This is a genomic window from Streptomyces sp. M41(2017), from assembly GCF_002078175.1.
In the GTDB taxonomy this organism is placed as follows: domain Bacteria; phylum Actinomycetota; class Actinomycetes; order Streptomycetales; family Streptomycetaceae; genus Streptomyces.
The window spans coordinates 2234268-2290682 of record NZ_MWFK01000002.1 but is presented as its reverse complement, the minus strand read 5'-3'; the positions used below and the strand labels follow the sequence as shown (position 1 = coordinate 2290682).

Below are 56415 nucleotides of genomic sequence, written 5' to 3'. Positions count from 1 at the left end.
TCTCCTTGCCGAGGTAGTGGTCGATACGGAAGACCTGGTCCGGGGCGAAGACCTCGTGCACGATCGCGTTGAGCTCCTCGGCCGACGCGAGGTCGTGACCGAAGGGCTTCTCGATGACCGCGCGGCGCCAGGAGCCGTTCGCCTGGTCGGCCAGCTTGTGCTTCTTCAGCTGCTTGATGACCACCGGGAACGCGGACGGCGGCACCGACAGGTAGAAGGCGAAATTGCCGCCGGTGCCCTGTGCCTTGTCCAGCTCGTCGATGGTGGAGCGCAGCCGCTCGAAGGCCTCGTCGTCGTCGAAGGTGCCCTGGACGAAGCGCATGCCCTGCACGAGCTGCTGCCAGACCTCCTCGCGGAACGGCGTGCGCGCATGCTCCTTGACCGCGTCGTGGACCTCTTGCGCGAAGTCCTCGTCGGCCCACTCGCGCCGGGCGAAGCCGACGAGGGAGAAGCCCGGCGGCAGCAGACCCCGGTTGGCGAGGTCGTAGACCGCGGGCATCAGCTTTTTACGTGACAAATCGCCCGTGACGCCGAAGATGACCAGGCCCGACGGCCCCGCGATACGCGGGAGCCGTCGGTCTGCGGGGTCACGCAGCGGGTTGCTGCTCGACAAGGTTTCAGCCCTCCGAAGGGGCGAGGCGCTTGAGTTCCGCCTCGGTCGACTTGAGCAGGTCGTTCCAGGCCGCCTCGAACTTCTCGACGCCCTCGTCCTCGAGGAGCTGGACCACGTCGTCGTAGGCGATCCCGAGCTTCTCGACGGCGTCGATCTCGGCACGGGACTGGTCGTACGTACCGGCGACGGTGTTGCCGGTGATCCGGCCGTGGTCGTCGGTGGCCTCCAGCGTGGCCTCCGGCATGGTGTTCACGGTGTTGGGCGCGACCAGCTCGTCGACGTACAGGGTGTCCTTGTACGCCGGGTCCTTGACGCCCGTCGAGGCCCACAGCGGACGCTGCTTGTTGGCCTGCGACTTGTCCAGGGCGGCCCAGCGGTCCGAGGAGAAGACCGACTCGTACGCCTCGTAGGCGAGCCGGGCGTTCGCCAGGGCCGCCTTGCCGCGGGCGGCCTTCGCCTCGGGGGTGCCGAGGGCGTCGAGCCGCTTGTCGATCTCGGTGTCCACACGGGACACGAAGAAGGACGCCACGGAGTGGATCTTCGACAGGTCCAGGCCGCGCTCCTTGGCCTTCTCCAGACCGGCCAGGTAGGCGTCCATGACCTCGCGGTAGCGCTCCAGCGAGAAGATCAGCGTGACGTTGACGCTGATGCCGAGGCCGATGACCTCGGTGATCGCCGGCAGACCCGCCCTGGTGGCCGGGATCTTGATCAGGGTGTTGGGACGGTCCACCAGCCAGGCGAGCTGCTTGGCCTCGGCGACGGTCGCGTGGGTGTCGTGCGCCAGGCGCGGGTCGACCTCGATCGAGACCCGGCCGTCCTGGCCGCCCGTCGCGTCGAAGACGGGCCGCAGGATGTCGGCGGCGTCCCGGACGTCCGCCGTCGTGATCATGCGGATGGCCTCCTCGACGGTCACCCTGCGGGCCGCGAGGTCGGACAGCTGCTGGTCGTAGCCGTCGCCCTGGGAGATCGCCTTCTGGAAGATCGACGGGTTGGTGGTGACGCCCACGACGTGCTGCTGGTCGATCAGTTCCGCGAGGTTGCCGGACGTGATCCGCTTGCGGGACAGGTCGTCCAGCCAGATCGCGACGCCCTCCTCGGAGAGGCGCTTGAGTGCGTCTGTCATGGAAATTGCATCTCCTACGTGTCGTATGTCGGCGTCAGCGCTGGGCTGCTGCTGCGATCGATTCACGGGCGGCGTCGGCGACGTGCTCGGCAGTGAAGCCGAACTCGGCGAACAGCGTCTTGGCGTCCGCCGAAGCGCCGAAGTGCTCCAGCGAAACAATCCGTCCGGCGTCCCCGACGAAGCGGTGCCAGGTGAGACCGATACCGGCCTCCACCGAGACACGCGCCTTCACCGACGGCGGCAGGACGCTGTCCCGGTACCCCTGGTCCTGCTCGTCGAACCACTCCACGCAGGGCATGGACACGACCCGCGTGGGAACGCCCGCTGCCTGGAGACGCTCACGCGCCTCGACGGCCACATGCACCTCGGAGCCGGTGCCGATGAGGATGACCTCCGGCGTGCCGCCCTCGGCCTCGAACAGCACGTACCCGCCCTTGGCGGCGTCCTCGTTCGCGTCGTAGGTCGGCACACCCTGACGGGTCAGCGCGAGGCCGTGCGGGGCACCCTTGCCGTACACCTTCGTGTAGCGCTTGAGGATCTCGCGCCAGGCGATCGTGGTCTCGTTCGCGTCCGCGGGACGGACGACGTTCAGGCCCGGGATGGCGCGCAGCGAGGCGAGGTGCTCGACCGGCTGGTGCGTCGGGCCGTCCTCGCCGAGGCCGATCGAGTCGTGCGTCCACACGTACGTCACCGGCAGGTGCATCAGGGCCGACAGGCGGACCGCGTTGCGCATGTAGTCGGAGAACACCAGGAAGGTGCCGCCGTAGACACGCGTGTTGCCGTGCAGCGTGATGCCGTTCATCTCCGCGGCCATGGAGTGCTCGCGGATGCCGAAGTGGATCGTGCGGCCGTACGGGTCGGCCTCCGGGAGCGGGTTGTCCGCCGGGAGGAACGAGCTGGTCTTGTCGATCGTGGTGTTGTTCGAGCCGGCCAGGTCGGCGGAGCCGCCCCACAGTTCGGGGATGACCGGGCCGAGCGCCTGCAGCACCTTGCCGGACGCGGCGCGGGTGGCGACGCTCTTGCCCGTCTCGAACGAGGGGAGGTGCTCCTCCCAGCCGGCGGGCAGCTCGGTCGCGGCGATGCGGTCGTACTCGGCCGCGCGCTCCGGGCTGGCGGTGCGCCAGGCGGCGAAGCCCTTCTCCCACTCGGCACGGGCCTCACGGCCGCGGTCGAGCGCCTGGCGCGTGTGCGCGAGGACCTCGTCGGCGACCTCGAAGGACTTGTCCGGGTCGAAGCCGAGGACGCGCTTGGTGGCCGCGACCTCGTCGTCGCCGAGCGCCGAGCCGTGCGCGGCCTCGGTGTTCTGCGCGTTCGGCGCGGGCCAGGCGATGATCGAGCGCATCGCGATGAACGACGGCCGGTCCGTCACCTTCTTCGCGGCCTCGATGGCGTCGTAGAGGGCGTTCGGGTCGAGGTCGCCGTCCGGCTTCGGGGCGACCCGCTGGACGTGCCAGCCGTACGCCTCGTAGCGCTTGACGGTGTCCTCGGAGACAGCGGTCTCCGTGTCGCCCTCGATCGAGATGTGGTTGTCGTCCCACAGCAGGATCAGGTTGCCCAGCCGCTGGTGCCCGGCCATCGAGGACGCCTCCGCGGAGATGCCCTCCTGGAGGCAGCCGTCACCGGCGATGGCGTAGACGAAGTGGTCGAACGGGGACTCGCCCTGCGCGGTCTCCGGGTCGAACAGGCCGCGCTCGTAACGGGAGGCCATCGCCATGCCCACGGCGTTGGCGACACCCTGTCCGAGGGGACCGGTCGTGGTCTCCACCCCGGGGGTGTGCCCGTACTCCGGGTGGCCCGGCGTCCTGCTGCCCCACGTCCGGAAGGCCTCGAGGTCCGCCAGCTCCAGGCCGAACCCGGCGAGGTAGAGCTGGGTGTAGAGGGTCAGGGACGAGTGGCCCGCGGACAGCACGAAGCGGTCACGCCCCACCCAGTCGGGGTCCGCCGGGTCATGCCGCATCACCTTCTGGAAGAGGGTGTACGCGACGGGCGCGAGGCTCATGGCCGTACCGGGATGGCCGTTTCCGACCTTCTGTACGGCATCGGCGGCCAGGACGCGGGCGGTGTCGACAGCCCGCTGGTCCAATGCGGTCCACTCGAGGTCTGTGGTGGTCGGCTTGGTGCTCACCCTGGGTCAGGGCTCCTCTCCACATGTCACACATGTCGAATTGCCGGTGCACTGGGCGCCCCGGCCGTTGTCGAGCCTACCCCCGTAAGTACGTGCGTTTTTTCGAGTCATTCCAGACTGCCGGGACTCTTCGGGATCCGCCTCCCGACCGGTCCGTTCCCTGTTCGACACGTGAATACGGAGCCGCTCGTCCGAGTGCTCAATCGAGTGGCGACCGGCTCTTCCAGCGGCACCTCCCAACACGAGCGCACCCCCGCGAATGCCGGGGTCTGGGCAACGTCTACAGTGGCGTGGTACGCGCGAGCCTTTACGGGGAGTTCACACCCCGGGGCTTGCTGGGATGTCTCTGTCAGGGGTGTGCGTGACGGCCGTCGAATCCCGTCCAGCCGGTGTGCTCGGGACGAGCAGCAGCCGGGGTCAGCGGCCATTCGGGGCCCGTGTCAAAGCGTTCGTGGCGCTGACGAAGCCGCGGATCATCGAACTGCTGCTGATCACCACCGTTCCAGTGATGTTCTTGGCCCAGCAGGGCGTACCCGACCTGAAGCTGGTGCTCCTCACCTGCCTCGGCGGCTACCTCTCCGCGGGCGGCGCCAACGCGCTCAACATGTACATCGACCGCGACATCGACGCCCTCATGGAGCGGACCTCGCAGCGGCCACTGGTCACCGGGATGGTCAGCCCCCGCGAGTGCCTCGCCTTCGGCCTTTCGCTGGCCGTCGTCTCGACACTGCTGTTCGGACTCACCGTCAACTGGCTGTCCGCCTGGCTGTCGCTCGGAGCGCTCCTCTTCTACGTCGTCGTCTACACGATGATCCTCAAGCGCCGTACGTCGCAGAACATCGTCTGGGGCGGCATCGCTGGCTGCCTTCCCGTGCTCATCGGCTGGTCGTCGGTCACCGACTCCCTGTCCTGGGCGCCGGTCATCCTCTTCCTCGTCATGTTCTTCTGGACGCCGCCGCACTACTGGCCGCTGTCGATGAAGGTGAAGGACGACTACGCGCGCGTGGGCGTTCCGATGCTGCCGGTGGTCGCCAGCAACAAGGTCGTCGCCCGCCAGATCGTCATCTACAGCTGGGTGATGGTCGCGGTCTCCCTGCTGCTCACCCCGCTCGGCTACACCGGCTGGTTCTACACCGTTGTCGCGCTCGGCGCGGGCGGGTTCTGGCTGTGGGAGGCGCACGGCCTGCAGAACCGGGCCAAGTCCGAGGTCACGGGCGGCAAGCTCAAGGAGATGCGGCTCTTCCACTGGTCGATCACCTACGTGTCGATCCTCTTCGTCGCCGTCGCCGTGGACCCCTTCCTGCGGTAGGCACCTTCTCCGTCCGACGGGCGGGGTGCGTGGTCAAGGCCACGCACCCCGCCCGTCGCCGTTTGATCTACCCGTCGGTAGCATCCTGCCCATGGCAGACACCGAGCAGATCGACGAGACCCCCGGCACCGCCCAGGACCCCAAGGCCGAGCGCGTGGCCGCCCGGCTCGGACGCGAGATCGGCGCCTTCGCCAAGGCGCACGGCGGGGCCGAGGCGCAGATCGCGTACATCGGCGAGCGCGGCGCCCGCATCGTGCTCGTCGGCGAGGACGGCGGCTGGGGCGACCTCGTGGCGCCGAGCGTCGCCGTCGCGGAGGACGCCGTGAAGAAGGCCGGCGTCACCGTGCACGAGGCGTTCGACGGGGAGTTCGCGGCCAAGGTGAAGACGGGCCCGTACGAGTGGAAGCGCATGGCCGGCATCCAGCTCGGCGGACCCTCCGACGGATGACCCGTCACCCGTCGCACGGACGGCCGACAACCGTCGGCCGTTCGCACGGGGTGTGCGCGACCAACACCTGACACCCGCTTCACCCGTTAGGACCTGAAAAGGAACGGTCCAGTCGCGGGGAGTCCGGATGATCGAAACGCCGTCCCTGGTGGACCAGTACTGCCACGGCGTACTGCGGACGGAGCTGGGCCTCGGCACGTTCGAGGCCCACCTCGCCAGAACCGAGGGGCCCCCGGCCCCCGGCACCACCTTCTTCGACACGCAGACCGGCTTCGCCGTGCGCCGCTGGTGCCCGCCCCTGCTCGGGCTGGAGCCGCACTGCACGCCGGCCCGCTATCTGGCCCGGCGTCGCGAACTCGGCGTTCTCGAATCGGGCCGCAGGCTGCTGCGCGGCAGCGGCATCACCACGTACCTCGTCGACACCGGGCTGCCCGGAGACCTGACCGGCCCGGGCGAGATGGCCTCCACCGGCGCGGCCGGGGCGCACGAGATCGTCCGCCTGGAACTGCTCGCCGAACAGGTCGCCGACACCTCCGGAACCGTCGAGTCCTTTCTCGCCAACCTCGCCGAGTCCGTCCACGGAGCCGCGGCCAACGCCGTGGCCTTCACCTCGGTCGCCGGGGTGCGGCACGGCCTGGCGCTGGCGCCCGAACCACCGGGACCCGGCGAGGTCCGCGGGGCGGCGGGCCGCTGGCTGGCGGGCCGCCGGGTGGGCGGCCCGCTCTCCGATCCCGTCCTGCTGCGCCATCTGCTGTGGATCGCGGTCGCCTCGGGCCTGCCGCTGCAACTGCACGCCGGACTGGGCGAGCCCGGCGTGCGCATCGACCGCACCGACCCGGTCCTGCTCGCCGACTTCGCCCGCGCCACCGCGGGACTCGGCACCGACCTGGTCCTGCTGCACGGCTACCCGTACCACCGGCACGCGGCGCACCTCGCCGGGGTCTTCCCGCACGTGTACGCCGATCTGGGCGCCGCGCTGGTCCGCACCGGCGCGAGGGCGGCGGCGGTCCTCGCCGAGATCCTGGAGCTCGCCCCCTTCGGCAAACTGCTCTTCTCCAGCGGCGCCCACGGCCTGCCCGAACTCCACGTCATCGGGGCCCGCCTCTTCCGTGAGGCGCTCGCCCGTGTCCTCGGCACCTGGGTCGCGGAGGGTGCATGGTCGCTGGCCGACGCCCAGCGCGTCGCCGGCCTGATCGCCGCGGGGAACGCCCGGCGGGTGTACGCCGTGGAGTGAGGCCGGGGCCCTGCTCCGCCGCGCCCCGCTGGAAGGCGCCCTTCACCGGGGCGCCGCCCGGGCCCAGACTGTGCGGATGACCGACGACGCCACGGCCCGACTGCTCGACCGGTTCCTCCGCGAGTTGCGCGTCCTGGACCCGGTCGCCGTCTGGGCGCACGGCTCACTGGCCGGCGGGGACTACCGCGAGGGGCGCAGCGACCTCGACCTCATCGCCGTACTGGAGGGTGATCCCTTCCGGCTGCCCACCGCCCGCGCGGTGATCGGGCTGCACCGGCGGCTGCGGGCGGCGGAACCACTGGCCCGCGGACTGCACTGCAGCTACCTGACACCCGCGACGGCGGCCGACGCCGAGCGGTCGCACCTGACCTGGGCGCACGACGGTCCGACGAGGCGGCCGGTCACCCCGGTCACCCGCTGCGAGCTGCACACCTTCGGGCGCGTCCTGCACGGCTCGCCCCCGGCGGGACTGCTGCCGCCCGTCTCCCCGAGCGAGCTGAGGGCCTTCGTGGTCCGGGACCAGAAGGAGTTCTGGCGTCCCGCCGTGGACAAGGCGCGGCTGTGGCGGCAGGACGTGTGGGTCGACCTGGGCACGATCACGTACGCGCGGGCGACGGCGACACTGCGCGACGGGCGACTGATCACCAAGCAGGAAGCACTCGGCCTGCTTCCCGGGCTCGGTGCTCCCCAGGACGTCGTCGACGACATCACAGGACGCCGCTACGGGGAGCCCGGACCGGCCGACCCGGCCTGGCGGGACCGCCGGGCCGGACGCACGAGAAGCTACCTGGGGCCCGCCATCGACTCCCTCGTGGCGGCCCACGACACCGCTACGCGCGCGTGAGGGCCGATTCCGTCGCCGGGCCCGGGACGTCCGCCACTATCTCCGGGCGTTCGCGCAGGGCCAGCAGGACGCGCACAACCCCGATCCACACGAGGCAGGAGCCGAGCATGTGGACGGCGACCAGCGCCTCGGGCAGGTCGGTGAAGTACTGCACGTAGCCGACGACGCCCTGGGACAACAGGATCAGGAACAGGTCCCGGGTGCGGTGCAGCGGGCCGCGGGGCGCGTCGACCGCCTTGAGGACGAACCAGAGCGCGAACGTCAGCGTCACCACGATCCACGCCAGCACGGCGTGCAGCTTGGCGACGTTCTCCCAGCTCACGTGCATCCGGTCGACCTCGCTGGAGTCGCCCGCGTGCGGACCCGCGCCGGTGACGACCGTGCCGACCGCGATCAGCAGGACGGCCGCGACCACCAGGCACCAGACGAGCTGCTGCACCGCCCCGCCGACCAGCGGACGCGGCGCGCCGTCGCCCTCGCGGGTGCGCTGCCACATGAGGGCGGCGACCGTGATCAGAGCGGTGGACAGCAGGAAGTGGGCGGCGACCGTGTAGGGGTTCAGACCGACCAGGACGACGATGCCGCCGAGCACCGCGTTGCTCATGACGATCCAGAACTGCGCCCAGCCGAGCCGGGTCAGGCCGCGTCGCCACGGCTTCTGCGAGCGGGCGGCGACGATCGCCCAGCCGACGGCCGCGCACAGCACGTACGTCAGCATGCGGTTGCCGAACTCGATGGCGCCGTGGAAGCCCATCTCGCTGGTCGCGGTGAGCGAGTCGTCGGTGCACTTGGGCCAGGTCGGGCAGCCGAGGCCGGAACTGGTGAGCCGGACGGCACCGCCGGTGACCACGATGACGACGGACATGACGAGCGCGGCGAGCGCCGCGCGCCGCACCGTGCGGGTCGTCGGGGTCCAGCGTTCGGCGATGAAGGCGAGCGGGTTGCGCACCGCGCTGAGGGCGTCGGCTCGGGTCAGGTTCGGCACGCGCACCATCGTAGGGGGCTGCTTGTGCACGCTTTCACGAGGGTCCGGTTCACCGGAGTCCACCCGATTACTCCCAGCGGAAGAACTTCCCGGCCGCGCCGAGCCCGAGGACCGCCCAGACGGCCAGGATCCCCAGGTCGGCCCAGGGCATCGAGGCACCGTGCTGGAGCACGTCCCGCAGACCGTCGGAGAGCGCCGAGATGGGCAGCAGACCCAGGACGTCCTGGACGCCGGCCGGGAACTTGTCCATCGGCACGATCACCCCGCCGCCCACCAGGAACAGCAGGAACACCAGGTTGGCGGCGGCCAGCGTCGCCTCGGCCCTGAGCGTGCCCGCCATCAGCAGTCCGAGCCCCGAGAAGGCCGCCGTGCCGAGGACCAGCAGGAGGAGCACGGCGAGCGGGTTGCCGTGCGGCGACCAGCCCAGCGCGAAGGCGATCACGGTCAGCAGGATCACCTGGAGGATCTCCGTGACCAGGACCGCCGCCGTCTTCGCGGTCATCAGGCCCCAGCGGGGGAGCGGCGAGGCCGCCAACCGCTTCAGGACGCCGTAGCGGCGCTCGAAGCCCGTGGCGATCGCCTGTCCGGTGAACGCCGTCGACATCACGGCGAGCGCCAGGACGCCCGGCGTGAGGAAGTCGACCGCCTCGCCCGCGCCGGTGTCGACGATGTCGACCGTGCTGAACAGCACGAGCAGCAGGGTCGGGATGATCACCGTGAGGAGCAGCTGCTCGCCGTTGCGGAGCAGCATCCTCGTCTCCAGCGCGGCCTGCGCGCCGATCATCCGCGGCAGCGGCGAGGCCCCGGGCCTCGGGGTGTACGTACCCGCGGTGGTCATGAACGCAGCTCCTTGCCGGTCAGCTCAAGAAAGACGTCCTCGAGCGTGTGGCGTTCCACCGAGATCTTCTCCGGCATCACGCCGTGCTGGGCGCACCAGGACGTCACCGTCGCCAGCAGTTGCGGGTCGACCTTGCCGCCGACCCGGTAGGCGCCCGGGGTCAGCTCGGCCGCCGTGCAGTCCGCCGGGAGCGCCTTGAGCAGGGAGCCCACGTCGAGGCCGGGCCGGCCGCCGAAGCGCAGGGTGTTCTCGGCGCCGCCGCGGCACAGCGCCTCGGGCGAGCCCTGGGCGATGACCTTGCCGGCGTCGATGATCGCGACGTCGTCGGCGAGCTGCTCGGCCTCGTCCATGTAGTGCGTGGTGAGGATGACGGAGACGCCGTCGGACCGGAGGTCGCGCACGAGGTCCCAGGTGGCGCGGCGGGCCTGCGGATCGAGGCCCGCGGTCGGCTCGTCCAGGAAGACCAGCTCGGGCCGCCCGACGACCGCCATGGCGAGCGCGAGGCGCTGCTGCTGGCCGCCCGACAGCCTCCGGTACGTCGTCCGCCCGCAGCTCTCCAGGCCGAGCCGCTCGATGAGGGCGTCCACGTCCAGCGGGTGGGCGTGCAGCTTCGCCACGTGGCGGAGCATCTCGTCCGCGCGGGCGCCGGAGTAGACCCCGCCGGACTGGAGCATCACGCCGATGCGGGTGTGCAGCTCGCCCGACTGCCTGACCGGATCGAGACCGAGGACGCGCACTGTGCCGGAGTCCGGCTTGCGATACCCCTCGCAGGTCTCGACCGTGGTCGTCTTCCCGGCGCCGTTGGGTCCGAGTACGGCGGTGACACCCGCCGAGGCCACCAGGTCGAGGCCGTCCACCGCGGTCTTCGTGCCGTACCGCTTCACCAGGGCCTGGACCTGGACCACGGGCTCGCTTCGCATGAGGCGCAAGTCTAGGGACGCCGCCGGGACCCGGAGCCGCCGGGGGCGGAGGCCACCTCGACGTACAGGTCCCGCGGCCGGTGCAGGGGCAGCCAGCGCTCCGCGTACGCCACCGCCTCGGCCACCGGGAACAGCCGGGCGGCGGCCGCCCCCACAGTGCCCCGGACGACCGGACGGTCCCGCTCGAAGTCGGCGCCCAGCTCCGCGAACAGCTCGGAGGTGATCGACACCTCGCGCACGGTCCGCCAGCCCTCGGGCGTCGGGCGTCCGACCTCCACGACGGGGGAGGGCACCCGGTACTCGGCCAGATGGAAGCTGGTGCACGTGTCGTAGCCCGCGCCGAGGAGCAGGACGCGGGCGCCGCCGGCCTCCAGGCGGGCCAGCGGGCTGCGCTCGCCGAGCCGGCAGTCGGGGGCGTGCCCCTCGATGATCCGCGCCGCGCCCGGGCCGAGTGCCGCGAACGAGGTCTCCGGGTGGGCGCTGCGCAGGGCGCCGGGCCAGGTCCGGACGGTCTCGGGTATCACCCCGACACCCCGGGAGGGCGTCACCCGGGGGTCGTAGGCGGGCATGGTCGCCCGGATGGTCGGCCACCAGTCCTCGGGAACCGGCGGATTGCTCCACAGGGCCGGGTCCGAGAGGTCGCCCGACTGCGTCGGGACCACCAGCGTTCCGTCCGGACCGAGCGCGTCGAGCAGTCCTTGGACCAGGGCGACGGGCCCGCCGTTGACCCATCCGAGGGAACTGAGCGAGGAGTGCACGAGGAGCGTCTCGCCCGCGCGTACGCCGAGGGTGCGCAGGTCCGCGGCCAGGGTGTCCCGGGTGACGAGTGGGCCGGTCGGAGGGGGTGTCGACATGGTTCCGGAGTCTCCCCGAGAGGGGGGCCCGGCGCCACCGAATTGATCGATCAAAGATCGTTTGCGCAGGTCACCTTAGGTATACCTAAGTGATGCAGCGCACCGTCCCTCGTGAGGGGAGCGGGTTGTCAGGCTCTGAGGAATTACGCAACAATGGTGTTGTGAAATACGTTGGCGAGGCTCGGGAGACCCCCACGGGGGCCCCGCAGGAGGAGCTCGCGACCGGAGAGCGCTCGACGCGCAACCGGGTCGCGCGATCCATCCTGGACCACGGCCCGTCGACGGTGACCGACCTCGCGGGACGGCTGGGACTGACCCCGGCCGCCGTGCGCCGTCACCTCGACGCGCTCGTCGCCGACGATGTCGTGCAACCGCGCGAACAGCGGGTCTACGGAGCGCGCACGCGCGGCCGGCCCGCCAAGGTGTTCGCCCTGACCGACTGCGGCCGCGACGCCTTCGACCAGTCCTACGACAAGCTCGCCGAGGACGCCCTGCGCTGGATCGCCGAGCGCGAGGGCGGGGACGAGGCCATCCTGTCCTTCGCCCGCGCCCGGATCGCCGCGCAGGCCGAGGTCTACCGCGAGGTCATCGAGGCCGCGCCGCCCGCGGAGCGCACCGAAGCCCTGGCCAGGGCCCTGAGCGCCGACGGGTACGCTGCTACGGCGCGCAGCGCACCGGTCGGGGAGCAGCTCTGCCAGCACCACTGCCCGGTCGCTCACGTCGCCGAGCGGTTCCCGCAGCTGTGCGAGGCGGAGACGGAGTTCTTCTCCCAGCTGCTCGGCACGCACGTCCAGCGACTGGCCACGATCGCCCACGGCGACGGGGTGTGCACGACGTTCATCCCCAAGATTTCCCACACAGCTCACAACGCATCTGCAAGCACGGCCGGGAGGAACCCCGCATGACGCTCCCCACGGAGACTGCTCACCCCGAACTCGAGGGCCTGGGCAAGTACGAATACGGCTGGGCCGACTCCGACACGGCCGGCGCCTCTGCCAAGCGCGGCATCAACGAGGACGTCGTCCGTGACATCTCCGGGAAGAAGAGCGAGCCGGAGTGGATGACCAAGCTCCGCCTCAAGGGCCTGCGCCTCTTCGAGAAGAAGCCCATGCCCAACTGGGGTTCGGACCTCTCGGGCATCGACTTCGACAACATCAAGTACTTCGTGCGCTCCACGGAGAAGCAGGCGGAGTCCTGGGAGGACCTGCCCGAGGACATCAAGAACACGTACGACAAGCTCGGCATCCCGGAGGCGGAGAAGCAGCGCCTCGTCGCCGGTGTCGCCGCGCAGTACGAGTCCGAGGTCGTCTACCACCAGATCCGCGAGGACCTGGAGGAGCAGGGCGTCATCTTCCTGGACACCGACACCGCTCTCAAGGAGCACCCGGAGCTCTTCAAGGAGTACTTCGGCACGGTCATCCCGGTCGGTGACAACAAGTTCGCCTCGCTGAACACGGCCGTGTGGTCCGGCGGCTCCTTCATCTACGTGCCGAAGGGCGTGCACGTCGAGATCCCGCTCCAGGCCTACTTCCGTATCAACACGGAGAACATGGGCCAGTTCGAGCGGACGCTGATCATCGTCGACGAGGACGCCTACGTCCACTACGTCGAGGGCTGCACGGCGCCGATCTACAAGTCGGACTCCCTGCACTCCGCGGTGGTCGAGATCATCGTGAAGAAGGGCGCCCGCTGCCGCTACACGACCATCCAGAACTGGTCGAACAACGTCTACAACCTGGTCACCAAGCGCGCCGTGGCGTACGAGGGCGCGACCATGGAGTGGATCGACGGCAACATCGGCTCCAAGGTCACCATGAAGTACCCGGCCGTCTACCTGATGGGCGAGCACGCCAAGGGCGAGACGCTGTCGATCGCCTTCGCGGGCGAGGGCCAGCACCAGGACGCCGGCTCCAAGATGGTCCACATGGCGCCGAACACCTCCTCGAACATCGTGTCGAAGTCGGTGGCGCGCGGTGGCGGCCGTACGTCCTACCGCGGTCTCGTCGAGATCGGTGAGGGCGCGCACGGCTCGAAGTCCAACGTGCTGTGCGACGCGCTGCTCGTCGACACCATCTCCCGCTCGGACACCTACCCCTACGTGGACGTCCGCGAGGACGACGTGTCCATGGGCCACGAGGCGACCGTCTCCAAGGTCTCCGAGGACCAGCTCTTCTACCTGATGAGCCGCGGTCTGACGGAGTTCGAGGCGATGGCGATGATCGTGCGCGGCTTCGTCGAGCCCATCGCCAAGGAGCTCCCCATGGAGTACGCCCTGGAGCTCAACCGGCTGATCGAGCTGCAGATGGAGGGCTCGGTCGGCTAGACCGGCCCGCCCACCAGCAGCCAGCGAAACCTGACGTAGGAAGAGAGCAGACCGACAGCCATGGCTGAGGCCCTTAACATCCCGGTGGGATCCACCACCGCCGGACAGATCGCGGTGGCCGCCGAGTCGACCGTCGCCACGCGCATGAGCGCGCCCCCGTCCTTCGACGTGGCGGACTTCCCCGTCCCCCACGGCCGCGAGGAGGAGTGGCGGTTCACCCCGCTGGAGCGCCTGCGCGGGCTGCACGACGGCACCGCGGTCGCCACCGACGGTGCCGTGAAGGTCGCCATCGGCACCCCCGACGGTGTCACCGTGGAGACCGTCGGGCGTGACGACGAGCGGCTCGGCAGGGCGGGGACCCCCGTGGACCGCGTGGCCGCGCAGGCCTACGCGTCCTTCGACAAGGCCTCCGTCGTGACCGTCCCCAAAGAGACGGTCCTCACCGAGCCGATCCGGATCGTCGTGCACGGCGAGGGCGGCACCGCCTACGGACACCAGGTCGTCGAGCTGGGAGCCTTCGCCGAGGCCGTCGTCGTCATCGACCACACCGGTGACGCGGTCCTCGCCGCCAACGTCGACTACATCCTCGGCGACGGCGCCAAGCTGACGGTCGTCTCCGTCCAGGACTGGGACGACAAGGCCGTGCACGTGGGCCAGCACAACGCCCTCATCGGCCGCGACGCGACCTTCAAGTCCTTCGTGCTCACCTTCGGCGGCGACCTCGTCCGGCTGCACCCGCGGATCGCCTACGCGGGCACCGGCGGCGAGGCCGAGCTGTTCGGCCTCTACTTCACCGACGCCGGCCAGCACCAGGAGCACCGCCTCCTGGTCGACCACAACACCCCGCACTGCAAGTCCAACGTCATGTACAAGGGCGCGCTGCAGGGCGAGGGCGCCCACGCGGTGTGGATCGGCGACGTCCTCATCGAGGCCGCCGCCGAAGGCACGGACACCTACGAGATGAACCGCAACCTGGTTCTGACCGACGGTGCCCGCGTCGACTCCGTGCCCAACCTGGAGATCGAGACCGGCGAGATCGTCGGCGCCGGCCACGCCTCCGCGACCGGCCGCTTCGACGACGAGCAGCTCTTCTACCTGATGGCCCGCGGCATCCCGGCCGAGGACGCCCGCCGTCTGGTGGTCCGCGGCTTCTTCGCCGAACTGGTCCAGCAGATCGGCGTCGACGACATCGAAGAGCGCCTTCTCGCGAAGATCGACGAGGAGCTGGAGGCGTCGCTCTGATGCCCGGCACCTTCGTGCGCGCCTGTGGGCTGAGCGAGCTGGAGGAGGACACCCCGAAGCGGGTGGAACTCGACGGCACGCCGGTCTCGGTCGTGAGGACCGAGGGGGAGGTGTTCGCGATCAACGACATCTGCTCGCACGCGAACGTCTCGCTCTCCGAGGGCGAGGTGGAGGACTGTCAGATCGAGTGCTGGCTGCACGGTTCCGCCTTCGACCTCCGCACCGGCAAGCCGTCCGGCCTTCCCGCGACGCGCCCCGTCCCCGTATACCCCGTACAGATCGAAGGGGACGACGTGCTCGTCTCCCTCAACCAGGAGTCCTGAGGAACCCATGGCAACGCTTGAAATCCACGACCTGCACGTCACCGTCGAGGCCGACAACGCCACGAAGGAGATCCTCAAGGGCGTCGACCTGACCGTGAAGCAGGGCGAGACGCACGCCATCATGGGCCCCAACGGCTCGGGCAAGTCGACTCTCGCCTACTCGCTCGCGGGTCACCCCAAGTACACGATCACCGGCGGCACCGTCACGCTCGACGGCGAGGACGTCCTGGAGATGTCCGTCGACGAGCGCGCCCGCGCCGGCCTGTTCCTGGCGATGCAGTACCCGGTCGAGATCCCCGGTGTCTCCGTCTCCAACTTCCTGCGCACCTCCGCCACCGCCGTCCGCGGCGAGGCCCCCAAGCTGCGGACGTGGGTGAAGGAGGTCAAGGAGACCATGGAGCGTCTCTCCATGGACCCGGCCTTCGCCGAGCGCAACGTCAACGAGGGCTTCTCCGGCGGTGAGAAGAAGCGCCACGAGATCCTCCAGCTGGAGCTGCTCAAGCCGAAGATCGCGATCCTCGACGAGACCGACTCCGGTCTCGACGTCGACGCCCTGCGTGTCGTCTCCGAGGGCGTGAACCGCGTGCGCGAGTCGGGCGAGGTGGGCACCCTGCTCATCACCCACTACACGCGCATCCTGCGCTACATCAAGCCCGACTTCGTCCACGTCTTCTCCGGCGGCCGCATCGTCGAGTCCGGCGGCGCCGAGCTCGCCGACAAGCTGGAGAACGAGGGCTACGAGTCGTACGCACTCGACGCGAAGGGTGGCGTATCCGCGTGACACAGCTGCCGGGCCTCCTCACCGAGTCCAATCTTCTTGGCGAGGCGATCCGCAAGGACTTCCCCATCCTGGACCGACAGGTCCACGACGGCCGGAAGCTCGTGTACCTGGACAACGCGGCGACCTCGCAGAAGCCGCGTCAGGTGCTGGACGCCCTCAACGAGTACTACGAGCGCTACAACGCCAACGTCCACCGCGGTGTGCATGTGCTCGCCGAGGAGGCCACGGCGCTGTACGAGGGTGCGCGCGACAAGGTCGCCGCGTTCATCAACGCGCCGAGCCGCGACGAGGTGATCTTCACCAAGAACGCCTCCGAGTCGCTCAACCTCGTGGCCAACATGCTCGGCTGGGCCGATGAGCCCTACCGCGTCGACCACGAGACCGAGATCGTCATCACGGAGATGGAGCACCACTCCAACATCGTTCCGTGGCAGCTGCTGTCGCAGCGCACCGGCGCGAAGCTGAAGTGGTTCGGCCTCACCGACGACGGCCGTCTCGACCTGTCGAACATGGACGAGATCATCACCGAGAAGACGAAGATCGTCTCCTTCGTGCTGGTGTCGAACATCCTGGGCACCGTGAACCCGGTCGAGGCGATAGTGCGCCGCGCCCAGGAGGTCGGTGCGCTGGTCCTGATCGACGCGTCGCAGGCCGCCCCGCACATGCCGCTCGACGTGCAGGCCCTCCAGGCCGACTTCGTGGCCTTCACCGGCCACAAGATGTGCGGCCCGACCGGCATCGGTGTCCTGTGGGGACGCCAGGAGCTCCTCGAGGACCTCCCGCCGTTCCTCGGCGGCGGCGAGATGATCGAGACCGTGTCGATGCACTCGTCGACGTACGCGCCGGCGCCGCACAAGTTCGAGGCGGGTACCCCGCCGATCGCGCAGGCGGTCGGTCTGGGCGCGGCGATCGACTACCTCTCGTCGATCGGCATGGACAAGATCCTCGCCCACGAGCACGCCCTCACCGAGTACGCGGTGAAGCGGCTCGCGGACGTCCCCGACCTGCGGATCATCGGCCCCACGACGGCCGAGGACCGCGGCGCGGCGATCTCGTTCACGCTGGGCGACATCCACCCGCACGACGTGGGCCAGGTCCTCGACGAGCAGGGCATCGCGGTCCGGGTCGGTCACCACTGCGCCCGTCCGGTCTGCCTGCGGTACGGAATTCCTGCGACCACGCGAGCGTCGTTCTATCTGTACTCCACGCCGGCCGAGATCGACGCTCTGGTCGACGGTCTGGAGCACGTACGGAACTTCTTCGGCTGAGGGGCTGGCTGAGAACGTGAAGCTGGATTCGATGTACCAGGAAGTCATCCTGGACCACTACAAGCACCCGCACGGGCGCGGTCTGAGGGACGGCGACGCCGAGGTGCACCACGTCAACCCCACCTGCGGTGACGAGATCACACTGCGGGTGAAGTACGACGGCGAGCGGATCGAGGACATCTCGTACGAGGGTCAGGGCTGCTCGATCAGTCAGGCCTCGGCCTCCGTACTGAACGACCTCCTCGTCGGCAAGGACGTCACCGACGCGCAGAAGATCCAGGAGACCTTCCTGGAGCTGATGCAGTCCAAGGGCCGGATCGAGCCCGACGACGCCATGGAGGAGGTGCTGGAGGACGCGGTCGCGTTCGCCGGTGTCTCCAAGTACCCGGCTCGGGTCAAATGCGCCCTCCTGAGCTGGATGGCGTGGAAGGACGCGACGGCCCAGGCGCTGGGCGACGAGCCCGAGAAGGCTGTGAGGAAGACGGCATGAGCGAGAACACTGTGACATCGGGCGAGAGCCTGACGACGAAGCCGGCCTCGGAGGAGGAAGTCCGCGAGGCGCTGTACGACGTGGTCGACCCCGAGCTGGGCATCGACGTGGTCAACCTCGGCCTCATCTACGGCATCCACATCGACGACGCGAACATCGCGACCATCGACATGACCCTGACGTCGGCGGCCTGTCCGCTCACCGACGTCATCGAGGACCAGGCCAAGTCCGCCACGGACGGCCTCGTCAACGAACTGCGCATCAACTGGGTCTGGATGCCGCCGTGGGGCCCGGACAAGATCACGGACGACGGCCGCGAGCAGCTCAGGGCGCTCGGCTTCAACGTCTGAGACCCCGGAACCGCGCGGGTCGGCTGCTCCGGCAGTCCGTCCGTCCCGTACTCCGGTACGTCGCAAGGGGCGGCACCTTCGGGTGCCGCCCCTTCGCGTGTTCCCGGGGTCAGGTGCCTACACCGGGGGAGTGGCGGGTGTGGCGGCCACGCGGGCCAGGATGTCCGCGAGGCCCTCCCGGCGGATGCGCCGGTCGATGTAGAGCAGGGTCGTCACCAGCGGCAGGAAAACGGCCGACAGGAGCTGGGTCAGGAACGTCGTGGCCAGCGTGACCGCCAGATAGGGCATCAGGTCAGGCAGCACGTCGTGGAACAGCTCCGCGGCGTCCGCCGGAGGCGCCGCCGCGGGGTCGTAGGAGGAGAAGACCGGCATCGTGAACATGAACGGCATCCGCACCAGCGAGGCCAGCGTCGTCACGATGACCAGGCCGAGCAGCGAGACGCCGAACGTGCGCCACCAGGCCCCGCGCACCAGCCGTACGGACCGCCGCATCGCCGTCACCGGCGAGGCGTCCTCCAGGACGGCGGCGGAGGGGGCGAACGAGAACAGCACGTACAGCCAGACCGCCGCCGCGGCGGAGGCGGGCGCGAGCAGGAAGAAGAGCACGGCGGGCAGCGACGACCCGGACGACAGGGCGATCGTGACGGCGAAGAGGACCACGCCGACGACGAGGGGGAGCAGCACGGCCAGGCCCGACAGGACCGTCACGCCGAGCACCGACGGGATCCGCCGCCGCGCACGCTGCCACACCGCGGCGACCCGGGCGCGCCGGCCGAGCACCGCCTCGTGCAGGGTGGCCACGCAGGCGGCCTGGACCACGGCGTTGGCCAGCGGCATCGTCAGCACGGCGAGGGCCCAGACGAGGCCGAACGCCGCCAGCACGGGCCGGACGTCCGACCAGTGCGTCGTGCCGTGCCCGTCGGTGAGCCGGTGGACGTGGTCCGCCACCGCGCTGTAGGCGAAGGCGCCGGCGCCGGCCAGGATGACCCCGAGCCCCAGGTTGACGAGGCCGGCCACCCCGAACAGCGGCTTCGCGTAGCGGCCCATCGTGGTGAAGGCGCCGCTGAGGACCGAGTCCACCCCCAGCGGGGCCAGCGGTATCACGCCCGGCTTGGGCGGCGGTGGCGGCGGTGTCCAGCCCCAGCCGCCCGGCGCACCGGCATACGGCCCCTGCGGCCCTTGAGGTCCCCACCCGGATCTGTCCGACATACCTCGTGTGCTCCATCGTCCCGGGAGTCCGCGCGACTCCGCCCCCACTGTGATCGCGAACGATATCCGCTGGTGCGCGCGGCGCCCACGGGATTGATGGACCTGACATGTGTACGGGTGTACGCGTCGATGTGTACTCTTGTACGCATGGGATACGTACTGCTCGCCGGAGCCATCGCGGCGGAGGTCGGCGCGACCACCGCGATGAAGTACACGGAAGGCTTCAGCAGGCTCTGGCCCTCGCTGCTGACCGTCCTCGGATACGTCATCGCGTTCGCACTGCTCGCCCAGACCCTGAAGACCATCTCCGTCGGCACGGCCTACGCGATCTGGGCCGGCGTCGGCACCGCCGCCATCGCCGCGATCGGCGCACTGTTCCTCGGCGAGGGACTCACGGTCGCGAAGGCGGGCGGCATCGTGCTGATCATCGGCGGGGTCGTCCTGCTCAACCTGGGCGGCGCGCACTGATGGCCGCGCGGACGGCTTCGCGCTCCGCCGATTCCGGGGTCGCGTCGGGCCCCGCGGACGGCGGCCGCTGATGGCCCGGCGGTACGACCCGGAGCGGCGTCAGCGGATCATCGACGCGGCGATCCGCGTCGTCGGCGCCAAGGGCATCGCGGGGCTCAGCCATCGCTCCGCCGCCGCCGAGGCCGACGTACCCCTCGGCTCCACCACCTACCACTTCAAGACCCTCGACGAGCTGCTCGTCGCCGCGCTGCGCCAGGCGAACGAGGGCTTCGCCAAGGTCCTCGCGGCGCGCGGTGCCCTGGAGGACACCCGTACCGACCTGGCCGCCGAACTCGCCGGGCTGATCGGCGAATGGCTGGCGGGCGACCGCACCGGCGTGGAGCTGGAGTACGAGCTGTATCTCGCGGCTCTCCGCAGGCCCGCCCTGCGCCCGGTCGCCGCCGAGTGGATCGACAGCCTCGTCGAACCACTGTCCCGGCGCACGGATCCGGTGACCGCGCGCGCACTCGTCGCCCTGCTGGACGGCATCTGCCTCCAGGTCCTGCTGACCGGCACGTCCTATGACGAGGGGTACGCGCGCGAGGTGCTGGCGCGCGTCCTGCCCTGAGGACGCGCGGTCCGTCGCGACGACGCCGACGCGTGCGGTGGGGACCGCGGTGCCGGTGGCGCGCCCGGTACCTGAGACACCCCCCGGACCGGTTCGCCCGGGCGGGCCACGCCACGTTAGGTTTCACCCATGACCGACACGACTGCTTCTCGTACCACCGGCGCCGTCGCCGCCGGGCTCGCCACCCTCACCGCCGACGGCAGCGTTCTCGACACCTGGTTCCCCGCGCCCGAACTGTCCGCCGAGCCCGGCCCGGCGGGCACCGAGCGGCTGTCCGCCGAGCGGGCCGTCGAACTGCTCGGCGAGGGCGCCGCCCAGGCGATCGGCCCGGACGCCCGCCGCGGTGTCGAGGTGGTCGCGGTCCGTACGGTCATCGCGTCCCTCGACGACAAGCCGCTCGACGCGCACGACGCCTACCTGCGCCTGCACCTCCTCTCGCACCGCCTGGTCAAGCCGCACGGCCAGAACCTGGACGGCCTGTTCGGCCTGCTCGCCAACGTCGCGTGGACCTCGCTCGGCCCCGTCGCCGTCGACGACATCGAGAAGGTCCGGCTGAACGCCCGCGCCGGCGGCCTGCACCTCCAGGTGACCTCCATCGACAAGTTCCCGCGCATGACGGACTACGTCGCCCCGAAGGGCGTCCGGATCGCCGACGCCGACCGGGTCCGTCTCGGCGCGCACCTCGCCGAGGGCACGACGGTCATGCACGAGGGCTTCGTCAACTTCAACGCGGGCACGCTCGGCACCTCCATGGTCGAGGGCCGCATCTCCGCCGGTGTCGTGGTCGGCAACGGCTCGGACATCGGCGGCGGCGCGTCCACCATGGGCACCCTGTCGGGCGGCGGCAACGTCCGCATCACCATCGGCGAGCGCTGCCTCGTCGGTGCGGAGGCGGGAGTCGGCATCGCCCTCGGCGACGAGTGCGTCGTCGAGGCCGGTCTCTACGTCACGGCCGGCACGCGCGTGACGATGCCCGACGGAGAGATCGTCAAGGCCCGTGAGCTCTCCGGCGCCTCGAACATCCTGTTCCGCCGCAACTCGGTCACCGGCAAGGTCGAGGCCCGCCCGAACAACGCGGTGTGGGGCGGCCTGAACGAGGTGCTGCACAGCCACAACTGACGACCGGTCACCGGCAGGCTGCCGGTGTCGCACGGTGTGCGGTCGAGGCCCTTCCGCGGGTGCGGGAGGGCCTCGACCGTGTCCGGGGGCCGCCCCCTGGTACCGCCCGTTCTCCTACGCCCCGGCGTCCAGAGCGGCGGCGAAATCCCGCAGGGCGTCGAAGTCGTCGTCGCGCAGGCCCAGTCGGGGGTTCACATGCCGCAGCAGGGCGGGCGCGGGATGCCGGGCGGCCACGAACTCCCCGTCCGCCGGGCTCTGTTCGTCGTCCACCCAGGCGAACGGGCGGCCCTTCGCGTACTCCACGATGCGTTCCGTCTTCCAGTGGACGCCGTCGGAGCGCTCGACGAACAGGGCTCCCGCGAAGTCGACGTAGGGCAGCTCGGGGAGGCCGACGACGGGGGCGATCCAGCGGTTGGCGGCGTCCATCCACGTGGTCGCCCAGCACAGGTCGTAGCCGAGACCGAGCAGCACGCTGCCATGGTCCGGGTGCAGCCAGACACGCAGCGGCCGACCCGGCTCCAGGGCCGCCCGGATCGTGGTGTACCCCTCGGGCCGGCGTTCCTTCTGGGCCGCGAACGGGTTGAGGGGGCCGTCGACGTCGAGGAACAGCAGGGGGCGGTTCACCTCGACACGGTACGACAGGGACGAGGTCGTCCTTCGGGAATGTCGCGCCGAGCGCGGGCCACGAGCCCGTTGGATCCCCCGCCGTGGACGGGTCCCGGAAGAACTCGCCCGGCCGAGGCATAGCGGCGGGCGGTCGCGCGCGTCACAGGGAGCACAGGGGACGGGTGCAGCGCCCGCCGGGGAAGAGAAGGTGACGATGGATGCCGCAGCGCAGGAGAGTTTCAAGGAGTTCGTGGCGAGCAGGTCGTCCGCGCTGCTGAAGACGGCCGTCCTGCTCAGCGGCGGCGACCGGCACACCGCAGAGGACCTCCTGCAGAACGCGCTGATCAAGGTGGCGGGCCACTGGAACCGGGTCGAGGAACCGGAGGCGTACGTCCGCAGGGTCCTCTACCGGCAGCAGATCAGTCGCTGGCGGCTGAAGTGGCCCCGTCGCGAACTCAGCGTCGCCGAGACGCCCGAGGCGGGCACCGGAGCGGACACGGCGTCCGCCGCCGAGCTGCGCCTCGTGATGCGAGGGGCGCTGGCCCGGCTCACGGCCCGGCAGCGCGCCGTGCTGGTCCTGCGCTATTTCGAGGACCTTCCGGAGGCCGACGTGGCCCGGATCCTCGGGTGCTCCGTGGGGACCGTACGGTCCACGACGCACCGTTCGCTGGCCCGGCTGCGCACCCTCGCGCCCGAACTCGCGGCGCTGGGCCCCGCCGGGGCAGAGCAGCAGCCCCGCCCCAACTCGCCCGTGGAGGTGCGTCCGTGAACGTCGACGAACTGGTGTCCGACGCCTTCCGCGAGCAGGCCGGCGACAGCATGCCGGCACCCCCGTACTTCGCCGAACGCGTCCTGGCCGTACGGCGCCGCCGCCGCAACCGCAGGACCGCGTCCGTCGCCGTGGCCACCGTCGCCGCGATCGCCGTCGCGGTGGCCGTACCCCGCCTCGTCGGTGGCGGGGACGACGTACGTCCCGCGAGCGAGATGAACAAGAGCAGCATCATCGCGCACCCGGACCAGACACCGCCCCGGGACCTGATCGCCGCCGGGGGCACGGCGCTGGCCGCCTACTACGTCCGGCACATGGTCGTGAAGTCCGCGACGGACGCCGTCAACGGCCGTACCTACAGCCTTCTCGACCAGAAGACCGGGAAGTACGTGAAGACCACCCAGTGGTCGTATGTCAGTGTGGCTCCCGGCATGCGGACCGCCGCCGTCCTGGAGAAGAGGCTCCCGGCCAGAAGGATCGGCCTGCTCGACCTGCTCACCGGCAAGGTCGAGCGCTGGATCCCCGTGGACCACGGTGTCGCGTCGGCCGAGTTCTCCTCGGACGGCCGCAAGCTCGTCGCGACGACGTACGCCAAGGACCCGGATCTCGTCCACAAGCTGGACTACGACTCCGACGGGGACGGAAAGAAGAACGACTGGGGCGTGCCCTTCGGTACCTCGGCCCGGACAGGCTTCTGCATCGTCGACGTGGGCTCCGGCAAGAGCACCTGGAGCGAGGTCACCGACTCGCAGGACCTGAACGCCCGCCAGGACTTCGCCTTCAGCAACGACGCCCAGCTCGTCTACTCGGGGCTCACCACGGCGCCCGGCACCCGGTTCTACGACCTCCACGGCAACAAGGCCGCCACCCCGGCGAACGAGAAGCACTTGAACTGGTACGTCGAGGCACGGCTGTCCCCGGACGGCAAGCTCGGCGCGGGCGACTTCGCCGGCGGGCGCAAGACGACGGCGTCGGAGATCATCGACCCTCGCAGCGGCAAGCGGATCGCCAAGGTGCACGGGCAACAACTGCTGGCCTGGGCCGACAACAAGCGACTGATCGCCTGGGACATCGCGCCCGGCACGAACGAGTTCCACAACCGGTTGGTGCTGGTCACCATCGGCAGCGACACCGTGGTCCCGCTCAGTGGCTTCCGCAAGGGCAACGACGGCGCGGGCGGCCGGTGGGATCCGGTCTTCGCGAAGCGCTGGGCCGCCGGACCGAGAGGCGCGTGACGGGCGGGGACACACTGCACCGTCCTGACGGGAGGGGGCGGACGGGGGTCGGCCCCACCCGTCAGGACACCGTGGCGACCAGCTCCGCGTACGTCCTCAGCAGCCCGTCGGCCGTCTCACGGCCGGCGGGGCGCAGAGGTCGGCGGAGGGGGCCCGCGGGCAGGTCGAGGGCGGTGAGCAGCGCCTTCGACGTGACCGCGCCCGGCAGGCCGGCCGACATCATCGACTCGATGAGGGGGAGGAGCCGCCGTTGGAGGCGGGCCGCGCCGCCGGTGTCCCCGGCGTCGAACAGGTCGAGCAGCGCGCGGAACTGACGCGGCACCACGTTCGCGACCGTGCTCACGTACCCGGCCGCGCCGATCGCGTACAGGGCGAGCACCTGCTCGTCGCAGCCCGCGTAGAACGCCAACTCCGTCCGGGCCAGCACCTTCTGGGTTCCGAGGAGGTCGTACGCGCAGTCCTTGACCGCCACGATCCGCGGGTGACCGGCCAGCCGGACCATCGTCTCCGGCTCGATCCGGGTGCCGGTGCGCCCCGGGATGTCGTACAGCACGAGAGGCAGGCCCGATGCGTCCGCGATCTCCCGGAAGTGCTCCTCGACCGCGTCCTGCGGAGGCCTGCTGTAGTACGGCGCGACCACCAACAGGCCGTCCGCGCCCGCCTTCTCGGCCGCCAGCGCCAGCTCCACGGTGTGCCGGGTGTCGGCGGTCCCCACCCCCGCGACGATCGGCGTCCGGTCGCCGACGGCCTCCCGCACCGCGCGCACGAGCGTCGTCTTCTCGGCGTCCGTGGTGGTCGGCGACTCGCCCGTCGTCCCGGAGAGGACCAGGCCCTCGCATCCTTGGGCCACCAGCCGCTCGGCGAGCCGCTGCGCGCCGTCGACGTCCAGGTCACCCGAGTCGGTGAAGGGCGTGACCATCGCGCAGAGGGCCCTTCCGAAGGGGGCGTTCGGCCGTGACGGCGGCCGGGACGCCGGGAGAGGGGCGGCGGGCGGGGGAAGGGGCGTCGGATCGTTCATGGAAGGAGTGTCGGACGCTCGATGGTGAAGCTCCACTTAATTCTTCTACGAGGTATCGGCAATGAACGCTAACCAGTGGGGAGGGTGACGCGGGCGAGGCGTCGGGGCCGTTCGGCAGCGCGGCGCTGTCGTTCGCGTCCGTCGCGCGGCCGGTCGACGAGAGGCCGCGCGTCCCGGTGGCCCGTGCTCCGTCGCCGCCACGGCCGGCCCCGGCGTGTCCGGACCGGCCGCGAAGACCCCTTCGTTCCGGGCCCGACTCACCTGATTCCAGGGCCGGTTGGCCCGAGTCGAAGATCGGGGTTCGCAGGGGTAACGCCGCCCGCCTCGGGTACCCGAGCCTCCGCGAGCGAGAGGAGGCGGGACGACCGTGGCCAGGACCCTGGACCGGAACACCGTGCCGAACAGGCGCGGACGGCCGTCCGTGGACGCACCCGCGGGCCGTCCCGCTCATGTCCTCCACTCGCCGGTACGACGGGAAGCGGGCCCCGCCGGGCACCGGCCGGCGGAGCACCCCCGACGTACCGGGCGCGGTGGCGGGCCGCTCGGCGCCGCGGACGGCGATGGCTCGACCGAGCCGTCGACCGGGTCCGTGGCGGAAGCCGCCGCGCCCTCCCCGGCACCACTCGGGCGCACGCCACCGTCCCCCGTGCGGACAAGGGCGACGCCCGTGCCCGCGCGGGAGAGGCCGGCATCGGGGCGGGCGCGGGTGGTTGACGTCCCGACGGTCGCCGCCGGTGCGCCCCGCGTCGGTGCACGGCGGTGCCAGGACACCGACGACCAGTTCGAGGAAAGGGCACACCGATGACGGAGAACGACGGGAAGGGCCCGGTCACGGGCCCGGACGCCGCGGGGGCCCCGGACAGGGGGACGGCCGACGCTACGGGAAGGTCCGCCGGCACGATCGGCCCGGCCGGCGCCACGGGTGCCGACAACCCGGAGGAGCTGCGGCGTCAGATCGAACGGACCAGGAGCCGGCTCGACGCCGAGGCCAAGGCGCCGCAGGAGGCCGGGCAGGCCGGGGAGGACGCCGCGTCCGGCGACCGTACCCGCGCCGCCGACCTGGAGGAGCAGGCCGACACGGTCACGGTCCGCATGAAGGACACGGCGGCCCAGGCGGGCCGGGCCGCGCAGGACGGCGCGGTGGAGGCCGGACGCGCGGCGCAGGACAAGGCGGTCCGTGCGGGGCACGTCGTCCACGACACGGCGGCCCGGGCGGGTCAGGTGGCCCAGGAGAAGGCCGCCGAGACGGGCCGCGTCCACCAGGACGGCGTTCCGGAGTCGCTGCGCACCGCGGCCACTTCGGTCGTCCAAGCGGGGCGTCGCACCCCCCGCCCGGCGCTCCTCGCGAGCGCGGGCGCCGGTGCGGTGCTCGCCGTGAGCCTGCTCCGCAGGCGGCGCAACGGTCGTCGAGGACGCCGTTGACCACCGCCTGAGGGGTTGGAGGGGAGCGATGCGGCGGCGAACCGGATTCCGGTTCGCCGCCGCATCACGTCTGCCGGGCGGCGGGTGGTGGTCCGGGTTCCCGGCGTCGCGGGTGGCGGGTGGTGGACGCACCGCCGGTGAGCGGCGACAGGCTCCGCCGGCCGCCGCCCGCCGCCCGCCACGCCTGTCGGCCGCCGGCCCGCCGTGCAGCCCGTGCTTCCGCGGGCCGGTGTCTCACCGGCCCGCGGGTGCGAATCCCCGGTGCCGTGCGGCCGTCACGCCCTCCCCGCCGCGTCCCGTTCGGTTCCGCCCTTGCTCAGTGGGACGACACCGGCGTCCACCTTCTCCCGGGCGGCCCGCAGGGCCCGCAGGCGCGGGGGCCACTTGCGGGTGTCGCGCGGTTCGACGTAGGGCTCCTCGGTGGGGAGCCGGCCGTCGCTGCCGATGGCCCGCTGCCGGGCGAGCTCCGCGTCGAACTCCAGGCCCAGCAGGATGGCCAGGTTGGTGAGCCACAGCCACACGAGGAAGATGATGGCGCCCGCGAGAGCCCCGTACGTCTTGTTGTACGAGGCGAATCCGGCGGCGTAGACCGCGAAGCCGGCGGACGCGGCCAGCCAGATCAGGGTGGCGATGACGCTGCCCGGACTGAACCAACGGAAGCCGTGACCATGGACGTTGGGGGCGGCCCAGTACAGCAGCGCGATCATGAGCTGGACGAACACCAGCAGGACGGGCCACTTGGCGACCGACCAGACCGTGATCGCGGCGTCGCCGAGCCCGATGGCGGTGCCGGCCCGCTCGGCCAGCGGACCGGTGAACACGACGATCACCGCGCTCGCGCTGAGCAGCAGCATCAGCGTGACGGTCAGCGCCAGCCGCAGCGGTGTGACCTTCCAGACCGGGCGGCCCTCCGGCAGGTCGTACACCGCGTTGGAGGTGCGGATGAAGGCGCCGACGTAGCCGGACGCGGACCACAGGGCCGCGCACAGTCCGACGATCGCGAGCACGCTGCCCGTACCGCCGCTGTCGCCGAGCTGGGTCACCGCGTCCTGGAGGATCTGGCGCACCGGGCCCGGCGCCAGGTCTCCGATGTTGTCCAGGAGCCGGTTCGTGACGCGCTGCCCCATGACGCCCAGCAGGGACACCAGGACGAGCAGGGCGGGGAACAGCGACAGCACGCCGTAGTACGTCAACGCGGCTGCCCGGTCGGAGAGTTCGTCGTCCTGGAACTCCTTCACCGTGCGCCAGGTCACGGCCCCCCACGATCGTGCGGTCAGTCGGGCGGGGTCGTCCTTGCCGGTCCGTTTGGCCGTGTCCGTCCCGGGATCCGGGCGTGGATCCGTGCGGGTGTCCGTGTCCTTGCCCGCGTCCGCGTCGGCCCCCGTGTCCGGAAGAGCTCGCTGCTTCGATTCCGGTCGCTTCTCGTCCATGTCCGGCGGGTTGCCCGAATCCCGCCGCTGAAGCCCCCCGGATACCCACGGAAGCGACGGAGACTCCCGGGGAGCGGCGGGAGAAAGCGGGGAAACCGGCCGGACCGGAGCGGCCGAGCGGTCGGCGAGGGGACTTCCCGGCGAATCGCCGACGACTTCAGCCGCCTGGACAAAAAAAGTGTTCGGTGGGAGGGTGGAGTCATGTTGGACGTGACCGTGATCGAGGACGCCGAGGCCGCCGCCGTGTCGCTGGACCCCATCCGGGCCCGGCTGCTGGCCGAGCTGGCCGCCGGACCCGCGTCGGCCGCCATGCTGGCCGGCAAGGTCGGACTGCCCCGGCAGAAGGTGAACTACCACCTCAAGACGCTGGAGCGGCACGGCCTGGTCGAGCTGGCGGGCGAGCGCCGCAAGGGCAACGTCACCGAACGGCTGATGCGCGCGACCGCCGCGTCGTACGTCATCTCGCCGCTCGCGCTCGCCGCCGTGCAGCCCGACCCCGACCGTTTCCGGGACCAGTTGTCGGCCCGCTGGCTGCTCGCGCTCGGGGCCCGACTGGTCCGGGACGTCGGCACGCTGATCACCGGCGCCACCAAGGCACGCAAGAGGCTGGCGACGTACGCGCTCGACGGCGAGGTGACCTTCGCGTCCGCCGCCGAACGGGCGGCCTTCATCGAGGAGTTGACGGCGGGCGTCGGCGCGCTGATCAGCAAATACCACGACGGGGACGCGACGGGCGGGCGCCCGCACCGGATCGTCGTCGCCGTTCACCCCACGGTCCGCCCCGAAACGCCGGCCGACCCCGTCGTCGCGGACGGAGCCGACCCCGTCGCCGGGCGCCCCGCCGTGACCGCCGTGACCGGACCCGGAACAGAGAACGAAGACCCCGCGGGGCCCGAGACCTCCCGCTGACCACCCAGGAGCCATCACCATGTCCAAGGAATTCGAGATCGCCCGCGAGTACGAGGTGGACGCCACGCCCCAGCAGGTGTGGGAGGCGATCACCGACGGCAGCGGCGGCTGGCTCTGGCCGATGGAGTACGAGCCCCGCGAGGGCGGCGCAGGGCCCTTCGGCAGCACCATCACCGCCTGGGACCCGCCGCACCGGCTGAGCGTACGCACCGAGGACGTCGGGTTCCCGGTGCAGAGCCTCAACCAGATCGACCACACCATCGAGGCCCGGCACGAGGGCCGCAGCTCCTGGGTGCGCTACGTGCACAGCGGCATCTTCACCGACGACTGGGACAACCAGTACGACGGAGCCGGCAAGCACACCGACTTCTACCTGCACACCCTGCGCGAGTACGTGACCCGCTTCGCGGGCCGTCCGGTCGCCTTCGCCACCTTCGACGGCCCCGGCACGTCCACGGCGGCCGGTTCCTTCGCCGCGGTGGGACGGGCGCTCGGCCTCGCGGACGACACCGCCGCCGGCACCCCGGTGCGCGCCCAGGGGCCCGGCGGGGAGACCTTCGACGCGGTGGTCGACTACCGCAACCCGTACTTCATCGGCCTGCGCACCGACGACGCCCTCATCCGCTTCTTCGGACGCGACCACTGGGGTGCGCCGGTCGGCATCAGCGTCCACGACTTCGCGCAGGACGCCGACGCCAAGGCCGACGAGACGGCCTGGAAGGGCTGGCTGGACGGCGTCTTCACCGGCTGAGCCGCAGACGGCCGACCCGCCCCCCGGGCTCGCCCGGCGCACGGCCGCCCCGCGCACGGCCCCTGGACGGCGAAGAGCCCGGCCCCCCGGACGACGGGGCCGGGCTCTCGCGCACCTGAGCGACTACGGGCGGAACCGCAGCACCTGCGGGTCGTGGTCGCTGATCTGGTCGGAGAACTCCGAGTTGATGTGCACGCTGTCGTACGTCAGGTCGCAGCCCTTGCGGATCGCGGGGCTGACCAGGATCTGGTCGAGGACCTGGGCGTTGCCCTGGTAGTCGTACGTGTAACGCTCGCTCTTCGGCAGCGACTTGATCGCCGACCAGAGTTCGCCGTCGCCTTCCAGGATCTTCGCCGTGTCGGAGAACTCGAAGTCGTTGATGTCGCCGAGCGTGATGACGTCGGCGTTCTTCTGCGCCTTCAGGATCTCCTTGACGAAGCCGTTCACGACGGTCGCCTGCGCGTGCCGCTGCACCTCCGAGCTGCGCGTCGGGGGCTGGTACTGCGCGGTCAGCCCCTGGTCACCGCCCTTGGAGTTCAGGTGGTTGGCTATCACGAACACCGTGCGGCCACGGAAGACGAACTCGCCCGCGAGCGGCTTGCGGCTGCTCGCCCAGGCCGCGTTCGCCGGGTCGACCCGGCCGGGGGACGCGGTGAGCTGCGCCTTGCCGTGCGTCTTCGTGACACCGACGGCGGTCGTCGAGTCGCCGCCCGCGCGGTCGGTGAAGGAGACCCGCTCGGGGTTGAAGAGGAACACCTGGCGGATGTTCCCGCCGGGCTCGCCGCCGTCCTGGTCGTTCACCGGGTCGATGGAGCGCCAGTCGTACTTCGGGCCGCCCGCGGCGACGATCGCGTCGATCAGCTTGTTCACCGTGGTGTCGGCGGCGACCGTGCCGTCGTCCGTCGCGCCGTTGTTGTCCTGGATCTCCTCCAGGGACACGATGTCGGGCGACTGCAGGTTGTTCACGATCGCGGACGCGTGGGCGTCGAACGTGGCGTCGGCCGGGTCCAGGTTCTCGACGTTGTACGTGGCCACCGCCAGCTCGCCACGCGCCTGCTTGTGCGTGGTCTCGCGCTCCAGGCCGCCCTTCTTCAGGGTGCCGAGCTGGTTCGCGACGAGGGTGTAGCCGCCGAACTGGTTGTAGTCGAGGGGCCCCGCCGTGGTGCCGGTGAGCCGGTCGCCGACGTTCGCGGTCGGGAAGTCGGCCGTGGTGCCGAGCGACTGGATCTGCAGCCGGCCGGTGTTCTGCGAGGTGTACGAGCCGTACAGCGAGCCACCGCGGCGGGTGTCGTTCTCGTGCGGCTTCACCGTGACCCACAGCTCGGTGTAGGGGTCGGTGGCGGTGATCACGCGGGCGTCGGCGACCTGGACGGCCATGCCCTCGAGGGACTCGTAGTAGTCCAGGGCGTACTTCTTCGGCTCCAGCGTGAGGCCGTTGACCGAGCCGGCCGCCGCGGTGTCGCCGGCGGGGGTGTAGGCGTTCGGTACGGACCGGGCGTCGACGACCGTCGCGGCCGGAACGGCGTTTCCGCCGGAGACCACGGTGACCGTCGCCTTGGTGATCTCCGTGACCGACTGGTTGCCGGTGGAGGCGCCGCCCGGGACGTACTCCGAGACGGTGCCCGTCACGGTGACGGCGTCGCCGACCGCGACCTTGGGGGCGGAGCTGGTGAAGACGAAGACGCCCTCACTGGTGGCCGGGTTGTCGTCCGCGTCGGGGTCCTGGAACCAGAAACCCTTGGACGAACCGTAGGTCCGCACACCGGTGACGACACCGGACACGTCCGTGACCGTCCTGCCCGCCAGCGGGGAGGTCCGGGTGGTGCCCTGGATGTCGTGGATACGGACGGAGTCCGCGTGGGCCGGAGTGGTGAGCACCACGGCGGAAAGGGTGGAACAGACGGCGGCAACGGTCAGCGCGCCGATGCGCGACGTTCTCTTGCTCGGCAAGGGAGTCCTCCGGGGGCGTTCTTGGGCGCCGGGACGAGGGTGGGCTGTGCTGGACGGAACGCGGCCCGATTCCGGGCCGGTGACGCGCGTAGAAGTGGACGGTCCGCACGGCCGTTGAACTTCTACGCGCGTCAATCTCGTGTGTGGCGTGGGGAGTTGTCAAGGTTTCAGCGGTGTCCTGGAGGTGTCAGGGACATGAACCGGGCGGCATGGGTGGAAATCCGTCTAGGCTGAGCTGTTGGCACGGACGTCCCCGGCGGACTTCGGATCCTCGGGTCCGGAACGCCCGGCGGTGTCCGGTGCCGGCCGCGGCCGACGGTGGCCCGCCACCGCCCGGCGCGGCCCAGGGCGTGTCCGTGACGTCGCGTCGTCAGCCCGCAGGGCGGACGGGACGTTGCGGATGCGCCCTGGGCGACAGCCCGCCTGAACCGCTTGCCCTGCTCGTCGTGGTTGTTCGGAGGAGAACCCAGCCGATGTCAGACAGCTCCTTGCCGCCGGTGCGGCTGCTCCCCGACGCCCAGCTGGCGCGGGACGCGCTCGCGGCGCCCCTGCTCTCCCGCGCCGCGCGGCTGGCCCGCTGGGCGAGCCCCGCCACCCGGGTCGGCGCCGGCGGCGAACTCGTCGAGGAACAGCTTCCCGAGGCCGCCGACGTCCTCGGCCTCACCGGCGACGACGCGGCCGCCTTCGCCGGCGAGGCCTGGCGGGTCGCCGTCGACACCGGACTCGTCGAGATCGTCGACGAGGAGGAGGGGACCGTCGGCGCGGGCGAGGATCTCGCCGTGCTCACCTCCGGCGCCCCGCAGGACGTCCTCGGCGTGTGGCTCGGCGCCCTCGACACCGTCCTGGCCGACGCGAGTGTGCCCGACCTGGACGACCTCGTCGACGCCATGGACGAGGGCGGCGAGATCGACCTCTCCTCCCTGGACTGGGACCCCGAGGCGGAGGCCGAGTTCCTCGACGGGGTGCTCGGCAACCTGTACCTGCTGACCGTCGGCGAGGACACGGCCGGCGAGGTCCCCGTACCGCTGCCCGCGCTCGCCGCCTCCATGATCGTGCCCGACGACATGGGAGAGCCCACCGACGACGTCCTGGAGCAGGTCTCGGACGCCATGATGCGGCTCGACGACCAGTTCCGGCTGCTGGAGCCCATCGGGCTCGTCGTCTTCCAGCCCGTCGACGAGGCACTCATGGCCGACGCCGACGAGGAACCGGCCGCCCCCGTCGACGACACCGACATCGCGCGCTACGGCGTCGTCCGGCTGACCCCGCTCGGCCTCTACGGACTGCGCGCCCGGCTGGCGGAGGCCGGCTTCGACGCGCCCGCCGTCGGCGACCTCGCGGACAAGGGCGCCGACACCCTCCTCGACGGCACGTCCGGTTTCCCGCCGGCCGCCGCGCAGGCCGAGATCGAGCAGTGGCTCGCCCGGCGCGCCGTCCTGCCCGCCGCGGAGGAACTGCTGTCCGCGGCGCGCGGCGGCGACGCGGGCGCGCCGCTGCGCCGCCTGCACTGCCAGCAGGCGCTCGCCCTGGTCGGCGCGGAGGCCGAGCCCGCGCTGCGTGCCGTGCTCGACGACCCCGAGCTGGGGGGTCTCGCCCGCGTCTGGCTCTCCGAGAACGGTGCCACCGACGTGCCCCCGCCGTCCGAGGACCTGGTCTTCTGGCTCACCATCGACACGGTCGCGGCCCAGCTCGCCGCCGAGGGGAACTCCGACGAGCTCCAGGCCCTGGTGGAGGGTCTCGCGCAGCAGCACAGCGGCTTCTTCGACACCGCCTGGCGCGTGGGCCACCCGGCCACCCCGGACGTCCTCGACGCGATGGGGCGCCTGCACCCCGACAAGAAGATCGCCAAGGAAGCCCGCAAGGCGGCGTTCAAGGCGCGGTCGCAGCAAGCCGGATGACGACGGTCCGGGTGCCCGCGCCGGGTGCCCGCGCCCGGTGGGCGGCCACCCCGGACGGTCTCTGCCGGGCACCCGCAGCGGGTGGGTCCCGGCGGCCGAGGATCTCGACGGGTGCGGCCCGGCCTCCCGCCCCGGACCGTCGTTGCCCGGCAGCCGCGCGTGCCGGGGCGGGGGCCCCGAGCAGGCCCGTTCGGTCCTGTGCGGTGAGAGCCCCGGCCCGTGGCCCGGCGGTGTGGCCGGCCGTCCGCGCCCGGCGGGGTGCGCGGGCGGAGCCGGCTCTCCTGGGACGGGGGCGGTCAGCGCGGGCTGCCGCCCGGTGACGCCGATGGGCGCCCCCGCTCCGGGCTTCACCCGGGCAAGCCGGTGAAGGCGGCGTCCGTGGCGCGGCAGGGCTCACCTCCCCGCCGAGGGCGCTTTCCGGGGCCTGCGGGCGCGCTCCTCCGGGCCGTCGGTGCACGGCCTGCATGGGGGGCCGCCTCGCCGGGGGTACCGGCGTCGTGGCGGGTCCGGAGCAGCCGGCTGCCGCCGGTGCGAGGGTGTGCGCTTCCCGTCCCGGGGCGGGGTTCGGCGCGGACCTGGGAGTTCCGGATGCGCCGGGCGGGTGGATTCATGGAAGCGGGACCCCTGAAGTCGGTCCGCGTTCAACTCGCGTTCAGCCGGGGGCGGGACGGTGTGGCCGCGAACGAGGTCGCCATCCGCCCCCCCACGGCAGTCCGAGTCCACCGTCACAGGAGACATCACATGTCGCTCACCCGCAGGGACTTCGCCAGACAGTCCGCGATCACCGGTGCAGGCGTGGCCCTGGTCGGCAGCGTAGGCGCCCTCGCCACCGCTCCCAACGCGCTCGCGGCCACCGAGACGGAGACGGAGGCCGCGGACTCCGCGGAGGCCCGGCACGGACACGGTCACGGCGGCGTCGGCTACGGGCCGCTCGTCACCGACCCCGAGGGCCTTCTCTCGCTCCCCGCCGGGTTCACGTATCGCGTGATCACGCACAGCGGAAAGACCAAGCTGGAGTCGGGTGAGTTCACCCCCTCCAACCACGACGGCACGTCCACCTTCAGCGGCCCGCGCGGCGCCACGCTCCTCGTCAACAACCACGAACTGGCCGGACCGCGCGCCAACTGGGCCTACCCCGTGCCGCTCGCCGAGGGACTCGTCTACGACCCCGCCGCCGCGGGCGGCTGCACGGTCGTCGAGGTACGCCGCGACAAGGTCGCCGAATGGGTCGGCATCGCCGGCACGGCCACCAACTGCGCCGGGGGCAACACCCCTTGGGGTACCTGGCTCACCTGCGAGGAGACCGAGGACAAGGCCGGCACCAACGGCTTCACCAAGGACCACGGCTACGTCTTCGAGGTCGACCCCGAGGACCGCCGCCGCAACCGGAACCCCAAGCCGGTCAAGGCTCTCGGCCGCTACGCGCACGAGGCCGTCGTCGTCGACCCCAAGCGCGGCCGCCTCTACCTCACCGAGGACGCGTCGGGCCCCAACGGCCTGCTCTACCGCTGGACGCCCCCGCAGGGCTTCGAGCACGGCCACGGGCAGCTGCGCACCCTCGGCGACACCGACGGCTCGCTCCAGGCCTTCAAGTGCTTCGACTCCGGCGGCCGTTACGTCGACGATCTCTCCCGCGCCACGAAGATCGGCACGGTGTACGGCGTGGACTGGGTCGACGTGCCCGACCGCGACGCCAGGGCGGTCTCCGTCCGCAAGCAGTTCACCGACGGCCAGGTCACCCGCGCCCGCAAGCTCGAAGGCATGTGGTGGGGCGACGGCGGCATCTACATCGTCTCCTCCTACGCCCGCACCGAGAGCCCCGGCCAGGCCCACGACGGCGCCGTCTGGTTCTACGACCCCAAGCGCCGCACCCTGACGCTGAAGGTCCTCATCGGCGTGAACCCGGACCCGTCGGTCGACGGCGACTTCGACGGCCCCGACAACATCACGGTCTCCCCGTACGGAGGCCTCGTCATCGCCGAGGACGGCGAAGGCGTCCAGCACCTCTTCGGCGCCACCGAGAGCGGCCGCACGTACCCCATCGCCCGCAACGAACTCAACATCGGCAGCGCCGAGGACCCCGAGTACAGCGAGTTCACCGGCGTCACCTTCTCGCCCGACGGCCGGACCCTCTACGCCAACATCCAGGTGCCGGGCATCATGGTCGCCATCACGGGCCCCTGGAAGCGGCAGAAGCGCGGCTGAACTCCGCCCCTGTAACTCCCCCGTATTCAGCGGCGTTTAATTCGCTCGCCCGAGCCGCGGCCGCCTGCCTAAAGTAATGAACGTCCAGGTGCGAAGGCAGGACCTACTTCCACTCATAATGGGGCGGCCGCGGGTTCGAGTCCCGTCACCGGCACAACGCGCCGGTGTAGCTCAGGGGTAGAGCACCTACGTCGGTTCCGCCGACCTGAACTCTGGACACCACAACTTCATGCACCTCCCGGTGCGCGGGCCGCGGCTACTTCTCTTCCAAAGAATCCACGCCGCGGCCGACCTGATCTCGGGAGGCGCAGCTCATGGTGGGTGCCCGGTGCGCAGGCAGCGGATACTTCGGGAACTGGTGGGGCCACGACCTCATGCGGGTTCGAATCCCGTCACCGACTTCGGGTCGGTGTGGCGGAACGGAAGACGCGCCAGTTGATAAGCAACCGTCGCCGACCCTTTATCTCGGGCACCCTCCATTTGCTGTGCCTCCCTCCGAAACGCTTCTGAATTCGGGGGAATTCACCATGGCACGCTTCAACATCCGCACCGCGAAGGCACAGCCCGCCTCGCGCGTGACCTCCACCGGCCGCGTCCTGCGCACGCACCAGGGCGGCCGGGGACACGAGCGCGACGCGCGCTCCGAGCTCTTCCTGCTCGCGATCGCCAACTTCGTGTCGCAGCGGACCTTCTACGAGACCGGCTCCGACCGCGACGACCGGTTCGCCGCGCTCGTCCGGGAGCTCGCCGTCAGCGACCCGTCGTGGACGGCCGCCCTCCTCGGCTGGCTGCGCACCGACGGCAACCTCCGCACGGCCTCGATCGTCGGCGCCGCCGAGTACGTCAAGGCGCGCCTCGACGCGGGGGTCACCGACGGACCCGCCAACCGGCAGGTCGTCGACTCCGTGCTGCGCCGCCCCGACGAGCCGGGCGAGCTGCTCGCGTACTGGACCTCCCGGTTCGGCCGCAACGTACCCAAGCCCGTGAAGCGGGGCGTCGCCGACGCCGTACGCCGTCTCTACGGAGCCAAGTCCCTGCTGAAGTACGACACCACGTCCAAGGGCTACCGCTTCGGCGACATCCTCAACCTCGTGCACGCGGCGCCCGACCCGGCCAAGCCGTGGCAGGGCGACCTGTTCCGGTACGCGCTGGACCGGCGTCACAACCCGGACCGGGCCGAGGTCCCCCCGTCCCTGTCCGCGCTCGTCGCCCACCGCGAGCTGATGGCCCTGCCGTCCGCCGAGCGGCGCGCGGTCGTCACCGGTCCTGACGGGGCGCGGCGGCTCGCCGACGCGGGCATGACCTGGGAGGCGCTGGCCGGCTGGCTCCAGGGCCCCATGGACAAGGCCGCCTGGGAGGCCGTCATCCCCTCCATGGGGACGATGGCGCTCGTCCGCAACCTGCGGAACTTCGACGAGGCGGGCGTGAGCGACGAGGTGGCGGCGCGGGTCGCCGCGAGGATCAGCGACCCGGTCGAGGTCGCGCGCTCGCGGCAGTTCCCGTTCCGGTACCTCGCGGCGTACCAGCACGCGCCGTCGCTGCGCTGGGCGTATCCGCTGGAGCAGGCGCTCGGGCACTCGCTGGCCAACGTGCCCGCGCTGCCCGGGCGGACGCTGGTGCTCGTCGACCGTTCGGGGTCGATGTTCTGGTCGCGGCTGTCCGACCGCTCCGAGCTGAACCGGGCCGACGCGGCGGCGATCTTCGGTACGGCGCTGGCGCTGCGGGCGGCGGACGCGGATCTCGTCGAGTTCGGCACGAGTCACCGGCGGGTGCCGTTCCGGGCGGGGGAGTCGGTGCTGAAGGTTCTCGAGCGGTTCGGGGATCTGGGGGGTACGAACACGAGCGAGGCGGTGCGGGCGCACTACCGGTCGCACGACCGGGTGATCATCGTCACCGACGAGCAGGCGGCGCACAGCTCGTTCGGTGACCCGACCTCGCAGGTCCCGGGGCGCGTGCCGGTCTACACGTGGAACCTCGCGGGCTACCGCGCGGGCCACGGCCCGTCGGGGAAGGGGAACCGGCACACGTTCGGCGGGCTCTCGGACGCGGCGTTCCGGCTGGTGCCGCTGCTGGAGTCGGCGCGGGACGCGGATTGGCCGTGGGCGGTGGCGGTGGCGTGAGGGCGGCTGCGCGACGGGCGTTCCGGGTGCGGTTGCGTTTCCGGGTCCGGCCCGGTCCGATGCGGTCCCGTCCGGTGGGTGGGGCGGGGCCGTGCCGGTACATCCGCCCGTCGCCGTGGGATCAGACGTCGGTCGAGAGGTGTGAGCTGCTCGATCCGGGCGTGAGCGACGGGCATGTGATGTACCGGCACGGCCCCTCCTGCCGGATGCCGACCGCGGGCAGCGACTGGCCGGGGCGCGTCCCTTTCGTGGGGTGCCGGGTGCGGGCGTGAATTTCAGCCCCTCCGGCGATTGAGGAGCGGGGTCCGGGGCGGAGCCCCAGGTGTGGGTCGGGCAGGGGCGGAGGGGGCGAGAGAAGGCTTGGGGGGACCCACCCCGGGGTCGGGGGAGATGACCTGCCGGGGTGGGGCCGGGGGTCAGAGGGACTGGGCTGCCGGCTTGACCATGCCGCGGACCGTGCGGCCCTTGACGAACTCGCCCATGGCGGTCATCTCCCACTCCCCGGAGAACTGCTTGATCAGCTTCGCCATCATCACGCCCGTCTGCGCCTCCGCGTTGGTGAGGTCGAAGCGGACGAGCTCCTCGCCGGTGGCGGCGTCGATCAGGCGGCAGTAGGCCTTGGCGACCTCGGTGAACTTCTGGCCGGAGAAGGAGTTGACCGTGAAGACGAGGCCGGTGACCTCCTGGGGGAGCCGGCCGAGGTCGACGGTGATCACCTCGTCGTCCCCGCCGCCCTCACCGGTGAGGTTGTCCCCGGAGTGCTTGATCGCGCCGTTCACGATCGACAGCTTGCCGAAGTAGCAGCTGTCGATGTGGTTGCGCTGCGGGCCGTACGCGATGACCGAGGCGTCCAGGTCGATGTCCTTGCCGCGGTACGCGGGCTCCCAGCCGAGACCCATCTGGACCTGGGAGAGGAAGGGACGGCCGCCCTTGACCAGGGACACCGTCTGGTTCTTCTGGAGGCTGACCCGGCCCTTGTCGAGGTTGATCTTGCCGGCGCCCGGTGCCGCGGCGGGGGGTGCCGGGGGAGCAGCCGGGGCGGGCGGGGCGGAGAGGCGGGGGTCCGCGGCCGGCGCCGGGGGCGTCACGGGTGCCTGCGGTGCGGGGGCCGGCTGGGCGGCGGGAGCGGGCTCCTCCACACTCACGCCGAAGTCGGTGGCGATGCCCGCCAGGCCGTTCGCGTACCCCTGGCCGACGGCGCGGGCCTTCCACGCGCCGTTGCGGAGGTAGACCTCGACGATCACCAGGGCCGTCTCCGTGCCCAGCTGGGGCGGGGTGAAGGTGGCCAGCACCGCGTTGTCGTCCGCGTTGCGGATGGTGGCGGTGGGCTCGATGCCCTGGAAGGACTGGCCCGCGGCGTCCGGACTCGCGGTGACGACGATCTTCTCGATGCCCGGCGGGACCGCCGCGGTGTCCACGATGATCGCGTCCGGCGCCGTGCCGCCGCCGGAGCGGTAGGTCACGCCGGGGCCGGCGGGCTGGTTGTAGAAGATGAAGTCCTCGTCGGAGCGCACCTTGCCGTCGGCGGTGAGCAGCAGGCTCGACACGTCGAGCCGCACCGGAGCGGTGACGTCCACCGTCACGCGCGAGACGGGGAGAGGGATGTTCGAGCCGGGGGTCATAGCTGTCATGACTGGGGTAACGAGCGGAGGCGCTTTACCGTTCCCTTACCCAAGAGTGACGTGCGGCGGGGCCCCGGAGGCGCCCCGCCGCCCGGTTCTCCGGTCAGGGGACGACGACGATCTTCCGTCCGACGCCCGAGGCGAACTGCTCCAGGGCCTCGGGATAGCTGGTCAGCGGGAGGCGGTCGCTGATGAAGACCGACGGGTCGAGCACCCCTGTCGCGAAGAGCTCCGCCGCGCGCTCGAAGCTGTGCAGCACGGCCATCGAGCCGGTGATGGTGATCTCCTGGTTGTAGATGCGGTACGGGTCGATGGTGACCCGGGTCGCGTAGTCGGCGACGCCGAACTGGAGGAAGGTGCCGGCCTTGGCGACCCGGTCGAGGCCGTCCTGGATGGCGGCGGCGTTCCCGGTGGCGTCGATGACCAGGTCCCAGCCCTGCGGCCGGTCCAGCTCGTCGGGGTTCGCGGCGGACGCGGAGACGCCGAGCTGCCGGGCGGTGGCGAGGCGGTCCGCGTTGAGGTCGACGACGTCGACGCTGGCGGCGCCGGTGCGCTTGGCGAGCTCCAGCATCATCAGGCCCATGGTTCCGGAGCCGTAGATGAGGACGTGGGCGCCGAGCCGGGACCGCAGGACGTCGTAGCCGCGGACGGCGCAGGAGAGCGGTTCGACGAGGGCCGCGTCCTGGGTGCGGACGTGCTCGGGGAGCTTCACGCAGTTGGCGACGGGGGCGGTCGCGTACTGGGCGGCTCCGCCCGCGGTGGTGACGCCGATCGCGGCCCACCTCTCGCAGAGGTTGTTGTGGCCCGTACGGCAGTACCGGCACTCGTAGCAGTACAGGGACGGGTCGACGGCGACCCGGTCGCCGACGGAGAGTTCGGTGACCTGGGTGCCGACGCCGACGATCTCGCCCGCGAACTCGTGGCCCGGCACGATCGGCAGCTTGGGCGCGAACTCGCCCTGGAGGATGTGCAGATCGGTGCCGCACAGGCCGCAGGCGGCGACCTCGACCACGACCTCGCGGGGGCCGGGCGTCGGGTCCGGGACCTCGGCGACGACGGCACGGCCGACGGACTCGATGACAGCGGCCTTCATTTCACGGCTCCCAAGGACAGGCCCTGGACGAGTTTGTCCTGGGCGGCGAACCCCGCCGCGAGCACCGGCAGGGAGACGACGAGCGACGCGGCGCACACCTTGGCGAGGAACAGGCCCTGGCTGGTGATGAATCCGGTGAGGAACACGGGGGCGGTCTCGGCGACCACTCCCGTGAGCACCCGGGCGAAGAGCAGCTCGTTCCAGCTGAAGATGAAACAGATGAGGGCGGTCGCGGCGATGCCCGGCAGGGCGATGGGGGCGACCACGCGGGCGAGGACGGTCGGCAGCCGGGCCCCGTCGATCTGCGCCGCCTCGATCACGGCGACGGGGACCTCGGCGAGGAAGGACTGCATCATCCAGACCGCGATCGGCAGGTTCATCGAGGTGTAGAGGATGACCAGCAGCCAGATGTTGTCGAGCATGCCGGTGTTCTTGGCGAAGAGGTAGATCGGCAGGAGGCCGGCCACGACGGGGAGCATCTTGGTCGACAGGAAGAAGAACAGGACGTCGGTCCACTTCTTCACCGGGCGGATGGACAGCGCGTACGCCGCCGGGAGGGCGAGGAGCAGTACGCAGAGGGTGGAGACGACCGAGGCCACCGTGGAGTTGAGGAGCGCGGGCCAGGGGCTCGCGCCGCCGCCCGTGCCGAAGAAGTCCCGGTAGCCGTCGAGGGTGAGGGAGGCGCCGAACGCGGGCGGGTTCTTGGCCGCGTCGGACTCGGAGTGGAACGAGGTCAGCGCCATCCAGGCGATGGGCAGGAAGAACACGATGCCGAGCGCCCAGGCGACCAGGCCCAGGCCGGCTCCCTTGGCGCGGCGGGGGCGGGCGTTCGTCGCGGCGGTACTCATCAGCGGGACGCCTCCTCGCGGAACAGGGACGACACGACGCGCAGGGCGAAGGTCGCGATGATGATCGAGCCGATGACGACCAGGACGCCCGCGGCCGAGGCGAGGCCGTTCTCGTGGGCCTGGTAGAAGCTCTGGTAGACGGTGTAGGGCAGGTTCGCGGTGCCCAGGCCGCCGGAGGTGAGGGTGAACACCGCGTCGAAGTTCTGGACGATGTAGATCGAGCCGAGGAGCGCGCCGAGTTCGAGGTAGCGGCGCAGGTGCGGCAGGGTCAGGTACCGGAAGACCTGCCAGTTGCTCGCTCCGTCGACCTGGGCGGCCTCCATCTGCTGGTGGTCGCGGCTCTGCAGGCCGGCGAGCAGGATCAGCATCATGAACGGCGTCCACTGCCAGACGAGCGAAGCCTCCACCGCGAGCAGCGGTGTGTCGGAGATCCAGTCGGGCTGGGGGCCGCCCACGGCGTGCAGCAGCCCGTTGAGCAGGCCGTATTCGGGGTTGTAGAGCACGTGCTTCCACAGCAGGGCGGCGGCGACCGGGACGACCAGGAACGGGGCGATCAGCAGCGTGCGGACGATGCCGCGGCCCTGGAACCTCCGGTCCAGGAGCAGGGCGAGGACCAGACCGAGGACGAGGCTGACCAGGACGACGGTGACGGTCAGCAGGATCGTCGTCCAGACGGAGTGCCGCAGGTCGGCGTCGCTCAGGACATCCGAGTAGTTGCCGAGGCCGGTGAAGTGGCGGGCCTTCGGGTAGAGCGCGTTCCAGTCGAAGAACGAGATCACCAGGGTGGCCACGAAGGGGAGTTGGGTCACCACGATCATGAAGATCAGAGCGGGGAGCAGGGGGCCGCGTCTGGCCCAGGCGCGCAGCCGGGCCGACGGTTGTCCGAGGGTGCGTACGGGTGGGGCGGCCACGCGGGCCGTTGTCGTGGCGGTCATCGTCCCTCGTACTCCTTGGAGATCTTCTCGGCGAGTTTCTGGGACTTGCTCAGGGCCGCGTCGACGGACTGGCGTCCGGCGATGGCCGCGCTGATCTCCTGCGAGACCTTGGTGCCCAGGTCGGTGAACTCGGGGATGCCGACGAACTGGATGCCGGGAGCGGGGCGCGGCTGCACGCCGGGGTCCTTGGGCCGGGCGCCCTCGATGGCCTCGCGGGTCATGTCCTGGAAGGCCGCGGCCTCCTCGCGGTAGGCGGCGTTGGTGTACGTGGAGGCGCGCTTGCCCGCCGGTACGTCCGACCAGCCGGCGGTGTCCCCGACGAGTTGCTCGTACTGTTTGCTGGAGGCCCAGGAGACGAACTTCCAGGCCTTGTCCGAGTTGTGCGAGGCCTTCTGCATGCCCCAGGCCCAGGTGTAGAGCCAGCCGGAGGACTTCGTCTTCTCGACCGGGGCGGGGACGTAGCCGAGCTTGCCCTTGACCGGGGAGTCCTTGGCCTCCAGCAGGCCCGCGGCGGAGGTGGCGTCGTACCACATGGCGGTCTTGCCCTGCGTCATGTTGTTGAGGCACTCGGCGAAGCCGGCCTGGGCGGCGCCGGACTCGCCGTGCTCCCGGACGAGGTCCACGTAGAACTTGGTGGCCTTCTCGAACTCGGGTGAGTCCAGGCGGGCTTGCCAGTCCTTGTCGAACCAGGTGCCGCCGAAGGTGTTCACGACGGTGGTGAGCGGGGCCATGATCTCGCCCCAGCCGGGCAGGCCGCGCAGGCAGATGCCCTTCATGCCCGACTCGGCGCCGTCCGCCTTCGCCGCGAGGTCGCCGACCTGCTGCCAGGTGGGGTGCGCGGGCATCTTCAGGCCCTTCGCGGCGAACACGTCCTTGCGGTACATGAGGAAGGACGACTCACCGTAGAACGGCTGCCCGTAGAGCTTGCCGTCGTCGGCGGTCAGCGACTGCCGCATGGGCTTGAGGATGTCCTGCTCGTCGTACGCGCCGTCCTTCGCGACGTAGGAGTCCATCTCGTGCAGCCAGCCGTTGCGGGCGTAGATCGGTATCTCGTAGTTGGACAGCGTGGCGACGTCGTACTGGCCGGCCTGGTTGGCGAAGTCCTGGCTGATCTTGTCGCGGACGTCGTTCTCCGGCAGCACGGTGAAGTTCACCTTGATGCCGGTGTCCTTGGTGAAGTGGGCCTTGGTGAGCTTCTGCAGCTCGACCATCTGCGGGTTGTTCACCATCAGGACGTTGATGGAGTTCCCGCCGGAGCCCGCCCCGCCCGCTCCGGCCCAGCAGCCGGAGAGGAGCGGGGTGAGCAGCGTCCCTGCGGCGGCCGCGACGAGCAGTGCGCGCGGCCTCCGTCGGCTCGGGGTTCGCATGGATCACTCCTGGAGGAATGGGGAGACAACGGGCGGTGCGAGGCATGGGGGTACCCCGGAGGGATGGAGGTGGAGCGGGGGCGTTCGGTTGTCAGACGCGGATGACCTGGGGGCCCTGCAGCGAGTAGCGGTGCGCCTCGGACGCCGGGAGCAGCGTGCTCGTGACGATCGCCTCCAGGGCGCTGATGTCGGCGAACCGGCAGAAGCTGACGGCGCCGAACTTGGTGTGCACGCCGGCGAAGACGGTGCGCCGGGACGCCCTGATCGCCTGCGCCTTGACCTCGCTGACGGCCGGGTCGGGGGTGGTGAGGCCGTGTTCGCGGGAGATGCCGTTGGCGCCGATGAAGGCCAGGTCGATGACGAAGCCGGCGAGCATCTTCGTCGTCCAGTGGTCGACGGTGGCGAGGGTGCCGGGCCGGACCCGGCCGCCGAGCAGCAGCACGCTGGTGTTCTCGGCCTCGGCGAGTGCGCCCGCGGTGGCGAGGGAGGCGGTGACCACGGTCAGCTGCCGGTCCCGGGGGAGCGCCTCGGCGATGAGCTGCGGGGTGAAGCCCTCGTCGACGAAGACGGTCTCGGCGTCCCCGAGCAGTTCGGCCGCGGCGGCGGCGATCCGGCGCTTCTCGGGTACATGGCTGGTGGTGCGGAAGGCGAGCGTGGTCTCGAAGCCGGCGCTCTCCACCGGGTAGGCGCCGCCGTGTGTGCGGCGTACCAGGCCGTGGTCCTCCAGGGTGCGCAGATCGCGCCGGACGGTCTCCTTCGCGACGCCCAGGGTGACGGCGAGTTCCGTGACGTCGACCGAGCCCGTGCGGCGCGCGACCCGGACGATCTCGCGCTGCCGTTCTTCCGCCGTCATGGCCGTCATGGCTCTCACCCGCTCCCTCGCGCTCCGTCGCGCAGTGCCCGTTCGGGCCCGGTGGAGCCCTTCAGGGAAGTTCTACAGCGGGTGCCGGTCACTGACCAGGCCTGTCAGCTGCCCGATCCTGCCCGGCTGCGCCCGTTCGGCCTCACCGTCATCGGCGGTCGACCTGGGGCGGAGCGCGGGGAGGGGTGTGATCGGGCAGGGTCCGTGCCCGAACAGGGAAGCGGGCGGGCCCGTTCGGTGCCCGCCCGCCGTGTCGCCTGCCGGTCGCCGTGTCAGTACGGCCAGATCGGCGGGTGCGTGGTGAAGTGGCCGCCCAGGTGGGCGTGGTCCGGGTTGTCCGGGTCGAGATCGCCCTGTTCGGCGATGAGCTTCTCGGCGTACGGTTCGGAGTCGTCGCGCGGCTCGTAGCCGAGGGCCCGGGCGGTCGAGAGGTCCCACCACAGGCGCGTGTTGGCGGAGGAGCCGTAGACGACGGTGTGTTCCACGCCCTCGGCGGTGAGGGCGGCGTGGAGGAGACGGGCACCGTCCTCGGGGCTCATCCAGACCGACAGCATGCGCACGCTGGTGGGCTCGGCGAAACAGGAGCCGATCCGCACCGAGACGGTCTCCAGGCCGTGCTTGTCCCAGTACAGCTGGGCGAGGTCCTCGCCGAACGACTTGGACAGGCCGTAGAAGGTGTCCGGGCGGCGGGGGGTGTCGACCGGGATCAGCGGATCGTCACCCTGCGGGCGCGGGGTGAAACCCACCGCGTGGTTGGAGGAGGCGAAGACGATCCGGCGTACGCCCTCCTCACGCGCCGCCTCGTACAGGTTGTACGTCCCCTCGATGTTGGCCTTGAGGATCTTGTCGAAGGAGGCCTCCAGGGAGATCCCCGCGAGGTGCACGATCGCGTCGACCCCCCGTACGGCCTCGCGCAGCGCGGCCCGGTCCCCGAGGTCGGCGGTGATCGCGCCGGGTTCGCCCTCGACGGGGAGCATGTCGAGCAGTCGGAGCTCGTAGCCGTACCGCGGCAGCAGCCCGCGCATCAGGGTGCCGAGTCCGCCGGCGGCGCCGGTGAGCAGAACGGTGCGGGGAGCGGGCATGCGGGGGTCTCCTCGGTGCGGGCCGGTGGGCCGGGGCCAGGGCTCCGTCGGACGGCCGGCGGGGGTCCGCCAGGCGACCGTATTCATGTACGAGATTCACATCCGTGGACACGCTAAGGATCGCCGACGTGCCGCGTCAAGTGTCGCGCGGAGGGGCGAAATCCGCCTCCGTGTTGCGCGTTTGCGCGCTTGACCGGCCCGGAGGTGGCGGCTTAGCGTGGGCGCGTTCAGAAATATGGACGTGGATCAGAAGCGTGCACCCGGTGGGCACCTTTTTAGGGAGAGTCCGTGACGTCAGCCCCTCTCGCCGCCCGGCTGAAAATCCCCAGCGGCCCGCTGTTCTTCCCCGTCACCGCCTACGGTCCCGACGGCGCCGTCGATCTCGACGTCTACCGGGAGCACGTGCGGCGCGGCGTCGAGGCCGGAGCCGCTGCCGTCTTCGCCGCCTGCGGCACGGGCGAGTTCCACGCGCTCACCCCGGAGGAGTTCGAGGCCTGCGTGCGGACCGCCGTGGAGGCGACCGCGGGACGGGTGCCGGTGGTCGCGGGCGCCGGATACGGCACCGCCCTCGCCGTCCGCTACGCCCGCCTCGCGGAGGCCGCCGGGGCCGACGGACTGCTCGCCATGCCGCCCTACCTCGTGGTCGCCGGGCAGGAGGGACTGCTGCGCCACTACCGGGAGGTCGCCGCCGCCACCTCCCTGGACGTCATCGTCTACCAGCGCGACAACGCCGTGTTCACCCCCGAGAGCGTCGTCGAACTCGCCCGCACCGACGGGATCATCGGCTTCAAGGACGGCCTCGGCGACCTGGACCTGATCCAGCGGACCGTGAGCGCCGTCCGCAGCGAGGTGCCCGGCGACTTCCTCTACTTCAACGGTCTGCCGACGGCCGAACTGACCGGACTCGCCTACCGGGGTGTGGGCATCACGCTCTACTCCTCGGCGGTCTTCTGCTTCGCCCCCGAGATCGCCCTGGCCTTCCACCGGGCGCTGAACTCCGGCGACGACACGACGGTGAACCGGCTGCTGGACGGCTTCTACCGGCCCTTCGTCGACCTGCGGGCCCAGGGCCGCGGCTACGCGGTCGCCCTCGTCAAGGCCGGGGTGCGGCTGCGCGGACTGGACGTCGGCGAGGTGCGGCCCCCGCTGCACGAGCCCACCGAGGACCACGTGAAGCAGCTCGCCCAGCTGACCGACCGCGGGTACGCGCTGCTGGAGGAGATGTGAGGGCGTCCGCGTTCCTGTACCCGTGGGACGTCAACGGAGACCCCGAGGCCGCCGCACGGACCGCCGCGCTCGGCGTACGCCAGGTGACGCTCGCCTCCGCCTACCACTCCACCCGCGCGCTGACCCCCCGCCATCCCCGTCACCGCGTCGTCACGGCCGAACACGCCGCCGTGCTCTACCCGTTGGACGAGGCCCGCTGGGCGGAGCGCGTCCCACGCCCCTACCCGGCCGGGGACTGGGCGCCCGGTGACGCGTACGGCGAGGCCGCCGCGGCACTCGCCGGCGCCGGGCTCGACGTGCACACCTGGGTCGTTCTCGCGCACAACTCCCGTATGGGGGAGGACCATCCGTCGACCTCCGTCGTCAACGCCTACGGGGACCGCTACCCGTGGGCTCCCTGCATCGCCCAGCCCGCCACCCGCGCCTGCCTGACCGACCTGGCGGCGGAGGCCGCGGTCCGCCCCGGCGCCGCCGGTACGGAGCTGGAGTCGCTCGGCTGGTACGGACTCGCCCATCTGCACGCCCACGACAAGATCGGCGGCGTGCCGCTCGGGGACGCCGGCCACTACCTCATGTCGCTCTGCTTCTGCGCCGCGTGCGCCGAGGGGTACGACCGGCACGGCCTGGACGCCGAGGAGCTGGCGTCCTTCGTGCGGAGCGCGCTGGGCCCGGTCTGGCGCGGAGCCCCGTCGGACGGCGGCTGGGCCGGAGTGGAGAAGCTCCTCGGCGCGGAGACCGCCGCGGCCACCCGTGCCTGGCGGGACACGGCGGCCCGCTCGCTCCAGGAGGAGACGGTCCGGGCCGTACGTTCCGCCGCCCCCGCGGGCTTCCAGATCCTGCTGCACGCCGACCCCGTCTCCTTCCACTGCGGCGCCAACGCGGGCGTCGACCCGCGGCACATCCTGTCCGTGGCGGACGGCGTGGTCGTCCCGTGCACCGGAGGGACGGGCCTGCTCGCCCCGTTCGCGGAGACGGCCGCCCCCGGCAAGGTCCTCGCCGCCAACTTCACCGTGGTGTCCGGAATGGGCGGCCACCCGGACACCCTCCCCACGGACGCGGCCCGCGCGGCGGAGCTGGGCGCGACGGAACTCCGGCTGTATCACGCGGGCCTGGCCTCGGACCAGGATCTGGAGAGGGTGAGGCAGGCACTGGCAGGCCTGTGACCCGGGGGATCCGGCCCCTCCGGCGGCGTTTGACGAGCGGGGTCCGGGGCGGGGCACCTGGGGACGGGACGGGACGGGACGGGACGGGACGGGACGGGACGGGGCGGGGCGGGGCGGAGGGGGCGAGTCACCGCGGCGCGCTCACCGCCGAACCGCGGTCGGGACACCCCGCAGGAGTGGCCCCAGCGTCACGAGCCGGGCAACGCCCAGCACGGGCAACAGGACCCGGAGATCGACGAGTTCGACCAGGCCCGCGCCGAGGGCGAGCCCGACGGCGTTGGGCGCGTACAGCAGTGTGTTCAGCGAGGCGGACGCCCGCCCCAGCAGTTCCGTCGGCGTCTCCCGCTGCACCGCCGTGAACGCCGCGACGAGTACGCACGGCAACCCGACCCCCACCCCCACACTGCAGGCGAGCGCCACCGTGTCCAGGGGAACGGCCCGCAGGGTCACCGCGACGGCGGTGAGCGCGATCCCGCAGGCGGCGAACCGCCGCTCGCCGAGCCTGCGCAGCAGCGTCCCGGACGCCAGTCCCACGGCCACGGACCCGGCGCCCTGGGCGACGTACAGCAGCCCGACCCAGGCGGGGGAGTGACCGAGCCCCTCCGTCACCGCGTACACCGTGGCGCCGTTGATCCCGGCGAAGAGCATGGTGGTCCCGCCGGCGAGGACCAGCGGCCACAGACCGGGATGCGACCGCAGATGCCGGACGCCCTCCGCGGTCCGGGCCCGCAGGCTTCCGGTGGGTCCGGCCTGCCCCGACGGCGGCGTCTCACGCACCCGCAACAGCGCGTACACCCCCGCCGCCAGCGCGAACGTCGCCGCGTCCAGCAGGGCGACGCGCGGTCCGCCGTACGCCGCGTAGAGGCCCGCCCCGGCGAGCGGGGCCACCAGCTTCATGCCCTCGTTGGCCGTCATGCGCAGGCCGTTGAAGTCCCCGAGAAGACGCCCGTCGAGCGCCGTGGCCAGCAGAGCGGACTCGGCGGCGTCCTGGACGACACCGACGGCGCCGTAGACCAGGAGGACTCCGAACAGGATCCACAGGCCGCCCCGGCCGTCCACGGCGTACAGGACGGGCAGCAGGGCGGCGAGCAGGAGGTTCGTCGCGAGGAGCAGCGGGCGGCGGCGGGTGCGGTCGGCGAGGGTGCCGAGCGCGGGGCCGACGAGTGTGGGGGCCCAGAGGGCGAAGACGCAGAGCGCCGCCAGCCCGTCGGAGCCCGTCAGGTCCTTCACCCAGATGCCCGAGACCAGCCACATCGCCGACGTCCCGAAGCCGGAGACGACCACCGCGGCCAGATACAGGCCGGCGTCGCGGTCACCCAGAACACGCGCTCCTGTCCATGTCATGGCAGGTGATCGTGGTCCTAAGGCGACCGCGCCGGGATCGGGCAACTGCCGTATCCGCGGGGCCGGAGAGCCCTCAGTCCCGCAGCAGCGAGCAGACGAAGTTCTCCTCGACCGTGCGCAGCTTCTCCAGCAGTTCCGGCTTGGTCTCCTTGTTCACCTGGGTGGTGAGGGAGAACGTCAGCGACCGCCGGCCGTCGGGCGTCGCCGCGATCAGCTGGGTGTAGCCGGGGAAGTTGCCGGTGTGGCCGAGGACCACGCCGCAGCGGGTGGTGTAGCGGAAGATCGCCTCGCCCGCAGCGTTCTTGCCGGGACCAGCGGGCTCCGACGCCCCGTCGACCCAGCGGCGCTGCTCGCGCAGGGTGGCCGGGGAGATCAGGGACCCGCTCGCGTAGCCGCGGACGAAACGCGTCATGTCCGCGGGGGTCGAGACGATGCCGCCCGACGCCCAGACGCCCGAGGCGCCGAGCGCCTCGCTGATGTCCTCCGGCGGGTTGGGCGGCACCACGTCGTAGCCGTGCATGTACGGCTCGGGCAGCCGGTAGCCCTGCGGGAGGCTCGTGTCGCGCAGGCCGAGCGGGCGGTAGACGAGGCCGCGCAGCAGGTCCTCGTAGCGCTTGCCGGTCGCCGCCTCGGCCATCAGCGCGACCGCGATGTTGTCGGAGTTCGAGTAGTTGTACCGCGACCCCGGACGGAACAGGAGCGGTTCGCCGGCCACGTAGTCGAGGAGGCGCCGGGAGTCGAAGCGGTGGTGCGGATCGGTGGTGAGGATCTTGATGAACTCGGGGCTCTGCGTGTAGTCGGGCAGCCCGCTGGTGTGGTTGAGGAGCTGGCGCAGCGTCACGGCGCCCCACTTCTTCGGCAGCGACGGCAGCCGGCGGCCGATGGTGTCGCCGAGCCGGAGCGCGCCCTTGTCGACCAGGCTCAGCGCGACGGCGCCGCTGAACGCCTTCGCCGTGCTGGCGATCCGCATGTGGTCGTCGGGAGAGATCGGACGCCCGCTCGCGATGTCCGCCACACCGGAGCGCACGATGCGGGTGTCGCCTCCCCGGCGCAGGACGGCGATGACACCGGGCGGCCCGCCGGGGCTGCGCACCAGGTCGTCGAGCTGCTTGCGCAGCGCCCGGTCGTGGTCGTGGTCGGCCGATGCGGCGGTGTCCGCGCCGGCGGGTGCGGACACGACGCCGGTCAGGCAGGCGGCGGCCAGCAGCGCGCCGAGCGGCACGCGCCATCGGGGGCGACGGGACAGGGGGGACGAAGGCATGGGGTTCTCCCGAGTCGACGGAGGCAGGGCACGCCCAGCTTCGAGCCCGGGCCCGCCGTCCGCCCGCGCCGCTGCTGCATACGGCGGAGCGGGCGCACGGCAGGGGGTCGGCCGGCCCCCTCCCCGGCGGCCGGGGCGGGGGCCGTCGCCGGCAACCGATGATTTCCGCCCGCCGGCGGGGTCCACATCAGGAGTGGACCCACGTTCCCGGAGACCCCGGGTTCGTACATGCCAAGGAGAAGCGGATGACCGGCCAGACCTTCGACCTCGGGCCGCAGGCCCTGATCGTGGCGCGTCTCGCGGAGGGCGTCACGGACGCGCACCTCGACGGCGCCACCCCGTGCCCGGAGTACGCGGTGCACCACCTCCTCGGACACCTGACGGGCCTGGCCGTCGCCTTCCGGGACGCCGCGCGGAAGGACCTGGGTGCGACCACCGACACCGCCCCCGACTCCGCGCTGCCCGACATCGGGCCCGACTGGCGGGAGGCTCTTCCGAAGGCGCTCGACGAGCTCGCCGACGCCTGGCGCGACCCGGCCGCCTGGACCGGCACCACCCGGGCGGGCGGGGTGACCCTGCCGGGCCCGGTGGCGGGTGCCGTGGTCGCCGACGAACTCGTCGTGCACGGCTGGGACCTCGCCCGCGCCACCGGCCAGGAGTACGCCCCCGACGCGGCGGCCCTGCAGGCCGCGCACGGTTTCCTCGTGGCCGTGGCCGAGGACCCGACGGGCGGCGGAGGCATCTTCGGTCCCGTCGTGGCGGTGCCCGACGACACACCCCTCCTCGACCGCGCGATCGGGCTCAGCGGCCGCGACCCCGGATGGACCCCGTAGGGCCTGTCCGCGGCCCGTTCCGGATCCTCCAACCGGTTTTCCTGTCAGAAGTGTTGACGGGGCGAGGCGCCTCTCCTACTTTCAACGCGTCGTACTTCGTACGTCATATATGAGACGCGATATGTGAGATACGAGAGGCGCGCATGACGGCTGTGCCCATGCCCACCCCGATCCCGTCCCGCACCCAGGTGGTGCTGGACGGGATCAAACACCGCATCCTCACCGGGCAGTTGCCGCCGGGGGCGGCCCTGGTCGAGACCGACCTCGCCGCACAGTTCGGTGTGTCGAAGACACCCGTGCGCGAGGCGCTCAAGACCCTGGCCGGCACCGGGCTCGTCGTGATGAACCAGTACAAGGGCGTCACGGTGCGCATGGTGGACGCGGACATGGCGCGCGAGGTCTACGACGTGCGGCTGCTCCTCGAACCCGAGGCGCTGCGCCGGTCGGTGCGCCTCGGCGCCGGCCTCGACGCCGCCCGGGACGCGCTGACCCGCGCCGACGGCGCCGACGACACCGCCGAACGCTCCCTCGCCAACCGGGAGTTCCACCGCGCCCTCTACGTGTCCTGCGGCAATCCGCTGCTCGGCCGGATGCTCGACGAGGTCCGCGACCAGGCGGCCCTCGTCTCGGCGGTCGCCTGGGCCGCCGACCCCTCCTGGGAACGGGAGGCGAGCGAACACCGGGAGATCCTGCGGCTCGCGCTCGCCGGCGACGCCGACGGAGCGGCCGGAGCGCTGCACGCCCACATCGCGTCATTCGTACAACGGGCCTTCCCCCAGGGCCGGGTGGAGGACGGGCAGGAATGACAGCGACGTTCGAGACCCAGCGGACCGCCCTCGCCGAGGTCGTGGCGATCCCGGTGACACCGTTCGCCGAGGACGGCAGCGTCGACCGCGCCGCCCACCGGGCCCTGCTGCGCCGGCTGATCGACGGCGGGGTCCGCACCCTCACCCCCAACGGCAACACCGGCGAGTTCTACGCCCTCACCCCCGAAGAGCGGCGGCTCGTCCTGGAGTGGACCGTCGAGGAGGCCGGTGACCGGGCGGTCGTGCTCGCCGGGGTCGGCCACGACGTGCCGACCGCCGTCGCCTCCGCACGACACGCCGCGGGCCTCGGTGCGGCGATGGTGATGGTCCATCAGCCCGTCCATCCCTACGTCTCCGAGGGCGGCTGGGTCGACTACCACCGGGCCGTCGCCGAGGCCGTGCCCGACCTGGGTGTCGTCCCGTACCTCCGCAACCCGCTGCTCCCGGGCGAGCGGCTCGCCGAACTCGCGGACGCCTGCCCGAACGTCGTCGGAGTGAAGTACGCCGTCCCCGACGCCGCCCGCTTCGCCGCCTTCGCGCGGGACGCCGGGCTGGAACGGTTCGTCTGGGTCGCCGGACTCGCCGAACCGTACGCGCCCTCCTACTTCTCGGCCGGGGCCACCGGCTTCACCTCGGGCCTGGTGAACGTCGCTCCGACCCTCTCCCTGAACATGATCGAAGCGCTCCGGTCCGGCGACTACCCCGCCGCGATGAAGGTCTGGGAGCAGATCCGCCGCTTCGAGGAGCTGCGCGGGGCCAACGCCTCCGCGAACAACGTGACCGTGGTCAAGGAGGCACTGGCCTCGCTCGGTCTGTGCCGCCGCGACGTGCGCCCGCCCAGCCGGCCGCTGGCCGAGAGCGAGCGCTCCGAGGTCGCCGCCATAGCCGCCGGGTGGCCCCTGTGAAGCGGCCCGAGGACCTGCGCAGCCATCAGTGGTACGGCACCGAGGGGCTCCGCTCGTTCAGCCACCGGGCCCGGACCCGGCAGCTCGGCTACCTTCCCGAGGAACACCTCGGCAAGCCGGTCGTCGCGATCCTCAACACCTGGTCCGACATCAACCCCTGCCACGTCCACCTGCGTGAGCGGGCACAGGCCGTGAAGCGGGGCGTGTGGCAGGCCGGGGGATTCCCGCTCGAATTCCCGGTGTCCACGCTGAGCGAGACCTTCCAGAAGCCGACCCCGATGCTCTACCGCAACCTCCTCGCCATGGAGACGGAGGAATTGCTGCGGTCGTACCCCGTCGACGGCGCGGTACTGATGGGCGGCTGCGACAAGTCGACCCCCGCGCTGCTCATGGGCGCGGCCTCGGTCGACCTGCCGGCCGTCTTCGTGCCGGCCGGGCCGATGCTCCCGGGCCACTGGCGCAACGAGGTCCTCGGCTCGGGCACCGACATGTGGAAGTACTGGGACGACCGGCGTGCCGGACTCATCGGCGACTGCGAGATCGCCGAGCTGGAGAGCGGGCTCGCGCGGTCGCCGGGGCACTGCATGACGATGGGTACGGCGTCCACGCTGACGGCCGCCGCGGAGGCGCTCGGCGTCACCGTGCCCGGCGCGTCGAGCATCCCCGCCGTCGACTCGGGGCACGAGCGGATGGCCGCGGCCGCCGGCCTCCGGATCGTCGAACTCGTGCGCCAGGACCGTCGGTTGAGCGACATCCTCACCGCCGACGCCTTCGAGGACGCGGTGACGACGGTGCTCGGCCTGGGCGGCTCGACGAACGCCGTGATCCATCTGATCGCCATGGCCGGACGCGCCGGTGTCACCCTCACGCTCGACGACTTCGACCGGATCGCCCGGACCGTGCCGGTGCTCGCCAACGTCCGGCCCGGCGGACGGACGTACCTCATGGAGGACTTCCACTTCGCGGGCGGGCTGCCCGGGTTCCTGTCGCGGATCACCGACCTGCTGCACCTGGACCGGCCCACGGTGTCCCACGACAGCCTGCGCGAGCAGCTGGCGGACGCGCGGGTGCACGACGACGACGTCATCCGCCCCCGGGAGAACCCGGTGGCGGCGGAGGGAGGGGTGGCCGTCCTGCGGGGCAACCTCTGCCCGGACGGAGCCGTCATCAAGCACATCGCCGCCGAGCCGCACCTGCTCCGGCACACCGGCCCCGCGGTCGTCTTCGACGACTACCGCACGATGCAGCGGACCATCGACGACCCGTCGCTCGGCATCACCGCGGACAGCGTGCTGGTGCTGCGGGGCGCCGGGCCCAAGGGCGGTCCCGGCATGCCCGAGTACGGCATGCTTCCCATCCCCGAGTACCTGCTCAAGCAGGGCGTCCGGGACATGGTGCGGATCTCCGACGCCCGGATGAGCGGCACGAGTTACGGCACCTGCGTGCTGCACGTGGCGCCCGAGTCGTACGTCGGCGGCCCGCTCGCCCTGGTGCGCACCGGCGACCCGATCACCCTCGACGTCGCCGCACGGTCACTCCGGCTCGACGTGGACGACACGGAGCTGGAGCGCAGGCGGGCCCAGTGGACGCCGCCCCCCGTCCGGTACGAACGCGGCTACGGCGCGCTCTACACCGAGCAGATCACCCAGGCCGACACCGGCTGCGACTTCGCGTTCCTGGCCCGGCCGGGAACGGTGCAGGACCCGTACGCGGGCTGAGGTGCCCGCACCCGCACAGGGAAGTGCCGAACCCATGGGGTCGTAGCAAGCGCTTCCTGTACTCGCTGTACCCGCCCCACTGCGAACGGAGAAACTGTCATGGCCCAAGCCGCAGCCGTGGCGAAACCGCCCGCGCCACCCCGGCGGCGCCGTGCCTCCGCGACCCCGCGCAGGCTCCCGTATCTGCTGATCGCCCCGGCGGCGCTGCTGATGCTGGGCTTCATCGCCTACCCCGTCGTCAGCGTCTTCTACTACAGCCTGCAGAACTACAACCCCACCAAACCCTGGCGCAACGGATACGCCGGCTTCGACAACTTCGTGCACGCCTTCACCGCCGACCCGCAGTTCTGGGACACCCTCACCTTCAGCGCGAAATGGGTCGTCGTCGAGGTCGGGCTCCAGCTGCTGTTCGGCCTGGCGCTCGCGCTGATCGTCAACCAGACCTTCGTCGGCCGGGCCGTCGGGCGTGCGCTGGTCTTCTCGCCGTGGGCCGTCTCCGGTGTGCTGACCTCGGCGATCTGGGTGCTGCTCTACAACTCCCAGACAGGCATCACCCGTTACCTCGCCGACGCGGGCATCGGCTCGTACGGCACGAGCTGGCTCTCGGACACCTCCACCGTCTTCCCGGCGGCGGTCGTCGCCGACCTGTGGCGGGGTGTGCCCTTCTTCGCAATCCTGATCCTCGCCGACCTCCAGTCCGTCTCCAAGGACCTGTACGAGGCCGCCGAGGTCGACGGGGCGAGCCGCGTCCGGCAGTTCCTGCACATCACCCTGCCGCACCTCAAGGACGCGATCGTCCTGTCCACGCTGTTGCGCGCGGTGTGGGAGTTCAACAACGTCGACCTGCTCTACACCCTGACCGGCGGCGGACCCGCGGGGGAGACGACGACCCTGCCCCTGTACATCGCCAACACCAGCGTCGACGCCCACAACTTCGGCTACGCCTCGGCCCTGACCGCCGTCGCGTTCGTGATTCTGCTGTTCTGCTCGATCGTCTATCTGCGGCTGAGCAAGTTCGGAGGCGGGGACAAGTGATCACCAAGGACGCCGACACGATCGCCCCGGCCGCGCCCGCCCCGCCCGCCGAGGAGCCGCCGCCGCGCCCGCGCACGCGGTCCCGGCACCGCGCCTGGGACGAGGTACCCCGGTGGCACATCTACGTCCCCCTGGGCCTCTACCTGCTCTTCACCCTGATCCCGTTCTACTGGATCCTGCTCTTCGCGCTGCGCCCCGCCGGGTCGACCTCGCTCGTGCCCTGGCCCATGACCTTCGACCACTTCGACAAGGTGTGGACCGAGCGCAGCTTCGGGACCTACTTCCAGAACAGCGTGCTCATCGCCGTCGCCACCCTGGTGATGACGACCCTCGTCGCGCTCGCCGGCGGCTACGCGCTCGCCCGCTTCGACTTCAGGATCAAGCGCGGCTTCCTGCTGGCGCTGCTCTGCTCCCAGTTCGTCCCGGGCGCCCTGCTCCTGGTCCCGCTCTTCCAGATCTTCGCCAAGCTCCAGATGATCAACTCGCTGGCCAGCGTGGTCATCGCGGAGACCGTCTTCCAGCTGCCGC

The 56415-nt window shown here is 71.4% G+C and carries 52 protein-coding genes and 1 tRNA gene (2 of these 53 running past the window's edge); 32 read left to right on the top strand and 21 right to left on the bottom strand.

Annotated elements, in window-relative coordinates; all coding sequences use genetic code 11:
* The 3 genes in view from zwf to tkt are tightly spaced (at most 34 nt apart) and all read right to left on the bottom strand, a layout consistent with a single transcriptional unit that may run on beyond the window.
* On the bottom strand, positions 1 to 613 hold the start of the coding sequence (zwf, locus tag B0675_RS35940; RefSeq protein ID WP_081223777.1) for a glucose-6-phosphate dehydrogenase. The gene continues 911 nt to the left of window position 1, outside the view; the window shows 613 of its 1524 coding nt (coding positions 1-613); the start codon lies at positions 611 to 613; the stop codon falls past the left edge of the window.
* 4 nt (positions 614 to 617) lie between these two features.
* Positions 618 to 1736, bottom strand: coding sequence for a transaldolase (gene tal, locus B0675_RS35935; protein WP_081223776.1), 1119 nt, complete (start codon positions 1734 to 1736; stop codon positions 618 to 620).
* Positions 1737 to 1770: 34 nt separating this feature from the next.
* The gene (gene tkt / locus B0675_RS35930; RefSeq protein ID WP_081223775.1) at positions 1771 to 3861 is read right to left on the bottom strand and encodes a transketolase; all 2091 of its coding nucleotides are present in this window, start codon (positions 3859 to 3861) and stop codon (positions 1771 to 1773) included.
* A gap of 355 nt (positions 3862 to 4216) precedes the next feature.
* On the opposite strand from tkt, the gene B0675_RS35920 reads away from it, so the two are divergent.
* The 4 genes from B0675_RS35920 to B0675_RS35905 all read left to right on the top strand — a co-directional run bounded on the left by B0675_RS35920 (position 4217) and on the right by B0675_RS35905 (position 7696).
* Entirely contained in the window at positions 4217 to 5170 is a 954-nt protein-coding gene (locus tag B0675_RS35920) for a heme o synthase (RefSeq protein WP_081223774.1), read from the top strand.
* 91 nt (positions 5171 to 5261) lie between these two features.
* Positions 5262 to 5618 carry a hypothetical protein gene (locus tag B0675_RS35915; protein WP_081223773.1) on the top strand — a complete coding sequence of 119 codons (357 nt, stop codon included), beginning with the start codon at positions 5262 to 5264 and terminating at the stop codon, positions 5616 to 5618.
* A gap of 127 nt (positions 5619 to 5745) precedes the next feature.
* Entirely contained in the window at positions 5746 to 6852 is a 1107-nt protein-coding gene (locus B0675_RS35910) for an amidohydrolase family protein (protein WP_081223772.1), read from the top strand.
* 76 nt (positions 6853 to 6928) lie between these two features.
* Positions 6929 to 7696: a nucleotidyltransferase domain-containing protein gene (locus B0675_RS35905; protein WP_081223771.1), complete on the top strand. Its 768-nt coding sequence runs from the start codon at positions 6929 to 6931 to the stop codon at positions 7694 to 7696.
* Here B0675_RS35905 and B0675_RS35900 read toward each other — a convergent pair.
* From B0675_RS35900 to B0675_RS35885, 4 genes are read right to left on the bottom strand one after another with little or no spacing between them, the layout of a single operon-like run.
* Positions 7683 to 8690: a COX15/CtaA family protein gene (locus B0675_RS35900; protein ID WP_081223770.1), complete on the bottom strand. Its 1008-nt coding sequence runs from the start codon at positions 8688 to 8690 to the stop codon at positions 7683 to 7685. The genes B0675_RS35905 and B0675_RS35900 overlap by 14 nt on opposite strands.
* Before the next feature lie 58 nt (positions 8691 to 8748).
* Positions 8749 to 9519 (bottom strand): ABC transporter permease, encoded by a 771-nt coding sequence (locus B0675_RS35895; protein ID WP_081223769.1) that lies wholly within the window; start codon positions 9517 to 9519, stop codon positions 8749 to 8751.
* Entirely contained in the window at positions 9516 to 10439 is a 924-nt protein-coding gene (locus tag B0675_RS35890) for an ABC transporter ATP-binding protein (RefSeq protein WP_081223768.1), read from the bottom strand. Before B0675_RS35890 ends, B0675_RS35895 begins: the two co-directional genes overlap by 4 nt.
* An 11-nt stretch (positions 10440 to 10450) precedes the next feature.
* Positions 10451 to 11293, bottom strand: coding sequence for an AAC(3) family N-acetyltransferase (locus B0675_RS35885; RefSeq protein ID WP_081223767.1), 843 nt, complete (start codon positions 11291 to 11293; stop codon positions 10451 to 10453).
* A 161-nt stretch (positions 11294 to 11454) separates the two neighbouring features.
* On the opposite strand from B0675_RS35885, the gene B0675_RS35880 reads away from it, so the two are divergent.
* Genes B0675_RS35880 through B0675_RS35845 form a run of 8 tightly spaced genes read left to right on the top strand, consistent with a single transcriptional unit; the run spans position 11455 to position 18070 of the window.
* On the top strand, positions 11455 to 12198 hold the full coding sequence (locus B0675_RS35880; protein WP_081223766.1) for a metalloregulator ArsR/SmtB family transcription factor: 744 nt from the start codon (positions 11455 to 11457) through the stop codon (positions 12196 to 12198).
* Positions 12195 to 13616, top strand: coding sequence for a Fe-S cluster assembly protein SufB (gene sufB, locus B0675_RS35875; RefSeq protein WP_081223765.1), 1422 nt, complete (start codon positions 12195 to 12197; stop codon positions 13614 to 13616). Before B0675_RS35880 ends, sufB begins: the two co-directional genes overlap by 4 nt.
* A gap of 60 nt (positions 13617 to 13676) precedes the next feature.
* Entirely contained in the window at positions 13677 to 14858 is a 1182-nt protein-coding gene (gene sufD / locus B0675_RS35870; protein WP_081223764.1) for a Fe-S cluster assembly protein SufD, read from the top strand.
* Positions 14858 to 15181 carry a non-heme iron oxygenase ferredoxin subunit gene (locus B0675_RS35865; protein WP_081223763.1) on the top strand — a complete coding sequence of 108 codons (324 nt, stop codon included), beginning with the start codon at positions 14858 to 14860 and terminating at the stop codon, positions 15179 to 15181. The genes sufD and B0675_RS35865 overlap by 1 nt, the downstream gene beginning before the upstream one ends.
* Before the next feature lie 7 nt (positions 15182 to 15188).
* Complete coding sequence (sufC, locus tag B0675_RS35860; RefSeq protein WP_081223762.1) at positions 15189 to 15962, top strand: Fe-S cluster assembly ATPase SufC; 774 nt, start codon at positions 15189 to 15191, stop codon at positions 15960 to 15962.
* Positions 15959 to 17230 carry a cysteine desulfurase gene (locus B0675_RS35855; protein WP_081223761.1) on the top strand — a complete coding sequence of 424 codons (1272 nt, stop codon included), beginning with the start codon at positions 15959 to 15961 and terminating at the stop codon, positions 17228 to 17230. The genes sufC and B0675_RS35855 overlap by 4 nt, the downstream gene beginning before the upstream one ends.
* A 16-nt stretch (positions 17231 to 17246) precedes the next feature.
* Positions 17247 to 17720: a Fe-S cluster assembly sulfur transfer protein SufU gene (gene sufU / locus B0675_RS35850; RefSeq protein ID WP_081223760.1), complete on the top strand. Its 474-nt coding sequence runs from the start codon at positions 17247 to 17249 to the stop codon at positions 17718 to 17720.
* Positions 17717 to 18070 carry a metal-sulfur cluster assembly factor gene (locus B0675_RS35845; protein WP_081223759.1) on the top strand — a complete coding sequence of 118 codons (354 nt, stop codon included), beginning with the start codon at positions 17717 to 17719 and terminating at the stop codon, positions 18068 to 18070. Before sufU ends, B0675_RS35845 begins: the two co-directional genes overlap by 4 nt.
* 117 nt (positions 18071 to 18187) lie before the next feature.
* Here the strand turns inward: B0675_RS35845 and B0675_RS35840 are convergent, their stop codons facing one another.
* Entirely contained in the window at positions 18188 to 19279 is a 1092-nt protein-coding gene (locus B0675_RS35840; protein ID WP_143661137.1) for an oxidoreductase, read from the bottom strand.
* A gap of 147 nt (positions 19280 to 19426) precedes the next feature.
* On the opposite strand from B0675_RS35840, the gene B0675_RS35835 reads away from it, so the two are divergent.
* The 3 genes from B0675_RS35835 (at position 19427) to dapD (ending at position 21473) form a co-directional block, all read left to right on the top strand.
* Positions 19427 to 19747 carry a multidrug efflux SMR transporter gene (locus tag B0675_RS35835; RefSeq protein WP_081223757.1) on the top strand — a complete coding sequence of 107 codons (321 nt, stop codon included), beginning with the start codon at positions 19427 to 19429 and terminating at the stop codon, positions 19745 to 19747.
* A gap of 70 nt (positions 19748 to 19817) precedes the next feature.
* Positions 19818 to 20354, top strand: a complete 537-nt coding sequence (locus B0675_RS35830) for a TetR family transcriptional regulator (protein ID WP_081223756.1) — start codon at positions 19818 to 19820, stop codon at positions 20352 to 20354.
* Between the two features lie 129 nt (positions 20355 to 20483).
* Positions 20484 to 21473 carry a 2,3,4,5-tetrahydropyridine-2,6-dicarboxylate N-succinyltransferase gene (gene dapD, locus B0675_RS35825; RefSeq protein ID WP_081223755.1) on the top strand — a complete coding sequence of 330 codons (990 nt, stop codon included), beginning with the start codon at positions 20484 to 20486 and terminating at the stop codon, positions 21471 to 21473.
* 114 nt (positions 21474 to 21587) lie between these two features.
* Here the strand turns inward: dapD and B0675_RS35820 are convergent, their stop codons facing one another.
* Positions 21588 to 22097, bottom strand: a complete 510-nt coding sequence (locus tag B0675_RS35820) for a hypothetical protein (RefSeq protein WP_081223754.1) — start codon at positions 22095 to 22097, stop codon at positions 21588 to 21590.
* Positions 22098 to 22293: 196 nt separating this feature from the next.
* Between B0675_RS35820 and B0675_RS35815 the strand changes: the two genes are divergently transcribed.
* Both B0675_RS35815 and B0675_RS35810 read left to right on the top strand, forming a co-directional pair.
* Positions 22294 to 22848, top strand: coding sequence for a SigE family RNA polymerase sigma factor (locus tag B0675_RS35815; protein WP_081224076.1), 555 nt, complete (start codon positions 22294 to 22296; stop codon positions 22846 to 22848).
* Positions 22845 to 24083, top strand: a complete 1239-nt coding sequence (locus B0675_RS35810) for a hypothetical protein (RefSeq protein WP_081223753.1) — start codon at positions 22845 to 22847, stop codon at positions 24081 to 24083. The genes B0675_RS35815 and B0675_RS35810 overlap by 4 nt, the downstream gene beginning before the upstream one ends.
* Before the next feature lie 61 nt (positions 24084 to 24144).
* Here the strand turns inward: B0675_RS35810 and dapA are convergent, their stop codons facing one another.
* On the bottom strand, positions 24145 to 25101 hold the full coding sequence (gene dapA / locus B0675_RS35805) for a 4-hydroxy-tetrahydrodipicolinate synthase (RefSeq protein ID WP_081223752.1): 957 nt from the start codon (positions 25099 to 25101) through the stop codon (positions 24145 to 24147).
* Between the two features lie 801 nt (positions 25102 to 25902).
* Between dapA and B0675_RS35800 the strand changes: the two genes are divergently transcribed.
* Positions 25903 to 26523, top strand: a complete 621-nt coding sequence (locus tag B0675_RS35800; RefSeq protein ID WP_241540083.1) for a DUF3618 domain-containing protein — start codon at positions 25903 to 25905, stop codon at positions 26521 to 26523.
* A gap of 275 nt (positions 26524 to 26798) precedes the next feature.
* Here the strand turns inward: B0675_RS35800 and B0675_RS35795 are convergent, their stop codons facing one another.
* Positions 26799 to 27953 carry a YihY/virulence factor BrkB family protein gene (locus B0675_RS35795; RefSeq protein WP_081223751.1) on the bottom strand — a complete coding sequence of 385 codons (1155 nt, stop codon included), beginning with the start codon at positions 27951 to 27953 and terminating at the stop codon, positions 26799 to 26801.
* A 201-nt stretch (positions 27954 to 28154) separates the two neighbouring features.
* Between B0675_RS35795 and B0675_RS35790 the strand changes: the two genes are divergently transcribed.
* On the top strand, positions 28155 to 28862 hold the full coding sequence (locus B0675_RS35790) for a winged helix-turn-helix domain-containing protein (protein WP_081223750.1): 708 nt from the start codon (positions 28155 to 28157) through the stop codon (positions 28860 to 28862).
* Positions 28863 to 28881: 19 nt separating this feature from the next.
* Complete coding sequence (locus B0675_RS35785) at positions 28882 to 29613, top strand: ATPase (protein ID WP_081223749.1); 732 nt, start codon at positions 28882 to 28884, stop codon at positions 29611 to 29613.
* Between the two features lie 123 nt (positions 29614 to 29736).
* Here B0675_RS35785 and B0675_RS35780 read toward each other — a convergent pair whose 3' ends face one another.
* Positions 29737 to 31563 (bottom strand): endonuclease/exonuclease/phosphatase family protein, encoded by a 1827-nt coding sequence (locus tag B0675_RS35780; RefSeq protein WP_081223748.1) that lies wholly within the window; start codon positions 31561 to 31563, stop codon positions 29737 to 29739.
* A 473-nt stretch (positions 31564 to 32036) separates the two neighbouring features.
* Here B0675_RS35780 and B0675_RS35775 point away from each other — a divergent pair, with 473 nt between their 5' ends.
* The 4 genes from B0675_RS35775 to B0675_RS35765 all read left to right on the top strand — a co-directional run bounded on the left by B0675_RS35775 (position 32037) and on the right by B0675_RS35765 (position 37786).
* Complete coding sequence (locus B0675_RS35775) at positions 32037 to 33461, top strand: hypothetical protein (RefSeq protein ID WP_081223747.1); 1425 nt, start codon at positions 32037 to 32039, stop codon at positions 33459 to 33461.
* A gap of 741 nt (positions 33462 to 34202) precedes the next feature.
* Positions 34203 to 35666 carry an alkaline phosphatase PhoX gene (locus B0675_RS35770; RefSeq protein WP_081223746.1) on the top strand — a complete coding sequence of 488 codons (1464 nt, stop codon included), beginning with the start codon at positions 34203 to 34205 and terminating at the stop codon, positions 35664 to 35666.
* Positions 35667 to 35747: 81 nt separating this feature from the next.
* A tRNA-Met gene (locus tag B0675_RS41620) sits at positions 35748 to 35817 on the top strand.
* 376 nt (positions 35818 to 36193) lie between these two features.
* Entirely contained in the window at positions 36194 to 37786 is a 1593-nt protein-coding gene (locus tag B0675_RS35765; RefSeq protein ID WP_081223745.1) for a TROVE domain-containing protein, read from the top strand.
* Positions 37787 to 38202: 416 nt separating this feature from the next.
* Here the strand turns inward: B0675_RS35765 and B0675_RS35760 are convergent, their stop codons facing one another.
* The 7 genes from B0675_RS35760 to B0675_RS35730 form a co-directional block, all read right to left on the bottom strand.
* A complete protein-coding gene (locus B0675_RS35760) occupies positions 38203 to 39408 on the bottom strand; it encodes a TerD family protein (RefSeq protein WP_179165538.1) in 1206 nt (401 codons plus the stop codon).
* A 103-nt stretch (positions 39409 to 39511) separates the two neighbouring features.
* Positions 39512 to 40501, bottom strand: a complete 990-nt coding sequence (locus B0675_RS35755) for a zinc-dependent alcohol dehydrogenase family protein (RefSeq protein WP_081223743.1) — start codon at positions 40499 to 40501, stop codon at positions 39512 to 39514.
* On the bottom strand, positions 40498 to 41349 hold the full coding sequence (locus tag B0675_RS35750) for a carbohydrate ABC transporter permease (RefSeq protein ID WP_081223742.1): 852 nt from the start codon (positions 41347 to 41349) through the stop codon (positions 40498 to 40500). Before B0675_RS35750 ends, B0675_RS35755 begins: the two co-directional genes overlap by 4 nt.
* Positions 41349 to 42284 (bottom strand): sugar ABC transporter permease, encoded by a 936-nt coding sequence (locus tag B0675_RS35745; protein WP_081223741.1) that lies wholly within the window; start codon positions 42282 to 42284, stop codon positions 41349 to 41351. The genes B0675_RS35750 and B0675_RS35745 overlap by 1 nt, the downstream gene beginning before the upstream one ends.
* Positions 42281 to 43651 (bottom strand): sugar ABC transporter substrate-binding protein, encoded by a 1371-nt coding sequence (locus tag B0675_RS35740; RefSeq protein ID WP_081223740.1) that lies wholly within the window; start codon positions 43649 to 43651, stop codon positions 42281 to 42283. Before B0675_RS35740 ends, B0675_RS35745 begins: the two co-directional genes overlap by 4 nt.
* A gap of 91 nt (positions 43652 to 43742) precedes the next feature.
* Entirely contained in the window at positions 43743 to 44513 is a 771-nt protein-coding gene (locus B0675_RS35735; protein WP_081223739.1) for a DeoR/GlpR family DNA-binding transcription regulator, read from the bottom strand.
* Between the two features lie 272 nt (positions 44514 to 44785).
* Positions 44786 to 45595 carry an NAD(P)-dependent oxidoreductase gene (locus B0675_RS35730; RefSeq protein WP_081223738.1) on the bottom strand — a complete coding sequence of 270 codons (810 nt, stop codon included), beginning with the start codon at positions 45593 to 45595 and terminating at the stop codon, positions 44786 to 44788.
* 288 nt (positions 45596 to 45883) lie between these two features.
* Here B0675_RS35730 and B0675_RS35725 point away from each other — a divergent pair, with 288 nt between their 5' ends.
* Positions 45884 to 46822 carry a 5-dehydro-4-deoxyglucarate dehydratase gene (locus tag B0675_RS35725; protein WP_081223737.1) on the top strand — a complete coding sequence of 313 codons (939 nt, stop codon included), beginning with the start codon at positions 45884 to 45886 and terminating at the stop codon, positions 46820 to 46822.
* Complete coding sequence (locus B0675_RS35720; protein ID WP_081223736.1) at positions 46819 to 47985, top strand: hypothetical protein; 1167 nt, start codon at positions 46819 to 46821, stop codon at positions 47983 to 47985. The genes B0675_RS35725 and B0675_RS35720 overlap by 4 nt, the downstream gene beginning before the upstream one ends.
* Before the next feature lie 141 nt (positions 47986 to 48126).
* Here B0675_RS35720 and B0675_RS35715 read toward each other — a convergent pair whose 3' ends face one another.
* Complete coding sequence (locus tag B0675_RS35715; protein WP_081223735.1) at positions 48127 to 49329, bottom strand: MFS transporter; 1203 nt, start codon at positions 49327 to 49329, stop codon at positions 48127 to 48129.
* Positions 49330 to 49402: 73 nt separating this feature from the next.
* A complete protein-coding gene (locus B0675_RS35710; protein WP_081223734.1) occupies positions 49403 to 50590 on the bottom strand; it encodes a serine hydrolase domain-containing protein in 1188 nt (395 codons plus the stop codon).
* A 245-nt stretch (positions 50591 to 50835) separates the two neighbouring features.
* Here B0675_RS35710 and B0675_RS35705 point away from each other — a divergent pair, with 245 nt between their 5' ends.
* From B0675_RS35705 to B0675_RS35680, 6 genes are all read left to right on the top strand, one after another.
* On the top strand, positions 50836 to 51423 hold the full coding sequence (locus tag B0675_RS35705) for a TIGR03086 family metal-binding protein (protein WP_081223733.1): 588 nt from the start codon (positions 50836 to 50838) through the stop codon (positions 51421 to 51423).
* A gap of 143 nt (positions 51424 to 51566) precedes the next feature.
* Entirely contained in the window at positions 51567 to 52229 is a 663-nt protein-coding gene (locus B0675_RS35700) for a GntR family transcriptional regulator (protein WP_081223732.1), read from the top strand.
* Positions 52226 to 53134, top strand: a complete 909-nt coding sequence (locus B0675_RS35695) for a dihydrodipicolinate synthase family protein (RefSeq protein WP_081223731.1) — start codon at positions 52226 to 52228, stop codon at positions 53132 to 53134. Before B0675_RS35700 ends, B0675_RS35695 begins: the two co-directional genes overlap by 4 nt.
* On the top strand, positions 53122 to 54852 hold the full coding sequence (gene araD, locus B0675_RS35690) for an L-arabinonate dehydratase (RefSeq protein WP_081223730.1): 1731 nt from the start codon (positions 53122 to 53124) through the stop codon (positions 54850 to 54852). The genes B0675_RS35695 and araD overlap by 13 nt, the downstream gene beginning before the upstream one ends.
* A 99-nt stretch (positions 54853 to 54951) precedes the next feature.
* The gene (locus tag B0675_RS35685) at positions 54952 to 55887 is read left to right on the top strand and encodes a sugar ABC transporter permease (RefSeq protein WP_081223729.1); all 936 of its coding nucleotides are present in this window, start codon (positions 54952 to 54954) and stop codon (positions 55885 to 55887) included.
* Positions 55884 to 56415, top strand: the 5' portion of a protein-coding gene (locus tag B0675_RS35680; RefSeq protein ID WP_081223728.1) for a carbohydrate ABC transporter permease. 377 nt of this gene lie beyond the right edge of the window; only the first 532 of its 909 coding nucleotides appear in the window; the start codon lies at positions 55884 to 55886; its stop codon lies beyond the right edge, outside the window. Before B0675_RS35685 ends, B0675_RS35680 begins: the two co-directional genes overlap by 4 nt.

Bases quoted from the DNA above. Each gene is read 5' to 3' on its own strand.
- B0675_RS35830 (WP_081223756.1), top strand. From the start codon at position 19,818: ATGGCCCGGCGGTACGACCCGGAGCGGCGTCAGCGGATCATCGACGCG.
- B0675_RS35915 (WP_081223773.1), top strand. From the start codon at position 5,262: ATGGCAGACACCGAGCAGATCGACGAGACCCCCGGCACCGCCCAGGAC.
- B0675_RS35755 (WP_081223743.1), bottom strand. From the start codon at position 40,501: ATGAAGGCCGCTGTCATCGAGTCCGTCGGCCGTGCCGTCGTCGCCGAG.
- B0675_RS35890 (WP_081223768.1), bottom strand. From the start codon at position 10,439: ATGCGAAGCGAGCCCGTGGTCCAGGTCCAGGCCCTGGTGAAGCGGTAC.
- B0675_RS35705 (WP_081223733.1), top strand. From the start codon at position 50,836: ATGACCGGCCAGACCTTCGACCTCGGGCCGCAGGCCCTGATCGTGGCG.
- B0675_RS35790 (WP_081223750.1), top strand. From the start codon at position 28,155: ATGTTGGACGTGACCGTGATCGAGGACGCCGAGGCCGCCGCCGTGTCG.
- B0675_RS35785 (WP_081223749.1), top strand. From the start codon at position 28,882: ATGTCCAAGGAATTCGAGATCGCCCGCGAGTACGAGGTGGACGCCACG.
- tal (WP_081223776.1), bottom strand. From the start codon at position 1,736: ATGACAGACGCACTCAAGCGCCTCTCCGAGGAGGGCGTCGCGATCTGG.
- B0675_RS35760 (WP_179165538.1), bottom strand. From the start codon at position 39,408: ATGACCCCCGGCTCGAACATCCCTCTCCCCGTCTCGCGCGTGACGGTG.
- B0675_RS35685 (WP_081223729.1), top strand. From the start codon at position 54,952: ATGGCCCAAGCCGCAGCCGTGGCGAAACCGCCCGCGCCACCCCGGCGG.
- sufB (WP_081223765.1), top strand. From the start codon at position 12,195: ATGACGCTCCCCACGGAGACTGCTCACCCCGAACTCGAGGGCCTGGGC.
- B0675_RS35865 (WP_081223763.1), top strand. From the start codon at position 14,858: ATGCCCGGCACCTTCGTGCGCGCCTGTGGGCTGAGCGAGCTGGAGGAG.
- dapD (WP_081223755.1), top strand. From the start codon at position 20,484: ATGACCGACACGACTGCTTCTCGTACCACCGGCGCCGTCGCCGCCGGG.
- B0675_RS35715 (WP_081223735.1), bottom strand. From the start codon at position 49,329: ATGACATGGACAGGAGCGCGTGTTCTGGGTGACCGCGACGCCGGCCTG.
- B0675_RS35750 (WP_081223742.1), bottom strand. From the start codon at position 41,349: ATGAGTACCGCCGCGACGAACGCCCGCCCCCGCCGCGCCAAGGGAGCC.
- dapA (WP_081223752.1), bottom strand. From the start codon at position 25,101: ATGAACGATCCGACGCCCCTTCCCCCGCCCGCCGCCCCTCTCCCGGCG.
- B0675_RS35900 (WP_081223770.1), bottom strand. From the start codon at position 8,690: ATGGTGCGCGTGCCGAACCTGACCCGAGCCGACGCCCTCAGCGCGGTG.
- B0675_RS35770 (WP_081223746.1), top strand. From the start codon at position 34,203: ATGTCGCTCACCCGCAGGGACTTCGCCAGACAGTCCGCGATCACCGGT.
- B0675_RS35845 (WP_081223759.1), top strand. From the start codon at position 17,717: ATGAGCGAGAACACTGTGACATCGGGCGAGAGCCTGACGACGAAGCCG.
- sufD (WP_081223764.1), top strand. From the start codon at position 13,677: ATGGCTGAGGCCCTTAACATCCCGGTGGGATCCACCACCGCCGGACAG.
- B0675_RS35695 (WP_081223731.1), top strand. From the start codon at position 52,226: ATGACAGCGACGTTCGAGACCCAGCGGACCGCCCTCGCCGAGGTCGTG.
- B0675_RS35910 (WP_081223772.1), top strand. From the start codon at position 5,746: ATGATCGAAACGCCGTCCCTGGTGGACCAGTACTGCCACGGCGTACTG.
- B0675_RS35710 (WP_081223734.1), bottom strand. From the start codon at position 50,590: ATGCCTTCGTCCCCCCTGTCCCGTCGCCCCCGATGGCGCGTGCCGCTC.
- B0675_RS35700 (WP_081223732.1), top strand. From the start codon at position 51,567: ATGACGGCTGTGCCCATGCCCACCCCGATCCCGTCCCGCACCCAGGTG.
- B0675_RS35885 (WP_081223767.1), bottom strand. From the start codon at position 11,293: ATGTCGACACCCCCTCCGACCGGCCCACTCGTCACCCGGGACACCCTG.
- B0675_RS35745 (WP_081223741.1), bottom strand. From the start codon at position 42,284: ATGACCGCCACGACAACGGCCCGCGTGGCCGCCCCACCCGTACGCACC.
- B0675_RS35840 (WP_143661137.1), bottom strand. From the start codon at position 19,279: ATGTCGGACAGATCCGGGTGGGGACCTCAAGGGCCGCAGGGGCCGTAT.
- B0675_RS35765 (WP_081223745.1), top strand. From the start codon at position 36,194: ATGGCACGCTTCAACATCCGCACCGCGAAGGCACAGCCCGCCTCGCGC.
- B0675_RS35835 (WP_081223757.1), top strand. From the start codon at position 19,427: ATGGGATACGTACTGCTCGCCGGAGCCATCGCGGCGGAGGTCGGCGCG.
- B0675_RS35815 (WP_081224076.1), top strand. From the start codon at position 22,294: ATGGATGCCGCAGCGCAGGAGAGTTTCAAGGAGTTCGTGGCGAGCAGG.
- B0675_RS35730 (WP_081223738.1), bottom strand. From the start codon at position 45,595: ATGCCCGCTCCCCGCACCGTTCTGCTCACCGGCGCCGCCGGCGGACTC.
- B0675_RS35795 (WP_081223751.1), bottom strand. From the start codon at position 27,953: ATGGACGAGAAGCGACCGGAATCGAAGCAGCGAGCTCTTCCGGACACG.
- B0675_RS35800 (WP_241540083.1), top strand. From the start codon at position 25,903: ATGACGGAGAACGACGGGAAGGGCCCGGTCACGGGCCCGGACGCCGCG.
- B0675_RS35895 (WP_081223769.1), bottom strand. From the start codon at position 9,519: ATGACCACCGCGGGTACGTACACCCCGAGGCCCGGGGCCTCGCCGCTG.
- B0675_RS35775 (WP_081223747.1), top strand. From the start codon at position 32,037: ATGTCAGACAGCTCCTTGCCGCCGGTGCGGCTGCTCCCCGACGCCCAG.
- B0675_RS35905 (WP_081223771.1), top strand. From the start codon at position 6,929: ATGACCGACGACGCCACGGCCCGACTGCTCGACCGGTTCCTCCGCGAG.
- B0675_RS35740 (WP_081223740.1), bottom strand. From the start codon at position 43,651: ATGCGAACCCCGAGCCGACGGAGGCCGCGCGCACTGCTCGTCGCGGCC.
- B0675_RS35735 (WP_081223739.1), bottom strand. From the start codon at position 44,513: ATGACGGCCATGACGGCGGAAGAACGGCAGCGCGAGATCGTCCGGGTC.
- sufC (WP_081223762.1), top strand. From the start codon at position 15,189: ATGGCAACGCTTGAAATCCACGACCTGCACGTCACCGTCGAGGCCGAC.